Raw genomic sequence first — 57,671 nt, 5'->3', positions numbered from 1 at the left:
ACGACAACCTGTATGTGGCCGAAATGACGACGCCCGGGCTGACGACCGTCGCCCAACCGTTTCAGCAAATCGGGCGGTTGGCGGTGGAGTGTCTGCTGCAGGCCATTGGCGCCGGTGAGACGGAGGCGTGTGGGGGTATCCATTTATTACCGCACCAGATCATTGAACGTGACACGGTGAAAACGGTGTCTCGATGACACGATGATCTTCCAACGGATTGGATGCACGAATCATGTTCAGATAGACGATGCAGGCGTGCATCAAAAGTGACAAATTTGGAGGGGTTTGTGATGAATCGTGCACGCAAAGGCGCGGTCGTTGGCACGGCAGTCGTACTCGTGTGCAGTATCGCGGCAGGGTGCGGATCGGGCGGAAGCGGGGCGAACACAGCCAATACCGCGAAGCAGGGCGGCGCGAAACCGATTGACACTTCGCAGGCGAAAGGGACCATCGTCTGGGCTACGCCACCCATTACCCAAACAGGTCTGCCCGAAACGATGGTCAAAGCGTTCGAGCAGAGCCATCCCAACATCAAGGTAAAATTATAGATGCAGGATAACAACACCGATACGAACCGTGCCAGCTTGACAACCGCCATCGGAGGCGGGGCCAATACGCCGGACGTGTACCTGGGCGACGTCGTGTGGCCCGCCCAGTTCGCGGCCAACCAGTTGGCGAAGCCTTTGACAGGCCTGGTGCCGAATTCGTTCTGGAACCGGTTTGCCAACGGGCTCGTACAGGGGGCCACTTACAACGGCAAGGTGTACGCCGCTCCATTCTTCGTTGATACCGCCTTTTTGTTCTATCGCAAGGACCTGTTGGCGAAGGCGGGCCTGTCGGTGCCAAACACCTGGGAGGATGTCCAGAAAGACGCGCGAATTCTCCAGAAGAAAGGCCTGGTCAAATACGGCTTCGTGTGGCAGGGGTCATCCTATGAAGGTTTGCTCTGCGACTTCGACGAGTATCTGGCCGATGCGGGCGGCCAGGTCTTGGGTAAAGATGGGAAACCCGCTATCGATTCCGCAGCGGCGAAGAAGGCGCTGTCCTTCATGCGCGGCCTTATCACGAGCGGTGTGACGCCAAAGTCTGTCGTGCAATTTACGGAACAAGAGTCGGAAAACGTATTTACGGAGGGCAATGCTGCATTCATTCGCAATTGGTCCTATGCATGGCCGAACTCGCAAGATCCCAAAGCCTCCAAGGTGGTCGGCAAGGTTGGGGTTACGGCGCTGCCGTCGTTTGACGGGGGCACAGGTTACAGCACCATCGGTGGTTGGGATTTGTACGTGAACCCGCATACCAAGAACCTGCCGGCGGCGCTGGCGTTCATCGATTGGATGACCGGCAAGGAGGCGCAGTCCATCCTGGCCAAGCAGTTCAGTGAAATCCCGACCAACAAACAAGTGCAAAACGATCCGTCCGTAAAACAGAAGAGTCCCATCTTCTCTATCGTGCCGAAGGTCAAGTACGTGTCCCGTCCGGCTCAAAATCCGAACTATCCAGCCATTGCCAAAGCAGTGTATTCAAATGTCAATGCGGCCCTGGCAGGCAGTGTCAGCACGGACAAGGCGCTTGCGGATGCAGCCAAGCAAATTCAGTCGGCTCTGGGTGGAAACGGCGGCCTCTAAGGCGTGCAAATCTCTCCGGCGGGGTCCACTCACCTGGCCCTGCCGGAGGACTGGGAGGAGTAAATCATGGCGGTGCATCAGACCCTCTTGTCTGGAACCGTGCGGTCGCCTAGCCGGCGCGCCAATTTGCTGCGGAACCAGCGCCGGGCCGGCTACAGCATGTTGTTGCCGATGGGTATCGTGATTGCGGCGGTCACCTTGTTTCCCATTCTGTATTCGGTTTGGATGAGTTTCAACGACGTCCACCTGACGACCAACGGATTTGCGCTGTCGTTCACTGGGCTCGCCAACTACCGCGTGCTCGCCACCAGCGGGGTGTTTTGGCACAGTGTGTGGTTCACAGTTTACTATGCCGTCGTCACGGTGGCGGTCGAGCTCATGTTAGGCATGCTGATTGCTCTGGCCATCAATGGGGTGCGTCGACTCAAGGACGTGTCTTTGGTCATCATGCTGATTCCCTGGTCGCTGATCACGGTCATTTCGGCACAAATGTGGGCCTACATCTACAACGGTGTTTATGGTGTGTTCAACGCGATACTCCAAGCGCTGCATCTGATTGGCGGGCCGGTAACCTGGCTAGGAACCCCGGGTTTGGCCATTGTCGCCATGATGGTGGCCGATATATGGAAAACGACGCCGTTTGTCGTGATTGTTTTGTTGGCTGGTTTACAGATGATCCCGGATGAGTATCATGAGGCGGCTTACATCGACGGGGCCAACCGATGGCACGCGTTTTGGCGTGTGACCTTCCCCATGTTGCGAGGGAGCATCGCTCTAGCCGGGTTGTTCCGCATTCTGCAGGCCTTTGGGGTGTTCGATCTGCCGTTTGTGCTGACCAACGGAGGTCCTGGAACCGCAACCGAGTCGCTGGCGATTCTCGGTTATGAGACACTGTTCCAAAATCTGCACTTTGGCACGGGTACAGCTGTCGCAGTGAGTACGGTGGTCATGGTACTGGCAGTCTGCCTGGTGTTCCTATCCGCGTTTCGATCGATGGTGGAAACGGAGGGAGCCTGATGGTACAGTCGCGAAGTCGCACGGCGGTGGGGTACATGGTCCTCATTCTGTTCTTGCTCCTGATTTTGTTGCCGTTTGTATGGATGTTATTGACGTCCTTTAAGTCACCCTTGGAGATCAGCCAATACCCCCCGACCTTCATCCCAGAGCGGTTTACCTCCGGCAATTATCACGATGCCTTCAGTCGTTACGGGTTCGCAGGGTACATTCGCAACAGTGTGATTGTGTCGGTCGCCAGCACATTCTGTGTGTTGGCGTTGGCGAGCATGGCCGGCTTCGCAGTGGCGCGTCTGCCGATTCGGAGCAAGGGCGCACTGATGGTTGCGCTGCTCGTCATCTCCATGTTTCCGCCCATCGCCATCGTCACACCTCTGTACATGCTTCTGCGGACCGTGGGCTGGCTCAACTCGTATCAAGCCCTCATCATACCCTACACGGCGTTCAACCTGCCGTTTGCGGTATGGATACTCCGCAACTACTTTCTTCAGGTGCCCGGAGCCTTGCTAGAGGCGGCGACCGTCGACGGCGCGACCGTGTTCCAGTCGTTTTGGCGCATCTTCCTGCCGTTGACCCGGCCCGGCTTGTTCACGGCAGCGGTCTTCACGTTTGTTGCGGCGTGGACAGAGTTCTTCATGGCGCTTGTGTTCAATTCATCCGACAGCATGCGCACCATTCCGGTCGGCATTGCCCTGTTCAGCGGCCAGTATAATGTACCCTATGGTACGATTTTCGCCGGGTCTGTGGTCTCCCTGGTGCCGATTGTGGTGCTGGTGATTCTGTTCCGGAAGTGGATTGTGAGCGGGTTGACCAGCGGAGCGGTGAAAGGCTAAGAGAATAGGTGTGAGCACGAATCCGACGGGGAGGTTAGGTGGATGGGGCAGCAGGTGACCGATTGGTTGCATGAACAAACGCACAGCATCTGGCAGGCGGCCCATCAGCATCCGTTTGTGCGCGAGTTGGGCGATGGAACTCTGGATGTAGATAAATTCCGGTTTTATATCTTGCAGGACTATGTGTATCTCATCGACTACAGCAAGCTGTTCGCCTGGGCGGCCATCAAAGCGCCAAAGCTGGAGTGGGCGAGTCGTTTTGCAGGGCTGCTCGAGTCGACTTTGAATCGGGAGATGGACCTGCACAGGGGCTACGCGGCCCAGTTTGGCATCTCCCCGGAGGAATTGGAGGCGACCGAGCCCGCGCCTGTAACGGTGGCCTATACCAAATATGTCTTGGATGCGGCCGCTCACGGCGACCTGGAGGAACTGTTGGCCGCGCTATTGCCCTGCGCCTGGTTGTATTGGGAAGTGGGCTGCGGGCTGGCTAAATCGAATCGTCTGGCGCCCGATTCGCTGTATCGCGCCTGGATTGAGCAATACGCGGATCCGCGGTTTGGTGAATTGACGGCATGGTTGCGCGCGTGCTTGGATGAGTTGGCGGCAGACGCGCCGGATTGGCGGCGACAGCGTCTGTATGATCGCTTCATCACCGCCAGCCGGTTCGAATACATGTTTTGGGATGCAGCCTATCACAGGTCCGGATGGCCTGTCTCCTGATTCAGCATGGTTCCGTTGAGACTCAAACGTGCCTTCATCGGAAAATAGTACAGGGCGGCAGCTACCAACAGTCCGACTATCCACGCGATATCGGCGCCGCCCATGTGCTTGGCCAGCACGCCCACGTAGAGGTCCGTGTTCATGAACGGGAATTGGATGAACACAGCCACCACATAAGCGAGTATCGCTATCCAGTTGACCTTTCCGTATTCCCCATGCAGGTCAAAAATCGCGTGGATGTTGTATCGACCCCGGCGCAGCAGATAGAAGTCGACCAGGTTGATGGCCGTCCACGGAATCATGAAATACAGCAACAGCAGCAGGAACTTTGAGTAGTTATCAAGGAAGTTGCCTTGGCCCCAAATGGCAATAGCGGTACCGGCCGCGGCCACCAAGACAATGAACAGGAGCCGCGCTGTCCGTGTTGTCCTCCAGGGCGTAAAAGCGCTGACGGTCGTCGCGACGGACATGAAGCCTCCATACAGGTTGAGTGTGTTGATGGCGAGTACGCCCAGTACAATCAACAGATAGACCACAATATCCATACCGGCTCCGGCCAAGTGTCCGAAATAAGCCACCATTTCTTCAGACTCCTTGGGGGCGACGAGACTTGCGATGGCGCCAAGGATCATCATCCAGCTGCTGCCAATGACGGATCCCAGATACGTGTACCAAAACGTCGCGCTTGTGGATGTGTGGCTCGGTAGGTAGCGTGAGTAATCCGCGACGTATGGGGCATAGGTGAGCTGCCACGACGCCATGATGGACAATACCAGCAGGAACGGCCCCCACGAGAAGCCGGGTTCGGCCATGTGGGTTGGAAACGGCTGCTGCAACAAACGGATAGTAAGATATATAAACAAGAGCAGGAAGAGGATGGCCACCACCCGCTCATAGCGGTGGATAAGATCGTACCCAAAAGTAACGAGCAGAACGGCCGCCAGATTGACAATCACGAGGCTTAGGTTCTGTGGGATCTGTAGGGCCAAGGCCAGGGCCTGGGCGCCGAGCACGGAGCTGGTCGAGAAAAAGCCGAGGTACATGACGATGACTAAGACCAACGGCAAAACAGCGCCGATGACCCCAAATTGCGCCCGACTCTGAATCATCTGGGGGACGCCCAGCTTCGGGCCCTGTGCGGAGTGGTAGGCCATGAAAATCCCGCCGATGGCATTGCCGGCGACAACGGCGATGATGGCCCACCACAGGTTGAGGCCGAGGACGGTCGCGAGCGCCCCGGTCACGACTGTGGTGATCTGGGCGTTGGCTGAGAACCAGATGTTGAATAGATTTCGTACGTTGCCGTGGCGCTCCGCTTCTGGGATATACTCAATACTGCGCTGTTCCATCTGCATAGCGAGCCCCCCTAGGTGTATCTGGCGACACGTGGGTTTGACTTGAAGAGTCGAAATCGTAGTATGTATGCACATTGTAAGACGGTTTCTCACGGACGTCTCTGGAAATATTTGCGGCAGATCCGCAATTTTTTGCGCACCTGTCTCACAGAACAGGAGGGCGACGGCAGTGGATTCCAGGCATCGTGATGCTGAAGTGACGGACGTGTAGAGGGTCCGGGTTCGTCCAGCCGCACGTTTCTCGTTCTCGCAAATTTCTACTCACAAACCGCAACCCCATCCATTTACTGCCCTTACCGGCTGGCGTACCCTCTAGGGCAAAAGGTGTATCGCGGGTTCCGACGTAACGTGCATCCCGTGTGTCCAGATTCATTGAGGCCTGGCACCCGGCGTACGGTGACAGGACGGGTGTGTCAGCATGAGTACAGGAGGTCGACGCCATGGCGAGGGAGATCCGCGCGCCGCGCGGCAGCGAGTTGCAGTGCAAAGGTTGGGAGCAGGAAGCGGCGCTGAGAATGTTGATGAACAACCTGGACAAAGAGGTGGCGGAGCGGCCGGAGGAATTGGTTGTGTACGGCGGCATCGGCAAGGCCGCTCGCAACTGGGATTGTTTTGACGCCATCATCCGCAACCTACGGGAGTTGGAGAATGATGAGACGCTCCTGATTCAGTCCGGCAAGCCGGTCGGCAAGTTCCGGACGCACGAGGATGCGCCGCGGGTGCTGTTGTCCAACTCGATGCTGGTCCCGGCCTGGGCCAATTGGGACCACTTTCGCGAGTTGGAGCAAAAAGGGTTGATCATGTACGGGCAGATGACGGCCGGATCGTGGATATACATCGGATCCCAGGGGATTTTGCAGGGGACGTACGAGACGTTTGCCGCGGCCGCGAAGAAGCGGGGATTGCCCAGCTTGAAGGGGACCCTTACAGTGACCGCCGGGCTGGGCGGCATGGGCGGTGCGCAGCCGTTGGCGGTGACCATGAACGAGGGCGTGGTCATCGTCGTCGAGGTGGATGAACAGCGCATCCGCCGGCGCATGGAGACCGGGTATCTTGATGAAATGGCTGTTTCGCTCGACGACGCTCTGGCGCGCGCGGAGGCCGCGAAGACGGAAGGGAGGGCGCTTTCCATTGGGCTCCTCGGCAACGCGGCCGAGGTGCTGCCGGAGTTGGTGCGGCGCGGGGTCGTGCCCGACTTTGTCACGGACCAGACTTCCGCGCACGATCCGCTCAACGGCTACGTTCCGGCCGGCCTCTCCCTGGCCGAGGCGGTCGCTCTGCGTCACGCCCAACCGGACGAGTACATCCGCCGGGCCAGGGCGAGCATGGCCGCGCACGTGCAGGCGATGCTGGAGCTGCAGAAGCTGGGCAGCACGGTCTTTGACTACGGCAATAACATCCGTCAGGTGGCGTATGACGAAGGGGTGACGGACGCCTTCGCGTTTCCGGGGTTTGTGCCGGCGTACATCCGGGACCTGTTCTGCGAGGGCAAAGGCCCTTTCCGCTGGGCGGCGCTCTCGGGCAATCCGGAAGACATCTACAAGACGGACGAGTTGGTGCTGCAACTGTTTCCTGAAGATGAACACCTGCGGCGTTGGATTTCCCTGGCGCGCGAAAAGGTGCAGTTCCAGGGCTTGCCGGCGCGCATCTGCTGGCTGGGTTACGGTGAACGGGCGCGCTTTGGTCTGGCCATCAACGAACTGGTGCGCAGGGGCGAGATCTCGGCGCCGATTGTGATTGGGCGGGACCACCTTGATTGCGGATCGGTCGCCAGCCCAAACCGTGAGACCGAGGCGATGAAGGACGGCAGCGACGCGGTTGCCGATTGGCCTATCCTCAACGCGCTCGTGAACACCGCGGCCGGCGGCAGCTGGATCTCGGTCCATCACGGCGGCGGCGTCGGCATGGGGTACTCCATTCATGCCGGGATGGTCGTGGTGGCGGACGGATCGGAAAGGGCGGAGCGCAAGTTGGCGCGCGTGCTCACGACCGACCCGGGCATGGGCATCATTCGCCATGTCGATGCGGGCTACGACAAGGCTGAGCGGGTGGCCAAGGAGCGCGGTGTGAAGATTCCGATGTGGCAGTGAAGGTGCGTGACTGACTCGTGGCAGGGGGGATGTATGCATGCAGGTGGACCTGCTGATTCGCAACGGTCGCTTGGCCACCCTGGCGGGCGGAGAAGGTCCGCGGCGCGGGCGGGCGATGCGGGATATGGGCTACGTGGAGGGTGGCGTGGTCGGTATCAAGGATGGGAAGCTGGTGTTCGTGGGTGACGCCGCGGCGGCGGAGCGTGCGCGGTTGGAAGCCAAGACAACGGTCGATGCGGGCGGGCGCTTGGTGACGCCGGGCCTTGTCGATCCGCACACCCACCTAGTGCATGCTGGGTCTCGTGAAAACGAGCTGAGTCTCAAACTGAACGGCGTACCGTATCTGGACATTCTGCGCCGGGGCGGGGGCATTCTGGCCACGGTGCGGGCGACACGTGAGGCCGGCGAGCAGGAGCTTCTGGCCCAAGCGAAGGTGTCGCTGGCGCGCATGCTGGAGCAGGGGGTCACGACGGTGGAGGCCAAGAGCGGCTATGGTCTCGACCGAGAGACGGAACTCAGGCAGCTGCGCGTGGCCCGTGCGTTGAACGACGCGCAGCCGGTGGATGTGGTGTCCACCTTTCTCGGTCCCCATGCCCTGCCTCCCGAGTATCGGGAGGACGCGGACACCTTCCTCGACATGATGTTGGAGCTGGCTGACGAGGTGCGCGCGCAGGGATTGGCGGAGTTCTGCGATATCTTCTGCGAGGAGGGCGTGTTCTCGGTTTCCCAGAGCCGCCGCTTTCTCCAGGCCTGCAAAGAGAAGGGGTTTGCGCTGAAGATCCACGCCGACGAGATCGAGGCCCTGGGCGGTGCGGAGCTGGCGGCTGAACTGGGAGCGACCAGCGTCGACCACGTCATCCACGCGTCGCGGGAAGGGCTGGCCGCCTGCGCTCGGGCGGGCGTGATTGCCGTACTTTTGCCGGGCACCTCGTGGAACCTAGGGGCCAAACCGGCGGATGCCCGCTTCATCCTCGACCAGGCGGAGGGGGCGGTGGCGCTGGCCACCGACTACAACCCGGGCAGCTGTCCGACCGAGTCGCTGCAGTTGATCATGGCCTTCGCGGCCAACCTGTACAAGATGACGCCGGAGGAGATCCTGACCGCGGTCACCCGCAACGCCGCCCACGCCGTGGGACGCGGCCATCTTGTGGGCACCATCGAGGTGGGCAAGCAGGCCGACCTGTGCATCTGGAACACGGATGAGTTGGCGTATATCCCGTACCACTTCGGAATCAACCACATCCAGGCGGTGTTCAAGCGCGGCGTCCAGGTGGTGCGGGCTGGCCGAGTGCTGGCTGAAGGAGGCGAGGGGCGGTGATTTCCCACGTGCAGCGTCCGGGTTGGCGTTTTCGCGACCATCTGGACCCCAAGGTAGCGGATTGGATTCAGCCATATCCCGAGGACAATAGGGATCCGGCGGCGTTTGACCTGGCCTTGCTGGGCGCGCCGCTCAGCAAGACGTCCATCAGCCACTCGGCGGCGTTTCAGTTGCCTGCCGCCATTCGCTCGGCGTTCCAATCCTTGACGCCGTACAGTGTCCATCATCGCCTGGACCTGTCAGAGCGGCTGCGGGTGATGGACCTAGGCGACGTGCGCATGCACCTGACGGACCTGGCCCGCTGCCATGAGGCCATCGAAGGGGCGGTTGAGTCATATTGGCGCACGCATCAGACTCCATTGCTGATGCTCGGCGGCGACCACTCGACGACTGGGTGCGCTGTACTCGGACTGGTGAGAGCAACCGAACGCCGCATCGGAATCGTTCACTTTGACGCCCATCACGATGTCCGTAACTTGGAGGACGGGGGGCGCCATAACGGCACACCGTTTCGCACTATCCTGGAGTCAGGACGGGTGAAGGGCGATAACGTCGTGCAGATAGGGCTACGCGATTTTGTGAACGCCAAAGCGTACCACGAGTATGTGCTGGCGCACGGGGTCAGCGTGATCACGGCGCGCCAGGTGCGGCAGCGGGGATTGGCCGCCGTGGTGGAGGAGGCGTGGCGTACGGCCAGTCGTGGCACGGATCTGGTTTACGTCAGTTTCGATATGGACGTGCTGGACCAAAGCGTCGTGCCGGGGGTTCCAGCCCCCAGTCCCGGTGGTCTGCAGGTGTGGGAAGCGATGGAGGCTTTGGAGTGGCTCGGCGCCCAGGCGCAGGTGGCCATGATGGACATCGTCTGCGCCGATCCCACCCAGGATGTGCGCGACCTGACGACACGCGTCGCCGCACACCTGGCACTCTCTTTCATGGTTGGGGTGGCGTTGAGACCGGACAGGCCGGAAACGTCGGATGCCGTGTAGGCGGACGCTGACGGTTTCGCCCAGGCGTGAAACCTTGTAAGGCCATGATTTTCATTGGGCTCAGTTTGGAAGCATGTGGCCCCTGACGCGCCATCGGGCCTCGGCTGAGGCCCTTGCCGCATGGGGCCACGGCGGCCTTGTGTCATCCCCTCTGTCGCTGCTGGGACTCCAGTTTCTGGATGTCGATACCCAAATGGCGTTTCAGCAAATCGTTCCGGTCCGCTTCGGACCCTATGGGAACCGGGTGGACTGGATCTCTGAGACCCAATCATCCCCCCAGTTTTTTTTGAAACACAAGCACGCCGGCATCCGATCCCGGCATGACGCGATAGGCACCGCTGACATCGGCGACCACTTCACCTGACAACGGCAAGGGGCTTCGCACGGAGTCGCCAAATCCCACATCAACGATGTATTCATCATCCAGCTCTACCAACAACAGCGTGTGATCAAATTCAGGGCCATAGGTCCCGTCATCGCGCAGGACCCGTCCGGACAGCAGCGACACCGAATAGCCGAGACTCCTCAACACCCATCCCAACAGACCATTGAGTTCGGCCAAGGCCATGGTGCACTGGCTCGTTGAGTGCAGTGGCCCATTGTGTCACAATAATAGCAGCGAAGGGAGTCTTTAGGGTGTCTTATATCAAGCGCGGGCAACCGGGGTACGGGTCCGCAACTCTGTCGTTGTTTGCCGGAGCTTTCATTACGTTCGCTGTGTTGTACACCACACAACCCGTGATGCCTCTGTTGTCCCGTGACTATCAGGTCAGTCCGGCGGCAGCCAGTCTCTCCCTGTCCGCTGCAACGGGCGCTTTGGCCCTTACGATGATGGTTGTATCCGGGGTCTCCGATAGGTTCGGGCGCAAGCGGGTCATGGCGCTGTCCCTGCTATTGTCCTCCCTGCTGTGTCTGGCCGTGGCGGCGGCGCCGAGTTTTGCGTTGCTGGTGGTCTTACGCGTGCTCCAGGGCGTCGTCCTGGCGGGATTTCCCTCGATTGCCATGACTTATGTGAGTGAGGAATTTCACCCGGCTTCGGTGGCGCCCGTCATGGGGTTGTACGTCAGCGGTACGTCCGTCGGGGGTATGGTGGGGCGATTGGTGACGGGTGTATTGACCGACATGTACTCCTGGAGGCTGGCGATAGCGGCCATCGGGGTCATCGGCTTGGTGCTGGCAGTGTTGTTTTGGCTGTGGTTGCCAAAGCCGGCACATTTCACGCCACAGTCGGTCAGGACGGCGGAGATGTGGCGCCGGTTTGTCCGGGCCCTCCGCAATCCGGCGTTGCGCTGTATGTATCTGCTGGGTTTTCTGTTGATGGGTGGCTTCGTAACCATGTATAACTACATCAGTTACCTGCTGATGGAGCCACCTTATGGTCTCAGCCAGACGGTGGTCGGGTTTTTGTTCATGGTGTACCTGACCGGGACCGTCAGCTCAGCTTGGATGGGCCGCTTGGCTGAGCAATGGGGGCGTGGCAGGGCGCTGCGCATGTCCGTGGCCATCGCTTTGGCCGGCTGCCTGATCACGCTGTTTCCTACGCTGTGGATGAAACTAGTGGGACTCTGCGCGTTCACGTTTGGTTTCTTTGCTGCCCACGCTGTAGCCAGCGGCTGGGTGGGTCAATTGGCTCACCAGGTTCGGGCCCAGGCTTCATCCCTCTACCTGCTGTTTTATTATGCCGGCTCCAGTATTGTGGGCGCTTGTGGGGGATTGTGTTGGAGCCGGCTGGGTTGGCCAGGTGTGGTGGGCTTGATTGCGGTTCTGCTGATCATGGCGTGGCTGGTGGAGATGAGGATTCACTACTATCTGCTGATTCAACGGACAAATTGAGGTCTCGCTTCGAAACCTGGCGGTCTCCATCGCGAGATCTTTTGCCTTGTGTTGCGCCTTCCCGTATACTATAAGGAATAAGGAACAGTGTGCCGATGAGGTGGCCCGTAAAAACTGCGAACGGCTGTGAAAGGGAGAGTAGCGCAGGAGGCCCTCTGCCAGGGAGGTGACGCCTTAGACTGAGAGCGCACCAGTAGGGCGTTCTGTGTGAAGTTCACCCTGGAGCTGCCAGTCTGAAACCTTCCGCCTGGACCAGGTTTGCGTGTGGCGTCGGCCTAAGGGTGTGGCGAGCGCCGTTAAGCAAAACCGGAGCGGAAGCGGGAGTAGGGCTGGCCGGGGCGGATCCGTTATCCGTGATGAGGTGGGCTTGCCTGCGCACCGATGCGGACTTTTGCGTGCGCGGCAGGTCAAAAAGGGTGGTACCGCGAGCAATTCGTCCCTTGGGCGAGTTGCTTTTTTTGCGGCACGAGCACGTTTGGACCTTTGTCCTTTGGGAAGGCTGGTGACATTCGGGATGAACACGGAACAGTTGCAGGCTGACATTGACAACATTCGTGCCGCCGCCCTGCGCGAGCTGGAAGAAATCGAGAACGAGGCGGCGTCCGGCGCCGATCACGCGAGTCGGCGGCTGGAGGCCTGGCGGGTCCAATACCTGGGCAAGAAGGGCCCGCTAGCTCAGGTTTCCCGGCAGATGAAGGAGCTGCCGAAAGAGGAGCGACCGCGCCTTGGGCAGGTGATGAACGAAGCCCAGCGGGTGCTGCAAGACCGATTCGGGCGTGCCAAGCAGCGGGTGGAGGGACTGGCGTTGTCCGCCCGCCTGCGTCAGGAGCACATCGACGTCACCCTGCCCGGGCGCACGCCTGCCCGCGGCTCCATCCACCCCTTGACGCGGGTGATCGCCGAAATTGAGGACGTGTTTCTGGGCATGGGCTTCTCCATCGTGGAAGGCCCTGAGGTGGAGACGGACCACTACAACTTCGAGATGTTGAACATTCCCAAGGACCACCCGGCGCGCGACATGCAGGACACGTTCTACCTGACCGAGGAGCTGTTGCTGCGCACCCAGACATCCCCGATGCAGGTGCGGACGATGGAGAACATGCGCCCGTTTGCGCCCATCAAGGTGATCTGCCCGGGCCGGGTGTATCGGCGGGACGAGGACGATGCCACGCATTCGCACGCGTTCAATCAGATTGAGGGTCTGGTGGTCGACCGGGGCATCCGCATGAGCGACTTGAAGGGGACGTTGGAGCAGTTTGCCCGGGCTGTCTTCGGTCCGAATCAGGAGGTGCGCCTGCGCCCCAGTTTCTTCCCGTTCACGGAACCGAGCGCCGAGGTGGACGTGCGCTGCACGAACTGCGGCGGCAGTGGCTGCCGGGTGTGCAAGTACACCGGCTGGCTGGAAATTCTGGGCGCTGGCATGGTCCACCCGCAGGTGCTGGATGGGGCCGGCTACGACAGCCGCGAGTTCAGCGGCTTTGCGTTCGGCATGGGCCCCGAGCGGATCGCCATGTTGAAGTACGGGATTGACGACATCCGCCTGCTGTATCAGAACGACCTGCGGCTGCTGCGCCAATTTTCGTCGGTTTTCTGAAGAGATGCCCGATGCTGCCGAGGATGAGGGGAGAAAGGTATGAGAGTCTCGTATCAATGGCTGTCCGAGTATGTCGATTTGGACGGAGTCTCGCCGCAAGCGCTGGCCGATGCCCTGACCAGCGCCGGCATTGAGGTGGAATCTGTCAGTCCGCGCGTGGAACGGTTGGAACGGGTGGTCGTCGGGCGTGTGGTGACGTGTGATGCGCACCCCAATGCGGACCGGCTGAAGGTCTGCACGGTGGACGTGGGACAGGACACCTTGCTGACGATTGTCTGCGGTGCGCCCAACGTCGCCCCGGGGCAAAGGGTGCCCACGGCTTTGGTCGGGGCCCAGTTGCCAGGTGGGCGAATCGGCCAGGCCAAGCTGCGGGGAGTCGAGTCGCAGGGCATGCTCTGTTCTGCCCAGGAGATTGGGCTGGAGGTGCGCTGGCTGCCCAAGGCCCAGACTGAGGGGTTATACCTGTTGCCCGACGACGCCCCGGTGGGCGCGGACGTGGCGCCGCTGTTGGGGCTCGACGACGTCATCCTCGACCTCAGCCTGACGCCCAACCGCAGTGACTGCCTGTCGCTGCGCGGGTTGGCGTATGAGGCGGCGGCGCTCCTGGAGCGGCCGCTGCGCTTTCCGGAACCTGACCTGGGGAGCGAGGTGCTGGATGCGGGCGCGTCTCCCGTGCGCATTGAGCTCAGAACACCCCGCTGTCCCCGTTACGAGGCGCAGGTCGTGACCGGCATCGCCGGCGGGCCGTCGCCGCTGTGGATGCAGATGCGCCTGTTGGCGATGGGTGTGCGTCCGATTGATGTGGTCGTCGACGTCACCAACTACGTGATGCTGGAATGGGGACAGCCGCTGCACGCGTTTGACTTTGACGAAGTGCGGCAGGGGACCATCGTCGTGCGTCAAGCGCAGCCGGGGGAGCGATTGGTCACACTGGACGGGCAGGAGCGGCTGTTGGACGAGGATGTCATCGTGATCTCCGATGCACAGCGGGCCATCGGCATCGCCGGCGTGATGGGCGGTGAAAATTCGGAGATCACCGCGTCCACGCGCCGGGTGGTTCTCGAATCGGCCGCTTTTGACCCGGCCAGTGTGCGGCGTACCGGACAAAAGCTGGGTCTGCGTTCGGAGGCGCAGCAACGCTTTGAGAAGGGGATTGATCCGGTCGCGGTCCGCGGCGCGCTGCTGCGCGCCCGCCAGTTGTTGCAGGAGTTGGCGGGCGCCGCGCCTGTGGGCGGCGTCGTGTGCGCTGAGCAGGAGCGGCGGCCACAGCCGCCGATGGTTGATTTCTCGCCTCAGCGCGCCAACCAACTCCTGGGCACCGATTTGGCGGCAACAGAGATGGCTCAGATTTTTCGCCGCCTGGGCTTCTCCGTCGAACGGGTATCGGAGGAAAAGTGGCAGGTTAGGGTGCCGACGCGGCGGGCCGACATCCGTCTGGAGGCAGATCTGGTGGAGGAGATTGGCCGCATTCACGGCTACGACGACATCCCGGCAACCCTGCCGCTGGGTCCGACGACCGTGGGAATGCGGACACAAGCCCAGCGGCTGCGCAAGTGGACGCGCGAGATTTTGGCCGGGCTGGGGATGAACGAAGTGTTCACATACACCCTGGGGCATCCGGATCAGCTGAACGCCCTGCGGCTGGCAGAAGATTCCCCGTACCGGAAGATGATTCCGCTCTTGCGGCCGATGTCTGACGAGCGAATGGCCCTGCGCACGCATATGCTGCCCGGCTTGGCCCAAGTGGCCGCATACAATCTCAGCCACGGTATGGTGGGGGGCAGCATTTTCGAGATTGGGCGCGTCTATTGGCCGCTCGAGTTGCCGCTGCGGGAGCAGCCACAGGAGGTTGAGCAATGGGCGGGGCTGTGGTTTGGCGAGCAGCCAGTGCGGCTGTGGCAGGCGGCGCGCGCGTACGATTTTTACGACGCGAAGGGCGTGTTGGAAGCTTGGTTGACCAGCCTCGGGTTGGGGATGCGGGCCGATTTTGTTCCGATTCAAGACAGGGACGCGCCCTGGCTGCACCCGGGCCGCGCAGCCTGCGTACGGATCGACAGGGAATTGCAGGTGGGAACGGTGGGTGAATTGCATCCCGAAACTGTACAGCGGCTGGGGATAGGCGGGGCGGTCTACGCCGAGTTTGACCTGCACAAGTTGGAAGCGTGCCTGGGCGGCGCCTGGAAGGCGCAAACCCTGCCCCGGTATCCGGCTGTCCGCCGCGACCTGGCGGTGTTGGTGCCGCAAGAGGTGTCCAGTGCGCAGTTGCTGGCCAAGGCGGCTCAGGCGGCCGAGCAAGCTGGAGACATCCTGCAGGACTGTCGCGTGTTTGACGTCTACGTGGGCCCGGGTGTGCCCGAGGGTCAAAAGAGTATGGCGGTGGCGTTCACGTACCAATCGGATGAGCGGACCCTCACGGACGAGGAAACGGAAGCCGTCGAACGGGCCATACTCAGGGCGTGGGAGCAGGCGTTTGGCGCCCGCCTGCGCGGTGAGAGAGAAGCCGGGGCCGAGTGAGTCCCCTTGACCCGGGCCCACGGGAAAACGGGCGCTTTTGCAGGAGTTTGGCCACCCTTGCACGAACCCTGTAACCATGAGGGATGAAACGCATGCTCATCTGATTGCTCATTCGATGGGGGGCTATCCGTGGCGAAAGAAGAGGTAAACCGCGCGCGCGTCTTCATTCTTGGCACTGAGTATACGCTCCGCGGAAATGCATCCGTGGCTCATCTGCGCCAGGTGGCAGACAAGGTGGACGCGGTGATGGAGCAGGTGGCCAAGGCAAACCCCCAGCTTGAATCGCGGCGTGTGGCCGTGCTCGCGGCTATCAATCTGGCGGATGAATTGATTCGTCTGCAGAATGAATACGAGGAACTGCTGGCCTTGTTGGACGACCAGACGGCCGTCGCCACGAAGGAGTCCGACGGCCCCGATGAAAATCCTTGACGTAGCCGGGAGCGGGGTGTGTGCTTGGACCTGTTTGATTTGATTGTGACAGTCATCGTCGTGGTCGGCGCCATTCGTGGTTATCAGCAGGGGCTCTTTCGTAGCGTGATGCGTTTGGCGGGTGTGGTGGCCGCCTACGCGGGAGCGATGTGGCTACGCCCGTACCTGGCCCAGATGATTGGATCCCTGCATGGCGGGCCGAATCCGGTCGGATCTGGGTTGGGCCGGTGGCTTGGGGACGTCAACGGTGCCATCGCCTTCTTCCTGGCCTTCGTCGTGATTCTTCTCGTGGTTCGGGTGGTGATTGGCGCTATGGACAGCTTGTTCCGACTCCCTGTACTCTCCACGCTCAATCGACTGGCGGGACTTTTGGTCGGCGCTGTGTTGGCGCTCGCCGTGGTGTACGTTTTGACCTTGGTTCTGCACTATGTGCAGAATCCGCGGTTGCAGCAGCAACTGAACCATTCGGCGATTGCCACCTGGTTTGAAGACCGGCACTTTGCCCCTTACGGACAGACGCAAACCACGACGGTGGAAACAACATAGCGGACAAGAACAGAGACGATCCGGTCCAGCGGGATCGTCTCCTTTCGACTCAGCAACTGTTTTTGCCCAGCGGGCTCAGGTGTCGCGGCCGCGGCGGAACTCTGTCGGAACAAACAAGTCGATGATGCCAATCACCAACGAGGCCAGCAATGCCCCGAGCACGGTGACGCGCATCCCTGGAACCACCAGTTGGGTCAGGTAGATGATGACTGCACTGACGATGAACCCGACCAGTCCTCGCCCGTATGGAGAGACCCGGCGCCCAAACAGAGCCTCCACTGCCCAACCCAACAGGGCGATGACGACAGCAGCGACCAGTGCAGTCCAGAAGTTCACGACTGCAAACCCGGGCACCAAAAAGCCGACAAACATCAGGACCAGAGCGGATACGATGAAGCGGACAATCGTTCCCAGCCAGTTCATGCCGCTCCTCCTTTCCATGCGTTGTACCCATAGGCTGTCCGCAACCTGCCCGACTCATGTGCTACAATGGGTTGGAACTTGCGACCACTGGACGCCGTCGGGCCGGGCTGCACGCACAGCGGCGCGGCGGTGCTGGAAGCGAGGATAACGGAGCCAGTATGGACGAACGCACATATATCTTACTTGAATTTGACAAGGTCATCGAGCGGATGGCGGAGCGCGCGGCCACTTCCCTCGGCCGGGAACGACTGTTGGGCCTGCGCTGCTTCGCCGTGCCTGAGGACGCGGAGCGGGAACTGACCGCCGTGGATGAGTCTCTGCAAATGCTGCTTCGGTTTGGGCCGCCTCCGTTTGGTGGCATCACCGACGTGCGCGGCAGTCTGCGCAGTATACGCATCGGCGGCACGCTCAGTCCGGAGGCGTTGGTGGCCATTGCCGACGTCATGGAGGCGGTGCGCCGCATCCGCCAGTTCATTGAGCGGCACGGGACGTCCTGGCCATCCCTCACTGAAGCGGCGCAGAGGCTGACGCCTACGCGCGCCGTCGAAGAACAGATCCGCCACGCCATCGATGTGGACGGTACCGTCCTAGACCAGGCCAGCCCCACTCTGCGTCGGCTGCGCAGTGAGCGCCGCGCCATCCAAGCGCGTGTCCGGGAGGTGCTGGACGGCTTCCTCCGCTCGCACCAGAAAATCTTGCAGGATCCCGTCATTGCCATGCGCGGCAACAGTCTCTGTCTGCCGGTCCGGGTGGAGTTTAAGAACCAAATCCGCGGCATCATCCGGGACTACTCGGCCTCGGGTGCGACCGTGTTTGTTGAACCCCAGGCCGTGGTCGAGCAGAATCAACGGGCGGAGCGGCTGGCTGTGGAGGAGGAACGCGAAATCGAGCGCATTCTCCACGAACTGTCGCAGGCCGTCGGCGGCGTGGCGGATGTCTGCGAGGAGAACCTGAATGTGGTCGCCCGCCTGGACAGTTGGTTTGCGAAAGCCGACTGGGCCCGGCGCGAGGATGCCCAGCGTCCCATCATTCGTCGGGATGGCGTCTGGCACCTGCGTCGCGCTCGCCATCCGCTGTTGCCCCGCGGCGAAGCGGTCCCGCTCGACATGAGCCTGGGGGAGTCGTTCCGACTGCTCATCCTTACCGGTCCCAACACGGGCGGCAAGACGGTGACCCTGAAGACAGTGGGTCTGCTCACCCTGTTGGCGATGTGTGGCTGTTTTCTGCCCACCCAGAGGCCGAGCGAGGTCGCTTGGTGCCATGAGATCTGTGTGGATATCGGCGATGAGCAGAGCATCGAGCAAAGCCTGTCCACCTTTTCTTCACACATGCGCAATATCGTTTCCATGTTGCAAACGGCGGGTGAGCACAGTCTGGTGCTGCTCGACGAGCTGGGCGCGGGGACCGATCCGTCCGAGGGCGCGGCCCTGGCCATGGCCATCCTGGACGAGTTTTACGCACGTGGCAGCCGCGTCGTGGCGACCACACACTATCCCGAATTGAAGGCGTACGCCTTCTCCCACCCGTCGGCCATGAACGCCAGCGTCGAGTTCGACGTCGATACCCTGCGTCCCACGTATCGCCTGCGCATGGGTGTGCCAGGGCGCTCGAACGCGCTGACCATCGCTGCGCGGCTGGGTCTGCCGGAGACGGTGATTGAGCGGGCGCGACAGGGGATCGCGGACACGAACGTGCAGATGGAGGACATCATCGCCAAGATGGAGACGGCGCGTAAAGAGGCGGACCGCGCCCTCGCCCAAGCGACGGAGGAGAAAGCTCGGGCTCAGAAGCTGCGAGAAGACTGGGAACGTCGGACACGCGCCTTGGATGAGCAGGTGAGGCAGCAGCAGGCGGCCGCGACAGCCGCAGCGGAACGGATTCTCGAATCTGCCCGTCGGGAGGCTGAATCGGTCATCCAGGAGCTGCGGCAGCTCCGAGCCGAGACGGTGAAGGACCACGAGCTGGTGGCTCTGCGCAAGCGTCTGGACGAAGCGCGGCCGGAGCCGGGAGAGAGGGCTGTATCCGCGACACCTGCGGCCCACGTGGGGGCTCTGGTTCCGGGCACCCTGGTGCGCGTGGCCTCGGTGGGGCAAAAAGGAGAAGTGCTGGAGGTTTCTGCGGACGGGCGGGAACTGGTGGTGCAGCTAGGGCTGTTGCGGATGAAGGTGGCGGCGAACGAGGTCGAGGTGCTGAATCGGCCGGCGCCGGCGCCAAAATCCACCGGTGTGCGCCGCAGCGCCGTCAAGTCGGTGCCACTGCAGATGGATGTACGCGGCGAGACGGTGGAAGAAGCGGTGCACAGGCTGGACAAGTACCTCGATGACGCGGTGGTGGCCCGGCTGCCACGGGTGACCATCATCCACGGCAAAGGAACGGGTGCCCTGCGCGACGGCGTCCGCCGCTTCCTCAGCGCCCATCGCCACGTCAGTTCTTGGGTGCCCGGCGGCCCCGGAGAGGGCGGAGACGGCGCCACCATCGTCACCCTGGCCCTCTAACCGTGTAAAGCAGGGGCTGCCCCACAGTGTCCAAGGCACTTGAAGCAGCCCCTTGTCATTTCGGCCGTGGTTTCTCCAGGTGGCGAGTCTCGGAGTCAGTGCGCGCCGTTTTCTCCAGATGGAGGAGTTGAATGGGCTTCTCCTGATCCCCCACTTGCCTCGCTATTTCCCGGTGGCTGCGCTTCCGTATCTGGCGGCGGAGGGCTGTTGTTCGAGTTTCCGCCGCCTTCTCCCGCCAGCCCGTTGCCGGCGCTGTTGCGTCCCGCATTGTCGCCGGGGATTCCGTTTCCTCCGCCCGGATTTGCCTCAACGACCGCTGTGTTCGAGGGCGTCGAGAGTCCCGACGCCGTGGCCGCATAGACGCGGTAGTACACCTTCCCCGCTGTCTGGGGAACTGCCTGGTCCAGGTACTGGGTGTCCGTCAGCCCGTCGGCGATTTTCACATAAGGACCATCGGGTTGAACGGATCGCCAAACGCTGTATGAGGACGCTCCCTGAGCCCGTGACCAGCGCAGCCAGACACCATCGCCGCGGATGGCCGCCGTCACGACCGGGGCAGCCGGTCGTTGGGCCAACTCGGCATCGGACAACGCGGACAGCACGCGGCCGCCGCGCGGGTCCGGCTGGGTCGGTGCCAATTGGGAATCAATCCCTGTGTGCACGCCGGCCGGTATGGTGAACGGGAGTTTTAGGAACACGCCCACCTGAATCTCGTCGGCCGGTGTGTTGGTGGTCGCCAGGTACTTCTTGCCGTGGTACACCACATACGGCACCTGGACGTGCACGTCGCACCTCTTGGTCGGCTGTGTACCCTGGATAAACCACTCGGTCTCCACGTCGTTGTCCGCCTTGCACAGGGTTGTCGGAAGTTGACCGGACGCCTTGCAGACCGCGACACGGACCAAACCGGACGGCCGCGGCAACGGCTTGGTCGACGGGTGCTCCTGAAGCAGGGGATCCATGATGTCGTTCCACATCGTGAACTTCTCGTTATAAATGGTGGACGGGATGTGGCGCTCGTAATCATATCCGGTCCACAGGCCGAGGGTGTAATCCTGAGTGAATCCCACGAACCATCCGTCGTGTTCGTTGTCGGAGGTTCCTGTCTTGCCGTAAATATATTGAGAAGGAAAATGTCCGCCCACGGCGGAAGCCGTCCCCTTCGTCACGACATCCCGCAGCATGTCGTCCAGGATAAAGGTGGCCTGCGGAGAGAACACCTTGTTCACCTTCGGGTGCGCTTGGTATACGGTCTCGCCGTCGCGCCCGACGATTTTCGACACAAAATAGGATTGGTGCCACACACCCTCGTTGGCCAGCGTGGTGTAGGCGCTGGTCATCTGTTGCACGGTCAGCCCGTAGGTGAGACCGCCGATGGCCGTGGACAAATGGGACATGTCGTCGCGCGTCAGGGTGACACGGCCATCCAGGGTCTTTTGTCCAGGGTAAATGCCCATCTTCTCCAGGTACTTGGTTCCGTTTTGCGGTCCGATGTCGTGCAGCACCACGAGGGCCGGCACGTTATAGGAATACGTCAGGGCGTCGCGGACGGTGGTCACGCCGCGCCAGCGAAAGTCGTCGTCGTGGACATCTCCATTCTTATACCAAGACACCGGCACGTCCTCAAGCGGCGTGGCGGCGGTGATGGCGTGCATGTCCAGGGCGGGCCCGTAGTCGACCAGCGGCTTGATGGCGGATCCCGGTGAGCGCGGGACATCGGAGTGGTCGACTTCGCTCTTGCCGTTGCCGCCGCCGAGCGCCAGGATGGCTCCGGTGTGATTGTCTATCAACGCCGCTCCCGCTTCAAACAGGTTCTTCTCCGGCTTACCTTGGGCGTCAATCCGCGTCGCCGTAGTGCCTGCGTAAAACTTCGGATCTTTCAGGACCTGGTCCATATGGTCCTGAATCTTCAGATCGAATGTGGTGTAAATCTTGTAACCGGCCGTCGAGAGCGCCGCGTCCGCCGCCGCCTTGTTGGGGTACAGCCCTTGCTTGACCAGCTGTTGCGTCACCCAAGGTTCAATTTCGCTCTTCATCAAATAGGGATACTGAATGGATACTTTCGGCGGCAGATGCAGGTCTTTTTGAATGTCGTACGACACCGCATCTTCGTATTGCGCCTTGGTGATCATCTTGTTCTTCAACATTTGTTCCAGAATGTAGCGTTGTCTGGGAATCACCGGTGACGGGTCTATCACATAGCGCCGCTTGCTTGAATCATAGCGGTACGGCGTGAGCTGCGCCGGGTTGTTCGGAATGGCGGCCAGGAAAGCCGCCTCCGGAAGAGTGAGGTCTTTGGCGCTCTTGCGGAAGAGAATCTGCGAGGCCGCCTCGACGCCGTACACCTGCTGTCCGCCCATGCTGCCCATCCACACCCAATTCATGTAATCGGTCATGATTTCCGGTTTCGTGAGGATGTGGTTGAGTTTCAGCGCCAGAGCGATTTCCTGTACCTTGCGGCGCAGAGTCTGCTGTTGCTCCGGAAACACCGCCAGTTTCACCGTCTGCTGGGTGATGGTGCTGGCACCGCTTTCGATGTGGTGATGCAGCACATCCTGCACCAGCGCCCTGCCCATCGCCACGGGGTTGATGCCGATGTTCGTCCAGAAGGTCTTGTCCTCTCCTGCTACAAAAGCGTCCACAAGGCTGTTGGACACCTGGTGGATGGATGAGATGGGCTGTCGCGCCCCATTCTTGTCAAATTTTCCTATGACCCGGCCGTTGCGGTCGTACACGACCGATGGCTGGCTGAGGTCGGTGAAAGTCGCAGCCGAAATGGCGGGTAAGCCTTTCAGCAGCGACTTGGCGTAGCCAATGCCGGCGCCCAACGCGAGGACAATCAGCGAGGCCACAGACATCGCCGCTATCTTTGCGATCGCGATGGCGATGCGGCGCCCGCGCGGCCGCTGCGAGCGTGCCGCTTGCGTCGGCTCGTCGGACATCGCCTGCCAGCGGTCCGCTTGTCCGCGCGATGGCCGTTTCGGCGTGTCGCCCATGCGGATACCTCCTCCCCAATATCCTGATTATAGAGGGAGTCAACAGGCGCGGCAAACCATTGACGGTGCAGCGCATGGCTTGGTATACTGGCACAAACTTCAGCTCGGAAAACAGCCCGTGAACAGGCTGCAGTAGGTGGCCGGCGAGGTTCAGAGAGCCGGTGGGGGGTGGAAACCGGTCCCGTCCGCCACTGAAATTACGGCCTGGGAGGCGCGCCGGCGGCAGTCGACGACGGTGGCTCCGTTATTCGCCAATGAGCGGCCCTTGGCATCCGTGGGTGTCGAGGGCAAATCGGGTGGTACCGCGAGTGGATCCTCGTCCCGTATGGGGACGGGGATTTTTTTCGTGACGGCTGCGTCACGGCGAGTGATCTCGGAAGCACAGGAAAGGGGTTTTGGCAATGTCCGAGGGCAAGGTTTCCTTGACACCAGAGCAGGAGGCGGAGGTGGCCCGCCAGCTGCGCATGATCCGCCGCGGTGCGGCGGAGATTGTCCCTGAGGAGGACCTCGTACGGAAGCTGCGCCAGTCGGTGGCGACGGGGCAGCCGCTGCGTATCAAACTGGGATTGGATCCGACCGCGCCGGACATCCACCTGGGGCACACGGTGGTCCTGCAAAAGATCCGCCAGCTCCAGGACCTCGGCCATGTGGCCCACCTGGTCATCGGCAACTTCACCGGCCAAATTGGCGATCCGACCGACAAATCGGAAACCCGCCGGCAGTTGAGCGAGGACGAGGTGCAAAGCAACGCGCAAACGTACGTGGCGCAAATCTTCAAAGTCCTCCATCCGGACAAGACGGAGGTCGTCTACAACGCGGATTGGTTGGCGCCCCTGACGTTTGCCGATGTGGTGCGTCTCGCTTCCACGTTGACGGTGGCCCGCATGCTGGAGCGGGAAGACTTCCAGAAGCGGTTCCGGGAGAATCGGCCGATTCACATTCACGAGTTCTTTTATCCGCTGATGCAGGCGTATGACTCGGTGCACCTGCGGACCGACATTGAACTCGGCGGAACGGATCAGAAGTTCAACCTGTTGATGGGGCGCACCCTGCAGCGTGAATTTGGGCAAGAGCAGCAGGTCGCCTTGATGATGCCGCTGCTGGAGGGCCTGGACGGTGTGAACAAGATGTCCAAGAGCCTCGGCAATTACATCGGCGTGGCGGAAGACCCGCACACCATGTTCGGCAAGGCCATGTCGATTCCGGACGAACTGATGCCGCGCTATTTCGAACTGGTGTCCGAAGTGCCGCTGGAGGAGTTGGAGTGCATCCAGAGCGGTCTCAAGGACGGTTCTCTCCACCCGCGCGACGCTAAAATGCGCCTGGCCGGCGAGCTGGTGCGCCGGTTTCACGGCGAGGACGCGAGCCGCGAGGCGGTGGCGCGCTGGCGACAGGTGTTTCAAGCTGGGGGCTTGCCGGACGACATGCCCGAAGCCGAGTGTAACGGAGGGGAGGTATGGATTGTCGAACTGTTGGTGAACTTGGGGCTGGCCGTCAGCCGCAGCGAGGCGCGTCGTTTCCTCGAGCAGGGGGGTGTGCGCATCGACGGTGAGCGTCTGCAGGATGTGGATGCGAAGGTAGAGGTCCGTGACGGAATGGTGATCCAGGTTGGCAAGCGCCGCTTTGTGCGCTGCCGCGTGCGGTAGCCTCACGGCCGCTCTCCGTCCCTCGCCCGGGAGCGCTGGCCGACCGCCCAACTTCAACAGCTGTTGGGCATCAGTTGGGCTCCTGCATATATTGGTGGCAGAATGCCGCTCTCCGCGGCGGGCGCCGCGGGAGTGGGGCGACATCTAGGAGGCGGACGGATGAAGAAGTATGTTGTACGCGAAGGCGACACGATGTGGAAGATCAGCAAGCGGACCGGCGTCCGCTTGCCACTTTTGATGGCTGCCAATCCGCAAATCCGCGATCCGAATCAACTCCAGCCGGGATCCATCATCCTGATTCCGGAGCTGAACAAGGGACAGACGGGCGGCGGTCCAGGGCAGACGGGGACGGGCGCCGCCGTGCCCGGGGCCGCCCCAGCGGCGGATTGGACGGCGGCTGGGCCGGGGACGGTGCAGACGCCGGCCGGCGGCGAGCCGCTGCCGCCCTATTTCGGGTTCGTATGGCCGCATGTGGTGAAGCCCGGCGAGACGTGGCAGTCCATCAGCCAAGCCTATCAGGTGCCGGTGACCCAATTGCAGCAGATGAACACGCTGCACAAGTCGACGCTGGAGCCTGGAGATATCGTCTATGTTCCCGGCACAGGACCATCGCCGAGCGTACCGCAGCCGGGCACCGGCGGAGTGACCGCCGGCCCAGCCGCCGCCGGCGCGGGGGCGGCTGGTTGGGAATCCGCGGGTCAGGCTGCGACGGCTGGCGTCGGACCTGTCCCCCCCGACTGGGAAGGCCCTGCACCGCCCATCTCGCCGCCGGGATATCCGGCGGTGCCGGAGCCGGGGGCCGGCTATGCCGCGCAACCCATCCAGCCCTACTACGGGTATGCGTACCCAGGCGGGATGTATTACCCGCCCGGCGCGCCCTCGGGGTATCCGTACCCGTGGCCGCAGCCGCCGGGGCCGATGCCGGATCATGGACCGCACACCCACTACCCTTATCGCTGGAGTGCGCATCCGCCCTATGCATGGGGCGGTCCGCCGTACGCCGCGGCCTACGCCGGCGCGTGGGCGGACGACTGGGACGATGACAGTTCGTCGTCCTGGACGTGGGATTCCGAATCCGCCCTGTGGGAGGACCCGGATTCCCGGCAACATCCCGAACGGCAAGAGGGCGACGCGGCATCCGACAGACCATGACCAATTCGGCGCTGGTGCGGCTGCTCACGCGGGAGTACGGCATCCAGCCGCTGTGCATCCTGCCCATCAAGACGGTCTGGGGGATTGTCGATGTCCGGGGCGGCCGCTACATCTGGAAGCCGGCCGGACGGAACGATGGGCAAGGACGACTGGGCGAACTGGCCCGTCTCGCCCAAGGACTGGCCACTGCCCTGACCTTGGCCGCGCCTATCCCCACCCGGGGCGGCCGCCTGCTCACGGGATGGGATGGACAGCTGGGATACCTCCAGCCGTGGTTGGCGGGCCGCCACGTGAGTCTGTCCAACCCGCGAGAACGGTTGGCGGCGCTGCGGGCGCTGGCCCAGCTGCACCGCCTGTCGCAGCCCTGGCTGCCAGCGTTGCCCAGCTTCGCCCAGCGCGCGGGTTTGGCCGCGCGGTTGACTGGCAAGCTGCGGACACTCCACAGAGCCTGGCCGCAGGCAGAGGCGGCCTGGCCCGCCTTGGCCCGGGCGCGCGGCTTGGTGTTCGCCATGGCCGGAGCTTGTCCTGCCAATCCAGCCGCGCCCGATTCCGGTGCTGTCACCTTCTGCCACCGCGACGCCGCGCCGCACAACCTGATCTGGCTGTCGGGCCAGGTGGGGCGGGACGCATCCCAGGCGGCCCCAGATCTGCGCGCGGGCCGGATCGGCCTGATTGATTTTGACCGTGCCGGCTGGGACGATCCGCTTGTCGACGTGATGCAACTGTTCAACCACAGTGTGTACTTTTCCCCTCCGGGAACGGCCGAGGTGCGGCGCTGGATGGACACCTATCGACAAATGGCTGCACTCCCCGAGTCGGCCGAAGAGCGCGCTTGGCGCCTGCTCTTGTTTCCAGACGTCTTGGTGCGGGCCCTGGCCGAATGGTGCGGCCAGGGTTGTCCGGTGCGCGGGCGGCTGCGCGTGTCAGCCGCCCTGCACAAGGAGCGCCAGCGCTGGCTGGCTTGGCAGCAGGACTATCGGGAACGATTCGGCGCCACCCAATTGCGGCGTGTGGTGGCGCGCCCCTGGAGCTAGCCTCGCCGGTGCGGCGACCGCTTGCTGTTGGATTGCCGGCAATCTTATACTGAAAGGCGTACTGAAGGCGGACGAAGTCCGGTTGCCATCGACAGAGGAGTGACAGGCGTGCGCGAATGTGGCAAGCTGGCCGTCGCCCAGGTGCGGCCAGCTCTTGGGGATATCGCACAAAACGCAGAAAAGCACATCGAATGGATAACCAAGGCTCGGGATCGGGGAGCGCAGTTGGTGGTCTTCCCTGAACTGGGTCTGACCGGCTACCAGGTTCAGGACTTGACCCTGGAGGTGGCCCGTCGCCTGAATGACCCGGAGATTGTCCGGGTCGTCGACGCGAGCCGCGGGATTGACGCCGTATTCAGTTTTGTCGAGGAATCGGACGAACACCTGTTTTACGTCGCGGCCGTGTACGCCAAGGACGGCGAGGTGGCGGCGGTGCACAGGAAGGTGTATTTGCCGACCTACGGGATGTTTGACGAGGGTCGGTATTTTGCCAGGGGGAACCGTTTCGCGGCCTTTTCGGGCCGGTTCGGCCGCACCGGCATGCTGATCTGCGAAGACGCGTGGCACGTGACCAGCCCGTATCTGCTGGCGCTGGACGGCGCCTCGCTGCTGCTCGTCCCCTCGTCGAGTCCAGCCCGCAGCGTGGGTGAACAGGACAGGTTCGGATCGCAGTCCTTTTGGCGCCAGTTGCTGCAGGTGTACGCGCGCCTGTTTGGGGCCTACGTGGTGTTTGCCAACCGTGTCGGCTTTGAGGACGGCGTCAACTTTTTCGGCGGCTCGTTCGTGCTGGCGCCCGACGGCGAGTTTACTGCCGAGGGCTCTGTGCTGGAGGAGGCGCTGCTGCTGGCGGACGTGGACATACGGGCGGTGCGCAGGATTCGCTATACGACGCCGCTGCTGCGGGACGAGCGAATGGACTTGGTACGGGCGGAATTGGACCGCATCCGCGCTGGCAACGGAGGGGTGCAGTCATGAAGCCTGCGATTCGCGAGCGCCTCGCGCTCAACACCGATTTGACGGTGGCCACGTTGACGGCGTTCATCCGCGAGGAGACGGAGAAGGCCGGGTTTCAGCGCGTGGTGCTGGGTTTGTCCGGGGGTATCGATTCGGCCCTGGCAGCCTATCTGGCCGTTCGCGCTTTGGGGGCCGAGCGCGTGCAGGCGGTGTTGATGCCGTATAAAACCAGTTCCCCGGCCAGCCTCGGCGACGCCAGGGCGGTGGTCGACGACCTGGGGATGCCCAGCCTGGTGGTGCCGGTGACGGCCCAGGTGGACGCCTATTTTGAGATGATGGACGACCTGATTGGCCCATCGACTCCCCTGCGCCGCGGCAACAAAATGGCGCGCGAACGGATGAGTATTTTGTTTGACCTCTCCGCGCACCTAGGGGCGCTGGTGCTGGGGACGAGCAATAAGACGGAGCTGCTGCTCGGGTACGGCACCCAGTTTGGCGACATGGCCAGCGCGCTCAACCCGATTGGTGACCTGTACAAATGCCAGGTGCGGCAGCTGGCCGCCGCCGTCGGGGTGCCCCAGGCGATTTTGGACAAAGCGCCGAGCGCCGACTTGTGGCAGGACCAGACGGACGAGAAGGAACTCGGCTTCACCTACGACGACGCCGACGAGATCCTGTACCAGTTGGTGGATCAGCGGCTGTCGGTGTCCGAGCTGGTCGAACTCGGCTACGACCAGGAATTGGTGCGGCGGCTGGCGGAGCGCATCCGGCGCAACCAGTACAAGCGGCGCACCCCGGTGATTGCGAAGGTGTCGGGACGGACGATAGGGATTGACTTCCGTTATCTGCGCGATTGGGGGTTGTGATACATGGCAGGACACTCGAAATGGCACAATATCCAGCGGCGCAAAGGCAAGCAGGACGCCGTTCGCGGCCAGTTGTTCACGAAGCTGTCGCGCGACATCTACAATGCGGCGAAGGAAGGCGGGGGGAACCCGGAGACCAACTTCCGGCTGCGTGTGGCGATTGAGAAGGCGAAACAGAACAACGTGCCCAACGACAGCATCTCCCGCACCATCGCTAAGGCGACCGGCAGCTTGCAGGGGGTTCACTACGAGGAGGCTGTGTACGAGGGGTACGGCCCGCATGGAGTGGCCGTCATGCTGGAGATTGTCACCGACAACCGCAACCGGACGGCCGCCGACATCCGTCACATCTTCGCCAAGCGCGGCGGCAATTTGGGAGAGACCGGCTGCGTCGCCTGGATGTTTGACCGGGTGGGGACCATCAGCGTGGCCAAGACGGACGGGGTGACGCTGGATGATGTGATTTTGGCGGCGCTCGACTTGGGGGCGGACGACGTCCGCGAGGAAGCGGACGCGTTTGTGGTCATCACGGCGCCCGAGGTGTTCACCCAAGTCCGCGACGGCCTGGAAGCGCAGGGGTGGACCGTGGAGGACGCAGAGATCACCTATGAAGCCAAGACCACTGTCCCCCTGTCGGGTGAACAAGCCGAATCGGTGCTCGACCTCATCGACGCGCTGTCCGAGCACGACGATGTGCAAAACGTGTATGCCAACCTGGAGCTTACCGAGTCCGCCTGAATCGGGGCCCGCGGGCGTGTCTTGGACCGGCGGGGGGCAAACCGGTGACCCTGCATAATGACGGCTGCATGTGGCATGCTACGCCTGAACCGACAGGAAATGAGGTGGGAATGATGTCACGGTGTCGCGCCTGCGGGAAATGGCCGGCCGTAGCCGGTCGCAGCCGATGCGGGCGGATGTGGATACGGCTTGCCATCGGCAGTGCGGCCGTGCTGGCTGCGGTCTTCACGGCAGCTCCACGGGCGTGGGCGGATGCGCCGGCAGTCACCGACTTTGACCAGGCGCAGGTTTCCGTCGAGCGGGCCGCCGATGCTTGGACGGTCGATGCTCCGCGGCGCCGGGCGGTGTTCCTCACCCTGTACGGAGACGGCCGCGGACAACTGACGGTCAGGCCGGTGGCGACCGATGCGGTGGTCAGCTTCGCCGTCGAACACCCGTGTTGGCGGCTAGACAACAGCCTGACGCTGTGGTTTCATCTGCCGGTCTACGTGCGCGAGGTTCCCGACTTGAGCAGTCAGCGATCCGTCTGAATGACCGGGCACAATCGTTGGACATACAGTACGCGGCGGGCGGAGGGCTCCAAGCTCCGCCTCTTTTTCGGTCTGCCGCGGGCAGCCGTCGGCGGTGGCCAGCCCCAGTTCTGTCTCTGCATTTCGAGCCTGCCTTGTCAAGTAGGAATTTTATATCCCCAAGGAGAACCTGATCTGACAACCAGCGCGGGGCTGCCCGCGGCTAGGAGTGGCATGTCATGAACCAGCAACGTGTGCTTGGGATTGACCCGGGCACGGCGCGAATGGGCTACGGTGTGCTGGACGCGGAGGGTTCACGGCTGCGCCCGGTGGCGTTCGGGTGCATCGAAACGCCAGCGTACACCCCGGTGGCTGTCCGCTTGCAGATGATTTACCACGAATTGAGCGCGCTTATCGCCAGGACGCGTCCCGAGGTCATGGCGATTGAACAGTTATTCATGGGGCGCAACACCACCACGGCCATCAGTGTCGGGCAGGCGCGTGGGGTGGCGCTCCTGGCCGGGGCGGAGGCGCAACTGGCCATTGCCGAATACACGCCCATGCAGGTGAAGCAGGCAGTGGTTGGCTACGGCCGCGCCGACAAGGGACAGGTTCAGGAAATGGTGCGGGTGCTCCTGGGACTGGCGGACAAACCGCGCCCGGACGATGCGGCGGACGCTTTGGCCTTGGCCATCACGCACGCCCATGCGGCGCCCATCGCAGAGCGCCTGCGACCGTCAGCCACGGATGGGGGCCGGAGAGGAGCGCGGTGGCCGTGATTGTGTTTGTACGCGGCACGGTGCATGCGGTCGGCGCAGGCTACGTGGACCTCGACGTGCATGGGATCGGGTACCGTGTCTATGTGCCCGTGCCCGTCACGCGGCAGGTCGCCCTAGGATGCGAGGCCTTCTTGCATACCTATCGGTATGTCCGTGAAGATTCGGATGAGTTGTACGGGTTCTTGGACGAACGGGATCGGGACTGGTTTGAAATGCTGCTGCGGGTGTCCGGAGTCGGACCGAAGGGGGCGTTGCAAATTCTCTCGGACGTGAGCCGGGACGAATTCTTCCAGGCGGTGGTGCACGAGGACGCGGCCGCTTTGTGCCGACTGCCTGGCGTGGGCAAGAAAACGGCACAGCGCATCATCCTGGAGCTGCGCGAGAAGGTGGCCGTGGCTAAGGGAACCGCAGCCGCTGCCAAGGGAAGCTTGGTCCCGCCGGCGGCGCTCCCGGGCTCCCGTCCGTATCCGGGGGCGGAGGGGCTGGCTGGGGATGTGATTGAGGCCCTGATCGGGCTTGGCTATAATGAAAAGCAAGCCTCCGAGGCGGTCGCCGCCGTGTTCGAAGAGGGGCAAAGCTTGGACGCGGCGGAAGCGCTGCGCGGCTGCCTGCGCTACCTCAGCGGTGTGCGGGCGTAAGCAGGTCGCTGGCCGCGGCAGGTGAGGCTGGCTAAGAGAATCACCGAACGTACGGAAGGGGACGCATGGATGGAGGAGCGCATGGTGGCCGCTGAGTGGCGCCGCGAGGATGCAATCCTGGATACGTTGCGCCCGCGGTTCTTGGACGATTACATTGGCCAGCAAGCGGTCAAGGACAACCTGCGGGTGTTCATCCAGGCGGCCAGGGAGCGTCAGGAGGCGCTGGATCACGTCCTTCTGTACGGTCCCCCGGGGCTTGGCAAAACCTCCTTGTCCATGATCATCGCCAACGAACTGGGCGTGAGCATTCGCGTCACGTCGGGCCCGGCCATTGAGCGTCCGGGAGACTTGGCGGCGCTGTTGACCAACCTTCAGTCTGGCGATGTCCTGTTCATTGACGAGATTCATCGCTTGCCGCGAGCGGTCGAAGAGGTGTTGTACCCGGCGATGGAGGATTTTGCCCTGGACATCCTGATTGGCAAAGGGCCCACGGCGCGCTCGGTGCGCTTGGATTTGCCTCCTTTCACACTGGTCGGAGCGACCACGCGGGCAGGTTTGCTATCCGCGCCGCTGCGCGACCGCTTCGGCGTGATAGCGCATCTGGATTACTATACGACGGAGGATCTGGCAGCCATCGTGATGCGCACAGCGGGCATTCTGCAGCTGTCATTGGCGGCGGAGGCGGCGTTGGAGATCGCCAGTCGCAGCCGCGGTACCCCGCGCGTGGCGAATCGCTTGCTCAAGCGGGTGCGCGATTTTGCCCAAGTGCACAAGCAGCCCACGGTTACGCGCGAGGTCGCCGAGCGGGCGTTGGCGCGGTTGCACGTGGACCGGCTTGGCTTGGATGAGCTCGATTTCAGACTGCTGCGGACCCTGATTGAGAAGTTTGACGGCGGGCCAGTGGGTCTCGATACGCTGGCTGCCGCCGTGGGAGAAGAGGCAGGCACGATAGAGGACGTCTATGAACCGTATCTGATTCAACTGGGCATGATTCAGCGTACCCCGCGCGGGCGGGTGGCGACTGCGCGCGCCTATGAGCATTTGCATGAACCGATTCCGCCGGGCCGCTTTGCGACAGAAGATGCAGACGAGATGGGCGGTTGAGTCGCGATGTTGGTTGGACTCCCGAGCGGATTTGGCGAGAAGACCCCCAAAAACTCCCGCGCGGCACGAATTTATGTAGAGCGAGGTGGAAGGTGTGGGGGGATTCCCCTTTCGACGCAAAACGTCGCAGGACCCCGAACGTCTCTACCCGCTGCTCAGGTTGGCTCAGTCTGGGGACGAGCAGGCGCGCAGTGACCTAATTGAAGCCTACGTGCCGTTCGCGCTGCGGATTGCGTCACAAGCGTCGCGTCGCTACATCGATCCAGACCGAGATGACGAGTTCAGCATTGCCCTGATGGGTATGAATGAGGCGATAGATCGATTTGATCCATCGAAGAAGGTCAACTTTCTCGGATTTGCAGAGACCATCATCCGTCGCCGTCTGATTGACTACTTTCGTTCCCAGCGCTTGCACGGACGCACCGTACCCTGGACCGACTTCGACGTAGTGGATGAAGGGGATAATGTCATCAACTACGTCGAGGTGCGGACATCGCTGGATGCGTATGAAAGAGAGGAGGAGGAACGACGGCGGCGGCAGGAGATTGAGGAATATGCCAAGCGGCTGCGGGAGTTTGGGTTGTCTTTCCAGGAATTGGTCAAGGTGTCTCCGAAACACGCGGACGCCCGGCAGAACGCAATGGAGATTGCGCGTTTGGTCGCGGCGGACGACGAGTTGCGTCGTTACGTCATGGAGCGGCGAGCGTTGCCGTTGAAACAGCTGCAGGAGCGAGTCCACGTATCGCGCAAGACGTTGGAAAGACAGAGAAAGTACATTCTCGCCGTCATCCTGTTGTTGTGCGGCGATTATGCAACTTTGCAAGACTACATTTCGTAAGGCGTCCGGAGCGGCGGTAGGCCATCCGGCAGCCCGTCCTGGGGCGAAAGGAGGCGGCCCGATGCCAAGGGGGGTTGTGCTTGGCATCACTCGGCGGCATGCCATCGTTTTAACCCGCGATGGCGAGTTTTGTCGGATTCCGCGGCGGAGCGGCATGTCGGTGGGTGGAGAAGTAAGTTGGGAGATGCATCGGCACGCGCGGAATCGCGGGTGGCAGAAGGCCGCCGTGGCCGTCTGCACAGCGGTTGTGTTTGCGGGGATTGGGCTGCTGGGTGCGGGACAATTTTGGCCGTCAGGACGCGCCTACGCGTACGTGTCGCTGGACATCAATCCAAGTGTCTCGTTGACGGTCGACCGTCACACCCGTGTTCTGCGGGCTTCGCCGCTCAATGCATCCGGGCGTTCTTTGCTGGAGCATGTGCATGTGGACGGCGATGCGCTGGGACAAGCCATTGCCCAATTGGTCACGGCCACGGTCACAGGGCAGATGATGTCTTCCGGGGATACGATTTTGGTCTCGGCGGCGCCCGCGGACTCGAGTCATGCCGTGGGTGACATGGCGTCCCGTGCGGCGGCGGCGGTGAAGTCCGCCATCTCTGGGAACCCGAGTGCCAGACGACTGCATCCCCGTGTGTACTCGTTGGACCTATCCCACAGTGTTTGGAAGACGGCGGCGGCGGCGAAATTGTCTCCGGGCAAGCTGGCCGCCTATTTGGCCGCGCACAAGGAGGGCGAGCCGGTCTCCCTGTCGGACCTGTCCGGCGATACATTGGCGCGGGTGCTCACCACAGCCCAGACATCGAAATCGCTGCTGAACACACTCGAAAACGGGGATGACGCGGCGATAGCTTCGCTCATCCGCTCTCTGCCCGCGTCTTCGGCTCCGACAAGTGCGGTGCCATCTAGGGCAAGCGAGTCAGGGACCGCTGCACGGTCCGGCAGCGGCGGGGCATCTTCCAGCCAACATGGGCAGCCACAGGCTGCGGGGCCGACGGATGGAGCGTCCCCGCAGAGTGGAACCGGGCAACCCCCGGCCCAGGCGTCGGGGTCGTCTTATTCTGAGGACAAGGCTGGGTTTGTGCGGATCGAGGTGGGCGGAGTCACTCTCTGGGTACAGGTGCAGCCGTCGGAGACGCCTCCGAGGGACGATGGAGGGGCTGCGTCGACCCTCAAACAGGGCCGAGTCAAGACGGCTAACCAACCGACCAATTTTCAGACCAAGGCGCGGACCGCGTCGCACACGGAGCGCCCTGCCTCGGTCTCCGGGTGGTCCCCGGCGTGGGGCGGACACGCACGGGCGCCGATGAACGGGCACCCCAGGCAGCCGGAGCACCATGAGTCTCACGGGCGGATTCAGCCAGGGAGTAAGTCTCATGTTCGCACGTCGGGGAGGGAAAAAGGTGGGGCGTCCGTTGGTGACCCTGGGCACAGGTACGGGAACGGGTGGTTGACCCAATCGAGCGCCAATCACACCCATTCACACTCATCCGCCCATACTGCGGTCGAGTCACACCGCAAGACGCGGGACGCTGGCAAGACACACGGTGTCCAAACCAAGGCCCATGTGCACCTGCACGGGGCGATACATTAACGTAGAGTCTGACGGCGGGATGGGGTGTGCGCTGATTTACGAGGTGTTATGTACACTGTAGGGGCCGATGCACTGTCGGCCCTTATTGTATATCTGAGGGTTTTGGGACTGCAAGTGATCCCGTATAATAAAGTTTTGATTGCGCTGCCGCTGTCTGAGGAAGGGTGAAAAGATGTGCTCGTCGAGGACTTTGATTATTCGTTGCCCGAGGAACTGATTGCCCAGACTCCGCTTGCCAACCGCGAGGATTCGCGCCTCTTGGTGGTCAATCCGGTGGATCAGAGGCTCGTGCATACAAGGTTTTCCCACATCGGCCAGCATCTGCGGCCAGGGGATGTGTTGGTTCTGAACAATTCCAAGGTCTTGCCGGCGCGGCTGCATGCGGACAAGCTGGATACCGGGGCGAAGGTTGAACTGTTGCTGTCAAGACCGGTAAGTGAATACGAGTGGTGGGCGTTGGCGCGGCCTGCCAAGCGGCTGCGCTTAGGGTCTCGCCTGCGTGTTGTGGCGAATGGGATGGAGGCGACCGCCGAAGTGTTGGAGGTGGCGGAAGAGGGCTTGCGCCGGCTTCGGTTTGAGGTGGACGAGCCGATGAGAGACTTTCTCGAACGGGTCGGCGAAGTGCCGCTGCCCCCGTACATCCATACACCATTGCAAAACCGGGATCGCTACCAAACCGTTTATGCCCGTGAACCCGGGTCGGTGGCAGCGCCGACCGCGGGTCTTCACTTTACGCAGCGGTTGTTGGATGAGTTGGCCAAACAAGGGGTCGAGATTCATCATGTCACGCTGCATGTCGGCCTCGGTACGTTCCGCCCGGTCAAGGTGGAACGCGTCGAGGAGCACACCATGCACAGCGAGCTGTACGAGGTGCCGGCATCGGTGGCACAGGCGGTGAATCGGGCGCGGGCCGAAGGGCGACGTGTGATTGCGGTCGGGACGACGGCGCTGCGCACGCTCGAGAGCGCGGGGGCCGGCGGCACGGTGACGGCTGGATCAGGGGAGACGGATATCTTCATTTATCCGGGGTACCACTTTCAGATTGTCGACGGCCTCATTACCAACTTCCATTTGCCCAAGTCCACCCTTCTCATGTTGGTGGCGGCGATGATGGGAACGGAATTCACAAAACGTGTGTACGCCGAAGCGGTGGCCGAGCGGTATCGCTTCTTCAGCTTTGGCGATGCGATGTTTATCACCGCCCACGCAAAAGCGCAGGTGGCTGGCGCATGATACACCCGGTCCGTTATGAACTGTTGCGACGTTGTAGCCGTACACAGGCACGCCGCGGACGTCTATACACACCGCATGGGGTGATTGAAACACCGGTGTTCATGCCGGTGGGGACGCAGGCGACGGTGAAGACACTGGCGCCGTGGGAACTGCGGGAAATGGGCGCGGGGATTATTCTCTCCAATACCTATCACCTGCACCTGCGGCCCGGGGAGGACCTGGTGGCGGAGGCGGGCGGGCTGCACTCGTTTATGCAATGGCCTGGCGCCGTGTTGACGGATAGCGGTGGGTTCCAAGTGTTCAGCCTGGCGGACCTGCGCAAGATTACCGACGAGGGGGTCCACTTCCGCTCCCACCTGGATGGCAGTCGCCTATTTTTTTCCCCAGAGACGGTGATGGCGATTGAGAACAAGTTGGGCGCCGATATCATCATGGCTTTCGACGAGTGTCCTCCCTATCCGGCTGATCGGAGTTACCTGGAGACTTCGTTGCGCCGGACCCTGGAATGGGCCAGGCGTTGCCTGGCGGCCCACAGGCGGCCGGAGGAACAGGCACTCTTTGGCATTGTGCAGGGAGGCATGCACAAGGACCTGCGCAGGCAGGCGGCAGAGACACTGATCGAACTGGATTTTCCCGGCTACGCGGTGGGCGGTTTGAGCGTCGGGGAGCCGAAGGAATTGATGTACGAGATGTTGGCCTACACGACCCCACTGCTCCCGGATGGCAAACCCCGCTATCTGATGGGCGTGGGCTCGCCGGATGACCTGTTTGAAGGGGTGGAGCGGGGCGTCGACATGTTCGACTGCGTCTTGCCGACGCGCATCGCGCGCAACGGCACCGTGCTGACATCACGGGGCCGCCTCGTCATTCGCAATGCGCGCTTTGCCCGGGACTTCTCACCGCTGGATGAGGACTGTGAGTGCCGGGTGTGCCGGACGTTTTCCCGCGCCTACATCCGCCATCTCATCAAGGCCGATGAGGTGCTCGGCATCCGTCTGACCAGCTACCACAACGTATACTTCCTGCTCAAGACGATGGAAAATATCCGAAAAGCGATTGCAGAGGACCGGTTTCCGGAGTACAAGCAGGAATTCTACAGGATGTACGGGTATAATGAATAATTGACTATGCGTGAACGCATGCCCGCCGGTCTGCACGTCGGGTGGTCGTGACGAGAGAGGATGTGTCGGTTTGCAGTCCAGCAGTTCGATTATTTTTATCGTGGTCATCCTGGCTCTGTTCTATCTGCTGATGTTTCTGCCGCAGCGGCGGAACCAACGACGGCGCGCTGAGATGATGCGCAATTTGTCGCCGGGGGCCGAGGTCATGACATCAGCCGGGATTTTCGGCACGGTCGTCGAAGTGGGCGAGGAGCGGGTTACGGTGGAGATTGCCCCGGATGTCGCCGTTCAGGTGCACCCGCAGGCCATCGCCAATGTCGTCCGCGCCGCTTCCGACGAGGAAGCTTCAGAGTCCGTGGCGGCGCGGGACAGGGAGTCAGATGAACGGGAGGACTCGTCGGCCGGGGATGATTGACGTTGCCCAGGCCGGTGGGGGGGCGACAAGGCCGCCCGGGTTGAGGCGGCCCTGCTCTGGATGTTAATCCTCGATGCGTGTCGTGCTCGCACCGATGATGCCTGTGAAGGCCCCGATCAGGGAGATGATACACACGCGAAGCACGCTTGCAGGGTCCAGGGCCGTTGTGTCCGGGTACAAGCCCAGCCCGATGCCCAGCAAGATCCCTGCGTAGGATAGCCCCACAACGCCGCCGTAGTACCATCCCCTGGTTGCTCCGGCGCGGCTGCTGATCAGCGCCCCGCAAATCACGGCGGCGCAGCGAATGCAGTAGGCGGCCGTGTCCAGCTGAGCTGCGGACGCGGACCCGAAGTGGGCCCACATGGCCACGAGCAGAGCCCCAACGGCGGTGACGAACAGGGACCAAGCGAGTCCGAACAGAACGGGAAACCGACGGAACGAGTTGGAATCGTGCTCCGCCACTGTGCATCCTCTCCTTGCCAAGGATCGGTATTCGGTGCCGCCATGCTGATTCTATTCCCCCTGTCCATCATTTATGAAATTCATGTACAATAGATTGTGCAACGTTGGAAATTCGGGACAATCCATCCATGACAGAAAGAGATTCGAGAGATCCTTGGAGTCTATGAGATATGGCGGCGCTTGGGGCGGGAAGGTGCCTTTGGAGTGGGTGAGGGCATTTGAAAGGTGACCGGGCGGCCTTAGCCGGAGTCTTCGAGTTGGGTGTCGGTTTGATGGGAATCCTCCTTGCATGCAGCGCGTTTCCGGGGTTGACCCGGATCCCCCTCTGGCTGCTTCTGTATTGGTTTGCCCTCGCTACCGTGCTCGAAGCCATTCTAGTGCCGACTGGAAAGACTCTGATAACTTTGATTGTCGCATTGCCGATTGGCGTAGCCCTGGCTTACGGGGTCGCTCCGGCGATGTGGCTGCTGGTGGTGGCAGAGCTGTGTACGCCCTGGCTTCGCCAGCCGCGGCCGCGCTGGACCAGCACATTGTTTAATGCCGGCCAGTACGCCGTGAGCGCCTGGGCTATGGCGCTCGTCATGCGCGGGGTGGCCTCGTTTGGCATGTCCACGGCCGTCGGAGTGCAGCGGTTTATGGCCGGTCTGGCCGGCGCTGCTGTGTTCTTCGTGGTCAACCACGGGCTGGTGCAGGTCTGCGCCTGGCTGTGGGGACGGTTTTCCTGGAGCAGCGCGAGGGAGGCGGCCGCTTGGGACGGGATGACCTACCTGATTGCGATCCCGTTCGACGTGGTCATGGTAGCGCTCCAGCCCATCAACCCGGTGCTGGCCGCCATCGCCGTTCTGCCCATCGTGTTGCTCGGCCATCTGCTGCGCATGTACCGCAGGATGGCCCTGATGCAGCACGTGCACCAGTTGACCGGACGACTCGCCGCCGAGTTTGACGTGGACCGTATCTGTGAGGAGGCGGCGCGCTTGGCCGCGAAGCTGACGGATGCCGACTCGACCGCCATCTTCACGCTGGACGAGCGGGATCGCATCCTCTTACCGAACGCGATTTACCCCATGGAGACCTCGGCTTCCTATCAGTTGGACGGGTGGCGGGAGGAGGACGGCAGCGTGGTGTGGCAGGTCACGCAGGGGGCGGGCATGATCTACATTCCCGATGCGCACAGGGATCCGCGCCTGCGCCGCAACAGTGGATTGCCGACAGCTCGGTTTCGCAGCGTGGCGATGTTCCCCCTGCGGGCGCAAGGGCACGCTCACGGCGTGATGATGTGTTTCGCAGCCAACAGCTCTGCGTTCACCAGCACCCTGGAGTACGTGTCGGCCTTGGCTGCCCAGGTAGCCATGTTGCTGGAGAACGCCAAGCTGTACCAGGAGTTGCAGGAGTTATCCTGGCGGGATGGCGCGACGGGACTGTACAATTACCGATTTTTCTATGCGGCGCTGGCGGGGCGGTTGCAGGCGGCGCGTGAACACGGGCAGCCACTGACGGTCGCCGTCGTCGATGTGGATCTGTTTAAGAAATTCAATGATACCTACGGGCACCTGGCGGGGGACGCGGTGCTGAAATCGGTTGCCGGGCTCCTGTCGCAGCTCGCCGGCCCCGGTGCCATCGTGGCACGTTACGGCGGTGAGGAGTTCGCTCTCATCCTCCCCGTCGATCCGCGCGCAGCATGGACAGTCCTGGAGCGGATGCGCGACGAGATCAGTCGGCATGTGGTGGAATTTGACGGCCACCGCCTGCAGGGCCTGACCGTAAGCTGTGGCTTTGCCTCCTTTCCCGACCACGGGAGCAACGACAGAGACCTCCTGCTCAAGGCTGACTCCGCCCTGTATTGGGGAGCGAAGCAGCGGGGGCGCAATCGCACGGTGGTGTATTCGCCGGAGTTCGATGCGCAGCTGTTTGTGGATGACCTGACGGGACTGTACACGCTTCACTTCATCAACGTGTGTTTGCGTGAGGAGCTGGCGCGCGGGGTCCGTACTTGGGGGGCCATCTGTCTGGACATTGATCACTTCTCCCAGGTCAACCAGACGTTTGGCTTTGACGCCGGGGATCAGGCGCTGCGGGGCGTCAGCCTGGTGCTGAAAGAGTCCCTGCGCCAGGGCGAACTGGCCTGCCGTTACGGCGGCGACGAATTTTTCGTCCTCCTGCCGGTCCGCTCCCAATCGGAACTGGACGCGGTGGCGGAACGTCTGTTGGAGGCGGTCGCCAGCCGCTCTGTCACGCTCAATACAGAGGTGAGCCTGACACTGAAACTCAATTGCCGGACAGAACTGTTCACGGAGTTGAACGACTTCACCGATTTGTTGGACCGGGTGGGAGACCTGTTTGCGGAGCTGCATGCGGAGGAGGCGTCGCAGGCCTGAGCACTTCCCTTCTGGCATCATACTGCCTCCTCTCTTGGCTCATACTGATGATCAGGCGCGGATCTCACTCTCCCCTGGATGACGGCGCCGCAGTCTGTTACCGGTTGGGGGCGGTTGTTTGTGTTGGAACTGCCGCTGTGGCAGTTGTGCGTGCGCATCGTGGTGCTGTACCTGTCGGTCATGTTGGCCCTGCGCTTGATGGGAAAACGGGAGATTGGCCAGCTGTCGGTGTTCGATTTCGTGGTTTCGGTGATGATCGCCGAGCTGTCGACCGTGCCGATGGAAGACACCCGCGTACCGCTCGTGCAATCTCTCCTGTGCATTGGCGCCTTGGTGGTGTTGCAGATCCTGGTGGCGCTGGTGCAGTTGAAGAACCACCGCTTCCGTCACTGGGTGGAGGGGGAACCAACCGTCCTGATTGAACACGGACAGATTCGCGACAGGGAGATGGCCCGCTCGCGCTACACGATGCACGATCTCTTGACCCAGTTGCGGGAAAAGGGGTTCGCCAACGTGGCCGATGTCGAGTTTGCGATTCTGGAGACGTCCGGCCAACTCAGTGTCTTTCCCCGTCCGGAAAAGCAGCCGCTGACGCCGGCAGACGCGGGACTTGTTCCGGAGTTTGCCGGCATGCCGATGCCGCTTGTGGTGGACGGGCGGGTGGTTGAGAAAACATTGCGCCAAATTGGGCAGAGCCGAGAGTGGCTGGAGGCGGAAGTGTGCCGGCGCGGTTACGGAGACCTGACGGATGTCGCGTACGCGGCCATTGACGCCCAGGGGCGGCTGTTTCTCGATGCTCGGGACGAGTGAGGGCCGCGCCACGCAGGTCACGTCCGTCCGCTCCTCTGTATACGCGTGTATACGCGGGCGAGATCAGGGCCCGTCATCCTCTGGGAGACGGTTCAAGTGGTGAACGGAAAACATCGCAACACGCGCGCCAAGAGCGGCCCGATGCGCGGAATGCGCGACAGGTTGGACGAGGTCAGCACCCGCATGGATCCCAGCAGCCAGGTGTAGACGGCTCCGCCCACCGCCAGCGCCAACAGCATGGAGACCGTACGGGTTGGCTGTTGGGTTTGCCGCAGAAACTCCAGGACCACCAGCAACCCGAAGGACGCTAGGGCAATTTTCGCGGTGTCGTCAATGCGAATCGCAAACCCGATGTGCCGGTACACGTCGATAAAATTCAACGCCGTTGTCAGCACCACAGAGGCGGATGTGGCCAGCGCCACGCCCAGGATGCCGAGCCCGGGGCGAGCGGCCAGCAGATACATAAGAGCCAGCTGCACGACGCCGCCAATCACTGAGTTGCGCATGGCTGCGCCGGCCCGGTTCAGCCCCTGCAGGATACCGGCCAAGGGGCCGCGCAGGTAGAGCAGAAAACCGCTCGGGGCCATCAGCGCCAGAATCGGGCCGACACTGGGCTCTCCGTAGATGGCTTGGCACAGTGGCGTGGCGAACAAGGTGAGTGCGACCGACATCGGGAACCCCACCAGAGCGGTGGCTTTCCAGGTCTGCATGAGACGCGTCCGGATGCGCTCGGGTTCATCGTCGGCGGCAGCCTCCGACACGGCGGGGACCAGGGTGGTGGCCAATGCGCCCGTGAACACGGTCGGAAAGACCAGTAGCGGGATGGCCATGCCTCCATACTGGCCATAGAGGGTGGTCGCCGCCTGGGTTCCGTATCCAGCCAGCGCGAGCGCCCGCGTGACCAACACCGGTTCGGCCGCATACAGGAGCGAGCCGATGAGGCGGTTGAGCGTCACCGGGGCGGCCACCTCGGCGATGGCGGACAGTGTCTGCCTGGCGTTCTCCAGACTGCGGTTGGGCGCGTCCGCAAACACTACCGATACACGCGCGCGCCGCCGGTATTGAATGATCAGGAATATGAGGCCGGCCAGTTCACCGCACAGCATGCCAAGCATGGCGGCGGCGGCCGCGTAGGCCAGGCTGACGTGAACAAAGTATGCGGCCAGGACCCAGACGCTGCCGATGCGAACCAGCGTCTCCAGGATGGAGGCCCAGGCGGGCGGTGACATGTCCTGCAGACCCTGGAAGTAGCCGCGGAAAATGCTGGCGACGGCAATGACGGAGACAATGGGAATCATCGCCAGGTAGGTCGGATAGGCCATCGGGTTGGTCAGCCAGTATTTGCGCACCAGGTCTCGCAGCAGCCACATCAGAAGGGTGAAGAGGACAGCCATGCTCAAGATGACAACAGTGCTGACACGCAGGACGCGCAAGGTGCGAACCTTGTCTCGCTGGACAACCGTCTCTGCGACCAGCTTGGATATGGCGACAGGCAGGCCAGCGGTGACAAAGGTCAGGATGAGACTGAGAAGGGGGCTGACGAGCTGGAACAGGCCGATGCCTTCGGCGCCAATCAAGCGTGTGAGAAAGATGCGATAGACGAAGCCGAGGATTCGATTGACCAGAGCGGCGGCCATCAGGATTATAGCGCCCTGGAGAAACGAACGGCGGACCACGCAGCAACCCCTCCTTGGCGAATGGACCTGACATCTGGCGCACACCTGCCGCTGCTCGTGGCGGCCTGCACTGGCGTGCGGTTGGACAGACGGAGCACGTCCTACAGCCATCTGTATGCGTCCTTGCCGGCGGATAGTCGCTTGTCTGCAGGAACTCTGCGAAGCGCGACGAACTTGTCTTATAACGAACGACCAGGCGCCAGGCCCATCGTGTAGGCGGACGGTCGTCGCCTTTGGGTAGGGGGAGATGAGATGGGTTGGCAGGAGGAACCTTTGGTTCGCGAGCCGGGAACCTTGGCGGAACCATGGCGCGGCTATGAACCCGACCTGATGAATCTGTGCGCCATCAAGGCGGAAGAGTTTCATTTGTTGGGCTACGAGCAGGTGACAGCCGACGACGTATGGCGCTGCGTGCGTGAGCGGACACGCGGCAGCCAGCCGCTGCACCGCATGGTGGAAGCCATCTTGGGGCTGCAAATCGGTCAGTTCATGAACTACGCGACCCTCGATGCCTATCGAGGGCGCGCGGACGACGAGAGTCCGTTGGCCGCACTTCCCTGGTTTGACGGTGGAAAGCGCGGTTGATTATACTAATGGACGTGTTGTTTTCGCGGGAGGTGCTCAAGGCAGGAGTGGTCTGTTTTGAGCACCTCCGTCGGCGCGGTGGGGAGGACAGGCATTGATGAGGTGGGGCCGCTTTCTCGGCTTTCTAGCGATTGTCTGCATCATTCTCGGTGTGACCGCAGGCACTTCCATGAACGTCTGGAAAACCATTCGGCTGGGACTGGACCTGCAGGGCGGCATGGATTTGCTGTACAAAATTGAACCCCCCAAAGGGCAGGCTCTGACCGCAGCCGGGAAACAGGCCCTCTTGCAAGCGGTGCAATTGCGCGTGAACTCGCTGGGTGTGGCCTCGCCCGTGATCGAATTGGAGAGCGGCAACCAAATCCGCGTCGAGTTGGCCGGCAACTTCAACCAGCAGACGGCGGAGCGAGTGATAGGCCAAACGGCGCAACTGCAGATCTACGGCAGCGTCGTGCAAAAAAATGGGAAATGGGTGCCGGACCCCAAGGCCAAGCCGCTCATCACCGGCGCCGATATTCGGCCGAACAGCGCGCAGGTAGGGCAGGACCAATACGGCAACGTTGCGGTTGACGTAGAGTTTAAGGACAAACAAAAGTGGGCCAATATCACCAAGAAATACTTGCACAAGCCGCTGTACACGTTCCTCAACGGACAGTTGTTGACAGCGGCGAACGTGAACGAGGAAATTCCCAATGGACAGACGCAACTGACCGGGAACTTCACGGTCCAAAACGCGACGGAGTTGGCCAAGGAGTTGAACGCCGGCGCTCTGCCCTATCCCTTGAAGCTGGTCAGCTCCATGAATGTCGGTCCCACCCTCGGCATGGTCTCGCTGCGGGCGACGCTGTGGGCGGGTCTGGCGGCGGTGGCCCTGATTTTCATCTTCATGCTGATGGTCTATCGGCTGGCTGGATTGGTTGCCGATTTGGCCCTTGTCGCCTATGGCTACCTGACGCTGATCACGTTTTCCGGCATGCATGTGGTGTTGACCCTCTCCGGCTTGGCGGCGCTGGTGCTCGGCGTCGGCATGGCCGTGGATGCCAACATCATCACCTATGAACGCGTGAAAGACGAAGTACGCGCCGGCAAGAGCCTGCAGTCGGCTGTGATTTCCGGGAACAAGCGGGCGCTCCGGACCATCGTCGATGCCAACGCGACCACGTTCATCGCCGGCGCGGTGATGTATTGGTTTGGAGAGGGAGATATCCGCGGCTTCGCAGTGGCCTTGATGATCAGCATTGTCATCAGCATGTTGACGGCGGTTCTGCTGAGCCGCGCCATGCTGCTCTTGCTCACTCGCTCGGGCGCCGTCCGCCGACCGTGGTGGTACGGTGCGAAGAGAGAGGGGGTGAAGGCGTGAAGGTGCACTTCGACATCGTGCGCCGGCGGCATTGGTTCTTCGGGTTGTCGCTCGCCATTACCGTCGTCGGTTTGATTGTGTGGGCCACCATGGGATTCAACTTAGGGACCGATTTTAAGGCTGGATCGCGGGTGCAGATGGACCTCGGCCAGCCGGTGGACATTGCGCAGGTGCGGTCGATGATGAACGACGCCGGGCTGCCGGTCGGACAGGACGCCATCACCGTCGCCGGCGCCAATAAACAGACGGCCGTTGTACGCTTTCCCCAGGTGCTGACGCAGGCACAAGTGGCCACCATCAATCGGTTGGAGAAACAGCGGTTCCCAAACCAGCATGGGTCCTCCATTTCGACGGTATCCCCGTTCGTGGCCCAGGAGACCTCGCGCAAGGCGGTCTGGGCGGTGCTGCTGGCGTCCTTGTTCATCGTCGCCTACCTCGCGGTGCGGTTTGAGTACCGGTTTGCGATTGCGGCCATCATCGCGCTCCTGCATGACGCGTTCATCGTGATCTCGGTGTTCGCGATGTTCCGCCTGGAAGTGGACCTGACGTTCGTCGCCGCGGTGCTGACCATCGTCGGCTACTCCATCAATGACACCATTGTCATTTTTGACCGTATTCGGGAGAACCTCAAGCTCACGCCACCCAAGACGTACCATGATCTCCAGGAGCTGGTCAACCGTAGCCTCTGGCAGACCATGACGAGGTCTATTAACACCGTCGTGACGGTGCTGATAGCGGCGGTGATGCTGTATCTGTTCGGCGGCCAGTCGATACACAACTTCACGCTCGCTCTCATCGTCGGGCTGGTCAGCGGGGCTTACAGCTCCATCTTTATCGCCAGTCCCATCTGGCTCGTCTGGCGCGGACGGGGATTACCCCGCGGCGAGGCGGAAGGGGTGCCGGGCGCATAGGCGGAAAACTTGGTGGTACGGGGTGCGCTCCTGTCGGAGCGCATTCTTGATCCGTGTGGAGGAGAGGCGTGTTGCGGGGGCCGACGGATCGAGAAATGCAGATAGCCGCCTGGAGCGGATTGGTGGTCAACGTTCTCTTGACCCTATCCAAGGCGGTGGTGGGCGTGAACGCGGACAGCCGTGCCCTGCTAGCCGATGCCGTGCACTCCGGTGCGGACGTGTTCGGGTCCATCGCGGTCATGGTCGGCCTGAGGGTGGCACGCAAGCCTCCGGACGCGGACCATCCCTACGGTCACGGCAAGGCGGAGTTGCTGAGTTCCGCGGTTGTCGCGGCGGTGTTGGTACTGGCTGCCGTGCAGGTTGGCTACGATTCCATCAGCTCCCTGTTCACGGCCGTCTCTCCGCCTTCCGCGCCGGCGGCGTGGATGGCCGCAGCAGCGATTGTGGTCAAAGAAGGGCTGTACCAATATTTCCACCGGCTCGGGCAACGGCTGCAAAGCCGCAGCCTGTTGGCCAGCGCCGTGGACCATCGCTCCGACGTATTCGCCTCTTTGGCGGCTCTCCTCGGCATCGTTCTGGCCCTCGTCGGACAGCGGGCGGGCGTGCATTGGCTGCTCTACATGGACGGGGTGGCCGGCGCGTTCGTGGCCTTGTTGGTGCTGAAGATGGGCTACGACCTGGCGCGGGAGACCGCCCAGCCGTTGATGGACCGGGTGCTGGAAGGGCAAGAGATGCTGCCCTATGAGAGGTGTGTCAGCGGGGTGCCAGGCGTGCGGAGAATCGACGGACTGCGTGTGCGCGATCACGGTCAGTACGTGATTGTCGACGTCAAAATCGGCGTCGACGCGGACATGACGGTGGCCCGCGGGCACGCCATTGCGGCCGACGTCAAGCAGGTGCTGATGCAGGAGTTTCCCAGGGTGCTGGACGTGTTCGTGCACGTCAACCCGTATTATCCGGATCCGCCTGTGGACCAGGGGCGCCGGGACAGCGAGGAGGGCGGAGTATGACCACACCATTGTGGCGCACGGCGCAAGTTGATCCGGCGCGGGCGAAGGCGCTGGCCGAGAGGCTGTCGATTCCGCTGCGTGTTGCCCGCTGGCTGTGCGCGCGCGGATTGGATGCGGAGGACAACCCGGCGCAGTGGTTGACCCCGTCCGCTGTCCCTTACACCTCGCCGTTCGCCTTTTCCGACATGGCGGCGGCGGTGGGGCGCATCGGGCAGGCGGTGCGCGCAGGCGAGCGGATCGCGGTGGTGGGGGATTACGACGTCGACGGTGTCACGGCCGCCGCTATCCTGGCTGACACTCTGGGCGCGCTCGGGGCCGAGTGCGTGTGCGTCTTGCCGCACCGGGAGCGGGACGGATACGGGCTGTCCCATGTGTTGGTCGACCGGGCGCTGGCGGCCGGGTGCCGGTTGCTTGTGACCGTGGACAACGGCATTCGCGCCGAGGCGGCCGTGCTGTACGCGTTGGCCCAGGGGCTGGATGTGGTGGTGTCGGATCACCATGAGCCGGGGGAGGGGCCGCCGCCGACTCGGATTCCGGTCGTTCACTGGTCGCGCGCAAGCCATCCGGATGCGCTCAAGCGGTTGTCGGGAGCCGGCGTGGCCTGGAAGCTGTGCCAGGCGCTTCTGACGGAAGCCGGCGGCCTGGCAGCTCCCGCGGTGGAGCGGGCGCGAGTGGGGGAGGCGTTTCGCCTGGGCCTGGCGGCCCTGGGCGCTTTGGCGGACGTGATGCCGATGATAGGTGAAACTCGGCGGCTGGTCGTCGAGGGGCTGGCCGCTCTTCGCCGCTGTCGCCGACCGGGGTGGCTGGCCTTGTGCGCAGTGTCGGGTGTCGATGCGGACAGTGTCACGGCCAGCGACGTGCTGTGGCGGATTGCCCCGCGGTTGAACTCCGCCGGGCGCATGGACACGGCGGAGCACGCGCTGGCCCTGCTGCTTGCCGCCGATCCCGGCGAAGCCCAGGCCCGCGCCGAGGACATTGAGCGGCTCAACGGCCTGCGCAAGGTAGAAACCGAGCGGGCATTCACGCAGGCGCAGGAGCAGGCGCGGGAGCAGATTGCGGCCGGATGCGGCTTTTTGGTGTCCCACGGGCCTTGGCCGCTCGGCGTGGTCGGCATCGTCGCCGCGAAACTCAGCGAGACATACGGGATGCCCGCCTTGGTGCTGGCCGACACCGGAGACACCCTCCTGCGGGGATCCGGCCGCGCTCCGTCTGGCTTTCCCCTGCACCAGGCGTTGGCAGACAGCGCTGAGTTGTTCGACCACTTTGGCGGCCACGATGAGGCGGTCGGTTGCGGCCTGTCGCGGGAACGCCTGGTGGAGGTCCGCGAGCGGCTGAGCGCGTTCGCCGCCGCTTGGCAGTCTGAACGCCTGCCATCGGCGAGCACACCGCAGGTCCTGGCCGACGACTACCTGCCCCTCGCGGATGCGACACTGGAGTTGGCCGCATGGATAGACCGCCTGGGACCGTACGGACCGGGTCACCCCATGTGGCGGTTCTGTGTCGGCCCGGCGCGCATTGTCCAGGTGCGCTGGATGGGAGATGGCCGCCATGTCCGGATCAAGGTCAGCGAGGCCGGAAACTTCCAGGATTTGGTTTGGTTCCATGCCCCGCCTTCGGTGTCCACGTGGAAGCCGGGCGATACGGTGACCGCGATTGTCGAGTTGGAGCAGAACGTTTGGCAGGGCCGGGTGCGCGTCCAACTGCGGGTCATTCAGGCAGGACTCTCCAATCGTGTGCTGACGCGTGAGCATTTTGCCGACCTGTATCGCCTGCTGCGGGCGCGCCGTCGTCTGCAGGCCGTCGAGGCGGTGCGGGAAGCGCCGGGCTACGGACTGGATCAGGTGGCGACGATGCTCAACACGTTTGTCGAACTCGGGTTTGCTCGCTTGTCGGATCACGCGTATCATGTTGTTGAATCGGCGGCGCCGCGCGATTTGCGGGAAGCCGCACACTACCGTGACCATTTGCGGACGAACGCGGCATGGTCCGTTTGACGAAGGGTCGGTTTCATATTGGATAAGAGGGAAACTATGGAGTTTAGGCGGCTCATCCGGGAGATTCCGGATTTTCCTCAGCCGGGAATTTTATTTCGTGACATCACTCCGCTCTTGGCCGACGGTGCCGGGTACAGGCGGGCGATTGAGACGCTGGCCGAGTTTTCACGGGGGGTGGGCGCCGACCTGATAGTGGGCCCGGAGGCGCGCGGGTACGTGGTCGGGGCGCCACTGGCCTATGCCCTGGGCGTAGGCTTCGTGCCTGTGCGCAAGCGCGGCAAGCTGCCTGCGCAGACGGTGAGCGTGGAGTATCAATTGGAGTACGGCACCAACGTGCTTGAGATTCACACGGACGCGGTTGCCCCCGGGCAGCGGGTGGTGGTGGCCGATGACCTGTTGGCCACCGGCGGCACCATCGGGGCGACCATTGAGTTGGTCCGCAAGTTGGGCGGGCAGGTTGTCGGCGCCGCGTTTTTGATTGAGCTGACACACCTGCGCGGCCGGGACAAGCTGTCCGATATCACCATCCGAACGTTGGTTGAGTATTGATGGCTATGGCACAGCAATGGGCGCGGCAGGGGAGTGGTCGTGTGTCCATCGAGGACCTCTGCGAGAAGGTGGCAGGATACGCAAAACCGGAGGAGCTCGCTATGGTCCGCCGGGCTTACGCGCTGGCCGAAAAGGCACACAGCGGCCAGCGGCGTAAATCGGGCGATCCGTACATCACCCACCCGTTGGCTGTGGCGGACATTTTGGCGGACCTGCGCCTGGACACCACGACGCTCGCAGCCGCGCTGCTGCACGATGTGGTCGAGGACACGGCCGTGTCCGATGAGGAGATTGTGCGTGAATTCGGCCCGGAGGTGGCCGCCCTGGTGGACGGGGTCACGAAGCTGAAACGGATTAAATTCGACTCCCGGGAGGAGCACCAGGCTGAAAACTTGCGCAAGATGTTCATGGCGATGGCCAAGGACATCCGCGTCCTCTTGATCAAACTGGCCGACCGGCTGCACAACATGCGCACCCTGCGTTACCAGACGCCGGAGAAGCAGGTGCGCACGGCCCGTGAAACGCTCGAGATTTTCGCGCCTCTGGCGCACCGGCTGGGCATCTACACGGTGAAATGGGAACTGGAGGATACGGCGCTGCGCTACCTGAACCCGCAGCAGTATTATCGCATCGTCAACCTGATGGCGAAAAAGCGCCGGGAACGGGAGCAGTACGTCGAAGGCGTGATGCAGATCCTGCGCCAGCGCCTGCAGGAACTGGATATCCAGGCGGAGGTCTCCGGGCGCGCCAAACACATCTACAGCATTTACCGGAAGATGGTGACCCAGCACAAAGAGTTCAACGAGATCTACGACCTGTTCGCCGTACGTGTGATTGTGGACAGCATCAAGGATTGCTACGGGGTTCTGGGCGTCGTGCACACACTCTGGAAGCCGATGCCGGGCCGCTTCAAGGACTACATCGCCATGCCCAAGGCGAACATGTACCAAAGCCTGCACACCACCGTCATCGGCCCCAATGGGGATCCCCTGGAGATTCAAATTCGCACCTGGGAGATGCATCAGACGGCGGAGTACGGGATTGCCGCCCACTGGGTGTACAAAGAGGGGGCACAACGGGCGGAGGGCAAGTTCGCCCAAAAGCTCGCCTGGTTCCGGGAGGTCCTGGAATGGCAACAGGACTTCCGCGACGCCCAGGACTTCATGGAGACGCTGAAGATCGACCTGTTCTCGGACGAGGTGTTTGTGTTCACCCCCAAGGGTGATGTCATTGAACTTCCGACGGGATCGGTCCCGATTGATTTTGCCTATCGCATTCACACCGACATCGGCAACCGCTGCATCGGCGCCAAGGTCAACGGCAAGATTGTGCCGCTGGACTACAAACTGAAAACCGGGGATATTGTCGAGGTCCTGACCTCCCGCCACAGTTACGGGCCCAGCCGTGATTGGCTGAAAATTGTGCAATCTTCTCAGGCCAAGAGCAAGATCCGGCAGTGGTTCAAAAAGGAAAAGCGTGAAGAGAACATCAATCGCGGCCGTGAATTGATTGAGAAGGAGTTGGTCCGGCAGCGGTTGAATCCAACTGACCTGATGACCTCCACCTACGTCGCCGATATCTTGCAGAAGTTCAATTTCAGCCGCGAGGACGACTTGTTTGCCGCCGTCGGTTACGGTGCGTTGAGCCCTGCTCAGGTGGTGACACGGCTGGTCGAGCGCTACCGCAAGGACCATGAGGAGACGACGATTGAAGTCGTCAACCGAGAGTTTCCCTCCCGTGCGCGACGCAATCCGACCGGTGTGCGTGTCCAGGGAGCGGACAACCTGTTGGTGCGTTTCGCCCGTTGCTGCAATCCGGTTCCGGGCGATGACATCCTCGGCTTTGTGACGCGCGGGCGCGGGGTGTCGGTGCACCGCACGGACTGTCCGAACGTGAAGGAACTGCGCGCCGACGCGGAGCGGATGTTGCCCGTGGAGTGGGCTCCGACCCCCGATTCCGATTTCCGCGTGGAGCTGGAGATCTTGGCTCTCGACCGGAATGGCCTGCTCAACGAGGTGCTGATGGCGATGGCCGAGTCCAAGACCGAGGTCAGCGCGGTCAGCGGCCGGGCGGATCACCAGCGGATCGCCCACATTCACCTGAGTGTGCGCGTTCACAACCTGGAACACCTGCGCAGCGTGGTCGAGCGGCTGAAGCGGCTCAAGGATGTGCAGAGCGTGCGGCGCGTGATCCAGTAGAGCACGATGACTGAGCCAAAAGGGGGAGGAGCCGGTGCGAGCGGTGGTGCAGCGGTCAGGCCCGGCCGAGGTGACGGTGGGTGGCCGTGTGGTCGGCCGCATTGATCATGGGTTGGTGGTCCTGCTCGGTGTGGGCGTTGAGGATACGGAACAAGACGCCGACTACGTGGCGGACAAGGTGGCCCGCCTGCGCATCTTCGAAGATGAGACGGGACGCATGAATCGTGACGTGCTGGCCGTCGGAGGCGCCATCCTGTCGATTTCACAGTTCACCCTGTACGGGGACGTGCGCAAGGGGCGCCGCCCCAACTACATGGCGGCGGCTGCGCCGGAGTTGGCGCGCGCTTTGTACGACCGGTTCAACGCGCGGCTGCGCGGCTGTGGGCTGCGCGTGGAGACAGGGCGGTTTGGTGCCATGATGCAGGTCTCGTTGGTCAACGACGGGCCCGTCACAATTCTCGTGGACAGCAAGCGAGGCTTTTGACTACGAGTTGTGGAGGTGGCTGCAACGTGCACGTCGAGGCGTTTGTGGTGAGCCCTTTTGGCTCCAATTGCTACGTGCTGGCGGTCGCGGAAGATGCGGGATCGCCCGCGGTCATTGTCGATCCTGGGGATGTGTCCTTGGATCCCGTGTTTGCTCACATTGAAGAGAAGGGCTGGCGGGTGACCGCGGTGTGGAACACGCACGCCCACATCGACCACGTGCTGGGCGTCGATGTGGTGCGCCAGCGCTACGGTGTGCCGGCGTACGTGCACCGCGCGGATTTGCCGCTGTGGCAGCAGGTGCCCGAGTACGCCCAGATGTGGCTTGGCCGCACGGTCGACAAGCTGGCGCCGCCCGACGCGTTTTATGAGGACGGGGACGAGGTGTCGCTGGCAGGGTTGACGTTCTCGGTTTGGCACACCCCCGGCCACTCGCCGGGCAGCGTCTGTCTGATTGGGAGCGAGCTGGCGTTCACCGGGGACACGCTGTTCGCCGGCACCATTGGGCGAACCGACCTGCCGCTGTCCGACGCCGCTGCGATGGAGGCTTCGCTAAGGCGGCTGCTGGCCCTAGACGATGGGTTGCAGTTGTATCCAGGGCACATGCAGTCGACATCGATGGCGGTGGAGCGGCGGACCAATCCGTTTCTGCGGTCGCTCGCCCGGAGCGACTGAGGGAAGGGTATCCGGGAGGCACGGCGCCGGGCCGTCTCCCGGCCCCTCGGCTGACGGGCGTTCGGGTGCCGTCACTCGTCGCCTTTCTCGGCCAGCTTCGCGACGGTGTGCAGGGATTCTGATGATCCGAGCAGGACCAGCTTGTCGTCCGGCTGGATCACATCCTGTGCGGTGACGGGGAACAAGGTTTCGCGCCCGCGCACAATGAGGACGACCTGCACGCCAAAGCGCCGTGGGAGATTCAGCCTCTCGAGGGACTTGTGCAAAAGCTCCCCGCCGGCATTGACCTCCATCATGAACACTTCTTCGTACAGTTCAAACATCTCCAGCACGGCGGAGCGGGTGAGCATGCGCGCCAGCCGTACCCCGGAATCGTGCTCCGGGTACACCACTTTGTCGGCCCCTAGGCGTTCGAGAATCTTGCCGTGCGTGGGGTGCGTGGCCTTGGCCACCACGTACAGGCCGAAGTCCTTGCAGTTGATGGTAGCATGGTTGGAACTGGTCTCGTTGTCGCCAATCGCGACAATCACCGCATCCACGTCTTTGAACCCGGCTTCGGCGAGAAAATCGCTGTCCTCGGCGTTGCCGATGGCCGTATGGCACAAGGGGGCAAACGGCTCCAAGCAAGTTGGGTCCCTGTCCACAATCAGGACATTGTGTCCGTGCCGCAGCAGTTCTTGAGCCGCGCCGGAGCCAAACCGGCCGGCGCCGATGATGCCAATGGTTTTCGGTTGGCGGCGCGTCGTTCCGTTGACGAAACGACCGGGGCCGATGCCCGCGAAGCCGCGATTCTTAGCCATGCTGGATTACCCCTATCCGATGAAAATCTTCTCCGGAACGTGCCGGGCCTTCGATTGGGACTGCTGGGTGATGCTCAGCAGGAAGGTGAAGATGCCGATACGCCCAATATACATCGTAAAGATTATCACCCATTTCATCGGCGTGCCAATCACCCCGGTGATGCCGGTGGTCAACCCCACGGTGCCAAAGGCCGAGACCTCTTCAAACAACACCTTCATCAGTGGGAGGTCCGGCTCCAGGGCGGCGTCAATCAGTGTGCCACCCGTCACCACCCCCATCGACAGCAGAAAAATCACCAGTGCGCGGTGGGCGATGTCGAACGGGATGGATCTCTCGCCGACAACAATCTCCGGATTTCCCCGCACCGTCGCGATCGCGGTCTTGATCAGCGTGTAGAACGTGGTCGTCTTGATGCCGCCGCCGGTCGATCCGGGCGAGGCGCCGATGAACATCAGGATGCACATGATGAACCAGGTGACCTCGCGCATGGACCCGACAGGCACGGTGTCGAAGCCGGCTGTACGGGTGCTGACCGACATGAACCAGGCGTTGAGGAGTTTACTCGGCCACCCCAGTCCTCGCATCGAGGCCTGGGCCTCAAAGGCGAAGATCAGGATGGTGCCGACGACCAGCAGGACGGCGGTCATCAGCAGCACGATCTTCGTGTGCAGGGACAACTTGCGGTGCACCGGGTACGAATACAGTTCCGCCAACACGACGAAGCCGAGTCCGCCCAGAATGATCAGGGCGCTCGTCAACAGGACCACGAACGGATCGTCATGAAAGCCTTCCAGGTTGTTGCTCCAGATGTCAAAACCCGCGTTGTTGAATGCGGAGATGCAGTGGAACACGCTGTACCCAACCGCCCGCAGCCAGGCGTACGCGTACACAAAGTGCAGATACAGGGTCAGCAGCAGGCTGGCCGCCCCTTCGATGATGAAGCTGTAAAACACGATGTTGCGAAATAGGCGCACCACCCCGACCAGGCCGAAGTTGCGGTCCTGAGCCATGAGGATGCGGGTGCCGAGCGGGATGCGGCGGCCCATCAGCAGATAAATGCTCGTTGTGACGAGGGTGATGCCAGCGCCGCCGATCTGGATGAGAAACGCGATGAGGGCGTCCCCGAAGGGGGTCCAGGTGGACTCGGTGTTGACCGAACTGAGTCCGGTGACATACCCGGCGCTGGCGGCAGTGAACACGGCATCGGTGAAACTGACCGGTATTCGGTGTGCGATGGGCAGGAGCAAGGCCAGGCCACCCAGAAGCGCAAACACGGCGTAGCTGACAGCGATGCGCTGGGGGGGTGTCATGCGGCGCCAGGTCATGAAGGTTTCCTCCCTGTCTCTTCTGGGTGTTGGACGGCGGACCCGTCCACTCTCGAGACCATGCGCAGGGCGCGCTGGCGCTCTTCTATGTGCGGCCACAGTGCGTGCAACGGCAGTTGTACGTCCGCCAGCCCCTCTTGGTAGACGGATCTGGGCATGCCGTAGACTGCACAGGTCTCCGGGGCCTCCACCATGACGTAGCCGCGGTATTTGTGCACTGCCCGGCAGCCGTCGGTTCCGTCCCGGCCCATCCCGGTCAGGATGATGGCTAGCAGGTCCTGTCGATACAGGGCGGCCAGGGATGTGAGCGTGACATCGATGCAGGGCCGGTATAAGTATGCCCCGCCGTCCTCAATTTGGAAGCAAACCGCTCCCCGGTCTTCACAGATCCGCGTCTGCCACCCGGCCGGCGCCAGGTAGATGCGGCCGGGCTGCACGGGCTCGCCGTGAACAGCCTCACTCACCGGCAGTGGGCAGAGCCTGTCCAAGTGCTGAGCGAGCGGAGCGGTGAACCCTGTTGTCATGTGCTGGCAGACGACAATTGGGGCTGCAAACCCAGGGGGGAATTCCGGGAGAAGCCGTGCCAGCGCCGCAGGTCCACCGGTGGAGGCGCCAATCAGAACAAGTCTCGGCCAACCGCAGGTTTCTCGTGAAGATCTGTCTATAGTCGTCAATGGTGGCAACCCTCGCAGTCCAGTGTACGGTCTCTGAAATTCGTCTCCCTCAGCATACAACAGCATGTCAGCCTGTACATCAGGCATTTTACGCGCCTAAGGCGTATTTGGACAGGGTCATGTCGGTTATTGTCGGGATTTGTTGGTTGTGGTACCATGGATGCGATGGTATACCCAAGCCCTGCCTGTCCGGTAGGTTCCGAGCGGTCGAGCGGATGCGCCGGTCGGACGCATGGGGTGACCTCTGTGGGGAAGAGGGAGATCGAGTCTTCGTTTGTCTCGTCCCGGAATGAAAGAGAATGCACAAGAGATACATAGAGCAACGTTCAGGGCAAACCAGCGGAAACGCTGGGACGCAAAACTACGGGTCTACGGGCTGCAGCTAAGGCCAAGTCTAGGATCGCCGGGTTGCCGTTGAATTGGCAGCTCGTGCGGGCTGCCTTTTGCTTGCAGGCCGTCAGACAGAGACAGGCAGTGGAAGTTGCCAATCTGCACAGAGGTAAGGGTGTGTATTGTGGTGAAGTTTGCGGATCTTCGGTTTCATCTGCCGTCGGTCGGCCACTACGGCCGGGTCGGGTCTGTCGGGACACGATTGTTAGTCTCCTTTCTCATCTTCTTGACAGTGCCAACTGTGGTGATAGGTTGGTTCTCCTTCCAGGCCGCACAAACCCAGGTCAAGTCGGAAGTAACGTCCTCCGCTGTTTCCGGGGCCACGGTGTTCGACCAATCTTTGACGACATTTTTCACCCAGCAGGAGGAAAATCTCACATTCCTCGCAGATGATGTCGACTCCATCTTGATGACAGGCAACACAAGCCTGCTGAACACGGAACTGCAAAACTTCTATACTTCGCACGATGGTCTTGTCCTGCGCGCCTATGTGGGGACCGACAAGGGGGTCTTTGTCCAGCCGGCGGGGGCGCAGAACAACAGGTTTGATCCCACCAAGTCGAGTTGGTACAAACAGGCTAGAAATGCCGACGGCTCCATCGTCATCGGATCGCCGCAATACGATAAAGCGAGCAGCACCTACGTGATCCCGATTGCGCGGGCGTTGCCGAACGGAGACGGAGTCATTGGTCTGGATCTGTTGGCCAGCCCGATAGTCAGCATGGCGGAGGATGTAAAAATCGGGCGGACGGGGCACCTGGCGGTCATCACGAACGACCATGTGGTCATTTCGGAGAAAGGAATGCGCACCGGCACGGTACTCAAGGATACCGCCTGGAAGCCGATGTTTTCCGGAACAACGGGTGCGTTTGACGTGGGTGGCAACGGTCAGGAGGCGCAGCACATCGAATTTATGACCAATGCGCTGACTGGCTGGAAAGTGGCGAGCGTCATCTTGCCGAGCGAATACAGCGCCGCCACAGCTCCCATTCGCAACGCCACCATCTACGACATTGCTATCACGCTGGTTATCGGGCTCATCCTGATGTTCTTCGTTGTCCGCTCCATCACGGAACCGTTGGCCGAGTTGGTCACGGCGGCGCAAGAGATCGGCGCTGGCAATTTGACCCGGCGCATTCGCGTTGGACGGCGTGACGATCTAGGACGTCTGGCCGAGACGTTTAACGCCATGGCGCAGTCGCTGCAGAGCATTATCCGCGACGTCAGCCAGACTGCGCAACAGGTATCCGCGTCAGCGGAGGAATTGACCGCCAGCGCGGAAGAGAACAGCCGGGCGACGGAGCAGGTCACATTGACCGTGCAGGAAACGGCGGCCGGCATGGAAAAGCAGGCGCAGATTGTCGAGCATGGGCGCCAGCAGGTGGCAGAGATGGCTGGGGAGATGGAGCAGGTACGGGACGCTTCCGAACAGGTGGCCAGCGCCGCACAGGATGCTTCCCTGGTCGCGGCTCGCGGCCAGACGGATTTGGACGACGTCATTGCCCAAATGCGGGCGATTCAGGAGCGTGTCAATCGGCTGGCTGAACAGATTCAGGGACTTGGTGAACGGTCGCGAGAGATTGGGTCCATTATTGAGGTCATCACCAACATCACCGATCAAACCAACCTGCTCGCGCTCAACGCCGCTATCGAAGCCGCCCGGGCTGGTGAATTGGGCCGTGGTTTCGGGGTGGTGGCCGACGAAGTGCGCAAACTGGCCGAGCAATCAGCAGAGTCGGCACAGCAGATCGTCGCGCGCGTCGAGGCCATGCGCAAGGATACGGACCAGGCGGTGCGGTCGATGGCGGAAAGCGTCGAGGCGGTTGGACAGGGTGTGGACCGGGCCGGACGGGCTAGTGCCTCCTTCCAGCAGATCTTGCAGGCGACCTCGGATGTGGCGGCGCAGATTGAGGCGGTGTCGGCGGCGGTGGCACAGATGGCTGAGCACACCGAGCAGTTCCGGATAGGAATGGACGGGGTGGCGACCGTCACGGAAACCAC

Annotated in this window: 51 protein-coding genes, 1 riboswitch and 1 other annotated feature (1 of these 53 running past the window's edge); of the genes, 42 read left to right on the top strand and 9 right to left on the bottom strand. The window is 62.2% G+C overall.

The window, feature by feature from the left end; translation table 11 throughout:
- From ASH01S_RS03285 to tenA, 6 genes are all read left to right on the top strand, one after another.
- Positions 1 to 197, top strand: the final stretch of a protein-coding gene (locus ASH01S_RS03285) for a LacI family DNA-binding transcriptional regulator (RefSeq protein ID WP_067923398.1). Its footprint begins 826 nt before the window's first position; only the last 197 of its 1,023 coding nucleotides appear in the window; the start codon falls outside the window, past its left edge; it ends in the stop codon at positions 195 to 197.
- 93 nt (positions 198 to 290) lie between these two features.
- The gene (locus tag ASH01S_RS19175; protein WP_067923395.1) at positions 291 to 548 is read left to right on the top strand and encodes a hypothetical protein; all 258 of its coding nucleotides are present in this window, start codon (positions 291 to 293) and stop codon (positions 546 to 548) included.
- On the top strand, positions 549 to 1,628 hold the full coding sequence (locus tag ASH01S_RS03275; RefSeq protein ID WP_067923393.1) for an ABC transporter substrate-binding protein: 1,080 nt from the start codon (positions 549 to 551) through the stop codon (positions 1,626 to 1,628). It abuts the gene before it with no gap.
- A gap of 66 nt (positions 1,629 to 1,694) precedes the next feature.
- A complete protein-coding gene (locus ASH01S_RS03270) occupies positions 1,695 to 2,645 on the top strand; it encodes a carbohydrate ABC transporter permease (RefSeq protein WP_067923390.1) in 951 nt (316 codons plus the stop codon).
- Positions 2,645 to 3,475 (top strand): carbohydrate ABC transporter permease, encoded by an 831-nt coding sequence (locus ASH01S_RS03265; protein WP_067923387.1) that lies wholly within the window; start codon positions 2,645 to 2,647, stop codon positions 3,473 to 3,475. The genes ASH01S_RS03270 and ASH01S_RS03265 overlap by 1 nt, the downstream gene beginning before the upstream one ends.
- Before the next feature lie 42 nt (positions 3,476 to 3,517).
- On the top strand, positions 3,518 to 4,195 hold the full coding sequence (gene tenA, locus ASH01S_RS03260) for a thiaminase II (RefSeq protein WP_067923384.1): 678 nt from the start codon (positions 3,518 to 3,520) through the stop codon (positions 4,193 to 4,195).
- On the opposite strand, the gene ASH01S_RS03255 is transcribed toward tenA, so the two are convergent.
- Positions 4,168 to 5,550: a purine-cytosine permease family protein gene (locus ASH01S_RS03255; RefSeq protein WP_067923381.1), complete on the bottom strand. Its 1,383-nt coding sequence runs from the start codon at positions 5,548 to 5,550 to the stop codon at positions 4,168 to 4,170. The genes tenA and ASH01S_RS03255 overlap by 28 nt on opposite strands.
- Positions 5,551 to 5,990: 440 nt before the next feature.
- On the opposite strand from ASH01S_RS03255, the gene hutU reads away from it, so the two are divergent.
- The 3 genes from hutU to ASH01S_RS03240 are packed head-to-tail and all read left to right on the top strand — an operon-like array spanning position 5,991 to position 9,944.
- The gene (hutU, locus tag ASH01S_RS03250) at positions 5,991 to 7,640 is read left to right on the top strand and encodes a urocanate hydratase (protein ID WP_067923379.1); all 1,650 of its coding nucleotides are present in this window, start codon (positions 5,991 to 5,993) and stop codon (positions 7,638 to 7,640) included.
- Positions 7,641 to 7,677: 37 nt separating this feature from the next.
- Positions 7,678 to 8,958: an imidazolonepropionase gene (hutI, locus tag ASH01S_RS03245; protein WP_067923377.1), complete on the top strand. Its 1,281-nt coding sequence runs from the start codon at positions 7,678 to 7,680 to the stop codon at positions 8,956 to 8,958.
- Positions 8,955 to 9,944, top strand: a complete 990-nt coding sequence (locus tag ASH01S_RS03240) for an agmatinase family protein (RefSeq protein WP_067923373.1) — start codon at positions 8,955 to 8,957, stop codon at positions 9,942 to 9,944. Before hutI ends, ASH01S_RS03240 begins: the two co-directional genes overlap by 4 nt.
- A 268-nt stretch (positions 9,945 to 10,212) precedes the next feature.
- On the opposite strand, the gene ASH01S_RS03235 is transcribed toward ASH01S_RS03240, so the two are convergent.
- Positions 10,213 to 10,512 carry an arylamine N-acetyltransferase gene (locus ASH01S_RS03235; protein WP_067923370.1) on the bottom strand — a complete coding sequence of 100 codons (300 nt, stop codon included), beginning with the start codon at positions 10,510 to 10,512 and terminating at the stop codon, positions 10,213 to 10,215.
- Between the two features lie 68 nt (positions 10,513 to 10,580).
- On the opposite strand from ASH01S_RS03235, the gene ASH01S_RS03230 reads away from it, so the two are divergent.
- The 5 genes from ASH01S_RS03230 (at position 10,581) to ASH01S_RS03210 (ending at position 16,860) form a co-directional block, all read left to right on the top strand.
- The gene (locus tag ASH01S_RS03230) at positions 10,581 to 11,777 is read left to right on the top strand and encodes an MFS transporter (protein ID WP_067923367.1); all 1,197 of its coding nucleotides are present in this window, start codon (positions 10,581 to 10,583) and stop codon (positions 11,775 to 11,777) included.
- A 514-nt stretch (positions 11,778 to 12,291) separates the two neighbouring features.
- Positions 12,292 to 13,371, top strand: a complete 1,080-nt coding sequence (gene pheS, locus ASH01S_RS03225) for a phenylalanine--tRNA ligase subunit alpha (protein WP_067923364.1) — start codon at positions 12,292 to 12,294, stop codon at positions 13,369 to 13,371.
- Positions 13,372 to 13,410: 39 nt separating this feature from the next.
- Positions 13,411 to 15,885, top strand: coding sequence for a phenylalanine--tRNA ligase subunit beta (gene pheT / locus ASH01S_RS03220; RefSeq protein WP_067923361.1), 2,475 nt, complete (start codon positions 13,411 to 13,413; stop codon positions 15,883 to 15,885).
- Between the two features lie 129 nt (positions 15,886 to 16,014).
- Positions 16,015 to 16,314, top strand: coding sequence for a cell division protein ZapA (locus tag ASH01S_RS03215; RefSeq protein ID WP_067923357.1), 300 nt, complete (start codon positions 16,015 to 16,017; stop codon positions 16,312 to 16,314).
- A 24-nt stretch (positions 16,315 to 16,338) separates the two neighbouring features.
- Positions 16,339 to 16,860, top strand: a complete 522-nt coding sequence (locus tag ASH01S_RS03210) for a CvpA family protein (RefSeq protein WP_067923355.1) — start codon at positions 16,339 to 16,341, stop codon at positions 16,858 to 16,860.
- Positions 16,861 to 16,935: 75 nt separating this feature from the next.
- Here ASH01S_RS03210 and ASH01S_RS03205 read toward each other — a convergent pair whose 3' ends face one another.
- Complete coding sequence (locus tag ASH01S_RS03205) at positions 16,936 to 17,283, bottom strand: phage holin family protein (protein ID WP_067923350.1); 348 nt, start codon at positions 17,281 to 17,283, stop codon at positions 16,936 to 16,938.
- Positions 17,284 to 17,441: 158 nt separating this feature from the next.
- Here ASH01S_RS03205 and ASH01S_RS03200 point away from each other — a divergent pair, with 158 nt between their 5' ends.
- On the top strand, positions 17,442 to 19,778 hold the full coding sequence (locus ASH01S_RS03200; protein ID WP_067923347.1) for an endonuclease MutS2: 2,337 nt from the start codon (positions 17,442 to 17,444) through the stop codon (positions 19,776 to 19,778).
- Positions 19,779 to 19,873: 95 nt separating this feature from the next.
- Here ASH01S_RS03200 and ASH01S_RS03195 read toward each other — a convergent pair whose 3' ends face one another.
- Positions 19,874 to 22,774 carry a transglycosylase domain-containing protein gene (locus ASH01S_RS03195; protein ID WP_067923344.1) on the bottom strand — a complete coding sequence of 967 codons (2,901 nt, stop codon included), beginning with the start codon at positions 22,772 to 22,774 and terminating at the stop codon, positions 19,874 to 19,876.
- 109 nt (positions 22,775 to 22,883) lie between these two features.
- Positions 22,884 to 23,101 (top strand) — a binding site (T-box leader).
- 74 nt (positions 23,102 to 23,175) lie between these two features.
- Here ASH01S_RS03195 and tyrS point away from each other — a divergent pair.
- The 15 genes from tyrS to yajC all read left to right on the top strand — a co-directional run bounded on the left by tyrS (position 23,176) and on the right by yajC (position 37,392).
- The gene (tyrS, locus tag ASH01S_RS03190) at positions 23,176 to 24,420 is read left to right on the top strand and encodes a tyrosine--tRNA ligase (RefSeq protein ID WP_067923341.1); all 1,245 of its coding nucleotides are present in this window, start codon (positions 23,176 to 23,178) and stop codon (positions 24,418 to 24,420) included.
- Positions 24,421 to 24,579: 159 nt separating this feature from the next.
- The gene (locus ASH01S_RS03185; protein ID WP_067923338.1) at positions 24,580 to 25,572 is read left to right on the top strand and encodes a LysM peptidoglycan-binding domain-containing protein; all 993 of its coding nucleotides are present in this window, start codon (positions 24,580 to 24,582) and stop codon (positions 25,570 to 25,572) included.
- Entirely contained in the window at positions 25,569 to 26,606 is a 1,038-nt protein-coding gene (locus tag ASH01S_RS03180) for a phosphotransferase (protein ID WP_067923335.1), read from the top strand. The genes ASH01S_RS03185 and ASH01S_RS03180 overlap by 4 nt, the downstream gene beginning before the upstream one ends.
- A gap of 108 nt (positions 26,607 to 26,714) precedes the next feature.
- Complete coding sequence (locus ASH01S_RS03175; protein WP_067923332.1) at positions 26,715 to 27,581, top strand: nitrilase-related carbon-nitrogen hydrolase; 867 nt, start codon at positions 26,715 to 26,717, stop codon at positions 27,579 to 27,581.
- The gene (locus ASH01S_RS03170; RefSeq protein ID WP_067923328.1) at positions 27,578 to 28,426 is read left to right on the top strand and encodes an NAD+ synthase; all 849 of its coding nucleotides are present in this window, start codon (positions 27,578 to 27,580) and stop codon (positions 28,424 to 28,426) included. Before ASH01S_RS03175 ends, ASH01S_RS03170 begins: the two co-directional genes overlap by 4 nt.
- A 3-nt stretch (positions 28,427 to 28,429) precedes the next feature.
- Positions 28,430 to 29,164: a YebC/PmpR family DNA-binding transcriptional regulator gene (locus ASH01S_RS03165; RefSeq protein WP_067923325.1), complete on the top strand. Its 735-nt coding sequence runs from the start codon at positions 28,430 to 28,432 to the stop codon at positions 29,162 to 29,164.
- 113 nt (positions 29,165 to 29,277) lie between these two features.
- Positions 29,278 to 29,694: a hypothetical protein gene (locus ASH01S_RS03160; protein ID WP_067923322.1), complete on the top strand. Its 417-nt coding sequence runs from the start codon at positions 29,278 to 29,280 to the stop codon at positions 29,692 to 29,694.
- A 218-nt stretch (positions 29,695 to 29,912) separates the two neighbouring features.
- The gene (gene ruvC / locus ASH01S_RS03155) at positions 29,913 to 30,452 is read left to right on the top strand and encodes a crossover junction endodeoxyribonuclease RuvC (RefSeq protein WP_067923319.1); all 540 of its coding nucleotides are present in this window, start codon (positions 29,913 to 29,915) and stop codon (positions 30,450 to 30,452) included.
- The gene (gene ruvA / locus ASH01S_RS03150) at positions 30,443 to 31,090 is read left to right on the top strand and encodes a Holliday junction branch migration protein RuvA (protein WP_067923316.1); all 648 of its coding nucleotides are present in this window, start codon (positions 30,443 to 30,445) and stop codon (positions 31,088 to 31,090) included. The genes ruvC and ruvA overlap by 10 nt, the downstream gene beginning before the upstream one ends.
- 69 nt (positions 31,091 to 31,159) lie before the next feature.
- Positions 31,160 to 32,194: a Holliday junction branch migration DNA helicase RuvB gene (gene ruvB / locus ASH01S_RS03145; RefSeq protein ID WP_067923314.1), complete on the top strand. Its 1,035-nt coding sequence runs from the start codon at positions 31,160 to 31,162 to the stop codon at positions 32,192 to 32,194.
- 94 nt (positions 32,195 to 32,288) lie between these two features.
- Positions 32,289 to 33,032 carry an RNA polymerase sigma factor SigI gene (gene sigI / locus ASH01S_RS03140; protein ID WP_067923311.1) on the top strand — a complete coding sequence of 248 codons (744 nt, stop codon included), beginning with the start codon at positions 32,289 to 32,291 and terminating at the stop codon, positions 33,030 to 33,032.
- 61 nt (positions 33,033 to 33,093) lie between these two features.
- A complete protein-coding gene (locus ASH01S_RS03135; RefSeq protein WP_067923308.1) occupies positions 33,094 to 34,623 on the top strand; it encodes an anti-sigma factor domain-containing protein in 1,530 nt (509 codons plus the stop codon).
- A gap of 174 nt (positions 34,624 to 34,797) precedes the next feature.
- Complete coding sequence (gene queA / locus ASH01S_RS03130) at positions 34,798 to 35,856, top strand: tRNA preQ1(34) S-adenosylmethionine ribosyltransferase-isomerase QueA (protein WP_067923305.1); 1,059 nt, start codon at positions 34,798 to 34,800, stop codon at positions 35,854 to 35,856.
- A complete protein-coding gene (gene tgt, locus ASH01S_RS03125) occupies positions 35,853 to 36,977 on the top strand; it encodes a tRNA guanosine(34) transglycosylase Tgt (protein WP_067923302.1) in 1,125 nt (374 codons plus the stop codon). The genes queA and tgt overlap by 4 nt, the downstream gene beginning before the upstream one ends.
- A gap of 70 nt (positions 36,978 to 37,047) precedes the next feature.
- Positions 37,048 to 37,392 carry a preprotein translocase subunit YajC gene (gene yajC, locus ASH01S_RS03120; protein WP_067923299.1) on the top strand — a complete coding sequence of 115 codons (345 nt, stop codon included), beginning with the start codon at positions 37,048 to 37,050 and terminating at the stop codon, positions 37,390 to 37,392.
- 63 nt (positions 37,393 to 37,455) lie between these two features.
- On the opposite strand, the gene ASH01S_RS03115 is transcribed toward yajC, so the two are convergent.
- A complete protein-coding gene (locus tag ASH01S_RS03115) occupies positions 37,456 to 37,854 on the bottom strand; it encodes a TIGR04086 family membrane protein (protein ID WP_067923296.1) in 399 nt (132 codons plus the stop codon).
- 272 nt (positions 37,855 to 38,126) lie between these two features.
- Here ASH01S_RS03115 and ASH01S_RS03110 point away from each other — a divergent pair, with 272 nt between their 5' ends.
- On the top strand, positions 38,127 to 40,229 hold the full coding sequence (locus ASH01S_RS03110; protein WP_157066959.1) for a GGDEF domain-containing protein: 2,103 nt from the start codon (positions 38,127 to 38,129) through the stop codon (positions 40,227 to 40,229).
- Positions 40,230 to 40,349: 120 nt separating this feature from the next.
- A complete protein-coding gene (locus ASH01S_RS03105; RefSeq protein ID WP_245628912.1) occupies positions 40,350 to 41,039 on the top strand; it encodes a DUF421 domain-containing protein in 690 nt (229 codons plus the stop codon).
- Between the two features lie 92 nt (positions 41,040 to 41,131).
- On the opposite strand, the gene spoVB is transcribed toward ASH01S_RS03105, so the two are convergent.
- Positions 41,132 to 42,715 (bottom strand): stage V sporulation protein B, encoded by a 1,584-nt coding sequence (gene spoVB, locus ASH01S_RS03100; RefSeq protein WP_067923290.1) that lies wholly within the window; start codon positions 42,713 to 42,715, stop codon positions 41,132 to 41,134.
- Positions 42,716 to 42,967: 252 nt separating this feature from the next.
- On the opposite strand from spoVB, the gene ASH01S_RS17810 reads away from it, so the two are divergent.
- From ASH01S_RS17810 to ASH01S_RS03055, 9 genes are all read left to right on the top strand, one after another.
- Positions 42,968 to 43,300, top strand: a complete 333-nt coding sequence (locus ASH01S_RS17810; protein ID WP_083516788.1) for a post-transcriptional regulator — start codon at positions 42,968 to 42,970, stop codon at positions 43,298 to 43,300.
- A gap of 97 nt (positions 43,301 to 43,397) precedes the next feature.
- Positions 43,398 to 44,660: a protein translocase subunit SecD gene (secD, locus tag ASH01S_RS03090; RefSeq protein WP_067923286.1), complete on the top strand. Its 1,263-nt coding sequence runs from the start codon at positions 43,398 to 43,400 to the stop codon at positions 44,658 to 44,660.
- Positions 44,657 to 45,571: a protein translocase subunit SecF gene (gene secF / locus ASH01S_RS03085; protein ID WP_067923283.1), complete on the top strand. Its 915-nt coding sequence runs from the start codon at positions 44,657 to 44,659 to the stop codon at positions 45,569 to 45,571. The genes secD and secF overlap by 4 nt, the downstream gene beginning before the upstream one ends.
- 68 nt (positions 45,572 to 45,639) lie before the next feature.
- On the top strand, positions 45,640 to 46,581 hold the full coding sequence (locus ASH01S_RS03080) for a cation diffusion facilitator family transporter (protein WP_245628911.1): 942 nt from the start codon (positions 45,640 to 45,642) through the stop codon (positions 46,579 to 46,581).
- Positions 46,578 to 48,575 carry a single-stranded-DNA-specific exonuclease RecJ gene (gene recJ, locus ASH01S_RS03075; RefSeq protein WP_067923278.1) on the top strand — a complete coding sequence of 666 codons (1,998 nt, stop codon included), beginning with the start codon at positions 46,578 to 46,580 and terminating at the stop codon, positions 48,573 to 48,575. The genes ASH01S_RS03080 and recJ overlap by 4 nt, the downstream gene beginning before the upstream one ends.
- Before the next feature lie 36 nt (positions 48,576 to 48,611).
- The gene (locus tag ASH01S_RS03070; protein WP_067923276.1) at positions 48,612 to 49,124 is read left to right on the top strand and encodes an adenine phosphoribosyltransferase; all 513 of its coding nucleotides are present in this window, start codon (positions 48,612 to 48,614) and stop codon (positions 49,122 to 49,124) included.
- 101 nt (positions 49,125 to 49,225) lie between these two features.
- Positions 49,226 to 51,322 (top strand): RelA/SpoT family protein, encoded by a 2,097-nt coding sequence (locus ASH01S_RS03065; RefSeq protein ID WP_245628916.1) that lies wholly within the window; start codon positions 49,226 to 49,228, stop codon positions 51,320 to 51,322.
- A gap of 34 nt (positions 51,323 to 51,356) precedes the next feature.
- Positions 51,357 to 51,806 (top strand): D-aminoacyl-tRNA deacylase, encoded by a 450-nt coding sequence (dtd, locus tag ASH01S_RS03060; protein ID WP_067923273.1) that lies wholly within the window; start codon positions 51,357 to 51,359, stop codon positions 51,804 to 51,806.
- Between the two features lie 26 nt (positions 51,807 to 51,832).
- Complete coding sequence (locus ASH01S_RS03055; protein WP_067923270.1) at positions 51,833 to 52,480, top strand: MBL fold metallo-hydrolase; 648 nt, start codon at positions 51,833 to 51,835, stop codon at positions 52,478 to 52,480.
- 71 nt (positions 52,481 to 52,551) lie between these two features.
- Here ASH01S_RS03055 and ASH01S_RS03050 read toward each other — a convergent pair whose 3' ends face one another.
- The 3 genes from ASH01S_RS03050 to ASH01S_RS17805 are packed head-to-tail and all read right to left on the bottom strand — an operon-like array spanning position 52,552 to position 55,280.
- Positions 52,552 to 53,280 carry a potassium channel family protein gene (locus ASH01S_RS03050; RefSeq protein ID WP_067923267.1) on the bottom strand — a complete coding sequence of 243 codons (729 nt, stop codon included), beginning with the start codon at positions 53,278 to 53,280 and terminating at the stop codon, positions 52,552 to 52,554.
- Positions 53,281 to 53,292: 12 nt separating this feature from the next.
- Positions 53,293 to 54,606: a TrkH family potassium uptake protein gene (locus ASH01S_RS03045; protein WP_067923264.1), complete on the bottom strand. Its 1,314-nt coding sequence runs from the start codon at positions 54,604 to 54,606 to the stop codon at positions 53,293 to 53,295.
- A complete protein-coding gene (locus ASH01S_RS17805) occupies positions 54,603 to 55,280 on the bottom strand; it encodes a CheB methylesterase domain-containing protein (RefSeq protein WP_169794173.1) in 678 nt (225 codons plus the stop codon). The genes ASH01S_RS03045 and ASH01S_RS17805 overlap by 4 nt, the downstream gene beginning before the upstream one ends.
- A gap of 320 nt (positions 55,281 to 55,600) precedes the next feature.
- A riboswitch (cyclic di-GMP riboswitch) is annotated at positions 55,601 to 55,696 on the top strand.
- Between the two features lie 101 nt (positions 55,697 to 55,797).
- Here ASH01S_RS17805 and ASH01S_RS03035 point away from each other — a divergent pair.
- On the top strand, positions 55,798 to 57,671 hold a 1,874-nt coding region (locus ASH01S_RS03035; RefSeq protein WP_157066958.1), incomplete at its 3' end, for a methyl-accepting chemotaxis protein.

This window comes from Alicyclobacillus shizuokensis NBRC 103103, from assembly GCF_001552255.1.
Lineage (GTDB): Bacteria > Bacillota > Bacilli > Alicyclobacillales > Alicyclobacillaceae > Alicyclobacillus_G > Alicyclobacillus_G shizuokensis.
Note: the sequence above shows the minus strand (reverse complement) of the source record. Positions and strands in the feature narration are given on the sequence as shown.

Coding starts and splice junctions, on each gene's coding strand:
- ASH01S_RS19175 (WP_067923395.1), top strand. CDS start 291: ATGAATCGTGCACGCAAAGGCGCGGTCGTTGGCACGGCAGTCGTACTC.
- ASH01S_RS03275 (WP_067923393.1), top strand. CDS start 549: ATGCAGGATAACAACACCGATACGAACCGTGCCAGCTTGACAACCGCC.
- ASH01S_RS03270 (WP_067923390.1), top strand. CDS start 1,695: ATGGCGGTGCATCAGACCCTCTTGTCTGGAACCGTGCGGTCGCCTAGC.
- ASH01S_RS03265 (WP_067923387.1), top strand. CDS start 2,645: ATGGTACAGTCGCGAAGTCGCACGGCGGTGGGGTACATGGTCCTCATT.
- tenA (WP_067923384.1), top strand. CDS start 3,518: ATGGGGCAGCAGGTGACCGATTGGTTGCATGAACAAACGCACAGCATC.
- ASH01S_RS03255 (WP_067923381.1), bottom strand. CDS start 5,550: ATGCAGATGGAACAGCGCAGTATTGAGTATATCCCAGAAGCGGAGCGC.
- hutU (WP_067923379.1), top strand. CDS start 5,991: ATGGCGAGGGAGATCCGCGCGCCGCGCGGCAGCGAGTTGCAGTGCAAA.
- hutI (WP_067923377.1), top strand. CDS start 7,678: ATGCAGGTGGACCTGCTGATTCGCAACGGTCGCTTGGCCACCCTGGCG.
- ASH01S_RS03235 (WP_067923370.1), bottom strand. CDS start 10,512: ATGGCCTTGGCCGAACTCAATGGTCTGTTGGGATGGGTGTTGAGGAGT.
- pheS (WP_067923364.1), top strand. CDS start 12,292: ATGAACACGGAACAGTTGCAGGCTGACATTGACAACATTCGTGCCGCC.
- pheT (WP_067923361.1), top strand. CDS start 13,411: ATGAGAGTCTCGTATCAATGGCTGTCCGAGTATGTCGATTTGGACGGA.
- ASH01S_RS03205 (WP_067923350.1), bottom strand. CDS start 17,283: ATGAACTGGCTGGGAACGATTGTCCGCTTCATCGTATCCGCTCTGGTC.
- ASH01S_RS03200 (WP_067923347.1), top strand. CDS start 17,442: ATGGACGAACGCACATATATCTTACTTGAATTTGACAAGGTCATCGAG.
- ASH01S_RS03195 (WP_067923344.1), bottom strand. CDS start 22,774: ATGGGCGACACGCCGAAACGGCCATCGCGCGGACAAGCGGACCGCTGG.
- tyrS (WP_067923341.1), top strand. CDS start 23,176: ATGTCCGAGGGCAAGGTTTCCTTGACACCAGAGCAGGAGGCGGAGGTG.
- ASH01S_RS03185 (WP_067923338.1), top strand. CDS start 24,580: ATGAAGAAGTATGTTGTACGCGAAGGCGACACGATGTGGAAGATCAGC.
- ASH01S_RS03180 (WP_067923335.1), top strand. CDS start 25,569: ATGACCAATTCGGCGCTGGTGCGGCTGCTCACGCGGGAGTACGGCATC.
- ASH01S_RS03170 (WP_067923328.1), top strand. CDS start 27,578: ATGAAGCCTGCGATTCGCGAGCGCCTCGCGCTCAACACCGATTTGACG.
- ASH01S_RS03165 (WP_067923325.1), top strand. CDS start 28,430: ATGGCAGGACACTCGAAATGGCACAATATCCAGCGGCGCAAAGGCAAG.
- ASH01S_RS03160 (WP_067923322.1), top strand. CDS start 29,278: ATGTCACGGTGTCGCGCCTGCGGGAAATGGCCGGCCGTAGCCGGTCGC.
- ruvC (WP_067923319.1), top strand. CDS start 29,913: ATGAACCAGCAACGTGTGCTTGGGATTGACCCGGGCACGGCGCGAATG.
- ruvB (WP_067923314.1), top strand. CDS start 31,160: ATGGAGGAGCGCATGGTGGCCGCTGAGTGGCGCCGCGAGGATGCAATC.
- ASH01S_RS03135 (WP_067923308.1), top strand. CDS start 33,094: ATGCCAAGGGGGGTTGTGCTTGGCATCACTCGGCGGCATGCCATCGTT.
- tgt (WP_067923302.1), top strand. CDS start 35,853: ATGATACACCCGGTCCGTTATGAACTGTTGCGACGTTGTAGCCGTACA.
- ASH01S_RS03110 (WP_157066959.1), top strand. CDS start 38,127: ATGGGAATCCTCCTTGCATGCAGCGCGTTTCCGGGGTTGACCCGGATC.
- ASH01S_RS17810 (WP_083516788.1), top strand. CDS start 42,968: ATGGGTTGGCAGGAGGAACCTTTGGTTCGCGAGCCGGGAACCTTGGCG.
- secD (WP_067923286.1), top strand. CDS start 43,398: ATGAGGTGGGGCCGCTTTCTCGGCTTTCTAGCGATTGTCTGCATCATT.
- recJ (WP_067923278.1), top strand. CDS start 46,578: ATGACCACACCATTGTGGCGCACGGCGCAAGTTGATCCGGCGCGGGCG.
- ASH01S_RS03070 (WP_067923276.1), top strand. CDS start 48,612: ATGGAGTTTAGGCGGCTCATCCGGGAGATTCCGGATTTTCCTCAGCCG.
- ASH01S_RS03065 (WP_245628916.1), top strand. CDS start 49,226: ATGGTCCGCCGGGCTTACGCGCTGGCCGAAAAGGCACACAGCGGCCAG.
- ASH01S_RS03050 (WP_067923267.1), bottom strand. CDS start 53,280: ATGGCTAAGAATCGCGGCTTCGCGGGCATCGGCCCCGGTCGTTTCGTC.
- ASH01S_RS03045 (WP_067923264.1), bottom strand. CDS start 54,606: ATGACCTGGCGCCGCATGACACCCCCCCAGCGCATCGCTGTCAGCTAC.